Here is a 57,671-nt window from a genome sequence, read left to right on the forward strand (position 1 = left end):
TTCAGGTATATCTTTTTTTTCTTCAGCTTTTTTAATTATTTCTTCTAAACTATTTAAAGATTCATGTATTTGATGATTCTTAAACTGTTCAATAATTATAGACATATTATTTATCACCACTTTCTGTTTCATTTCTTCTACTTACTTCTTACTATTTCTACAGAAAAGGTGATATTCCTTCAATTTATTATCGCAATATTCGACATTATTTTTATTAGGTTACCATTTCTTATACTTATATTTACCGCATTTTATACATTTATATTTGGTAATACCTTTACCTTTTATCATATTTCTCGCTATTAATATCCAATTGTGTAAACAGATTCTCATTTTGATCCTCCTTAATTGAGTTTTTACTATTATATTGAATTCTGCAACTAGATATTCATATTCAACTTTTACATCATAATAGTTTTTATTAATTATACTTGGGTAGTATTCAAGATTTTTATCATGCTATTTTATTTTTGACTTTTCTTTTATACACCTTGGCCAAGGACAATAATAATTCTTATTATTTAGCTTCTTTTTCCATATACAATTTTTACATTTGCTCTTATTAAATTTCTTATCTGTCATCTTCATATTCTCACCTTTTTGGCATAATAAAAAGAACACTCCTGGCGTTTAAGTGTTCTTTTATATATAATATTAAATTTATGATGAAAGCCTGTGTATTTCGTCGGTCTTTCTCTTAATACCATAATATTATATGTATTGCCGACATGTCACCGACAACTTATATACATTTCTTATTTCTAGAGCTTATTCTTTCAATTTGTCTCTTACTATAATTTAATTTATCTGCTATCTGCTGCAAAGTCATTCCTTTTATATCTCTATAATAAACTACTTTATAATCTATACCTTCAAATTCATTTACTTTATCTTCAATAGATTTTATTTTACTTTTTATATTTTTTATATTATCTTCATGTATAGAAATATGACTTTCTATTCTATGTAACAAAGAAAGAGTCTCTCCAAAATCTAGTTGTCCACCTCCACCACTTACTCTTGGTTGTGAATAATCTATTGAACCTATAGGTTTAGGACCTCCAAATTTCCCTAACTTTTCTATAGCTTTCTTTTCTTCTTCATATGCCTGTAATCTAATTTCCCATATTTCTAACATTTTATATAGATCATTGATTGAATTAATTATCTCCATATACCTCACTCCCCTTTTCTTATAGCATTTAATTGGTTTTCTACAATCCTAATCTCTAACTTAGTTGCATTAATCTTTTCTTCTGCTGTTTTATATAATGTTTCTGCTACATCTCTTTTAAATTTTAATTCTGCAATATCTTTATCTCCCCTACATATATCATTTATAATCGTTACTGGTACTTTATTATCCCTATGTTTTAATATTTCTGTAGCTAAAGCTATTCTATATGCTTTTTCTGCTTCTGCTTTTCCTTGTCCTCTTTCCTTTAACTTGTTTACTGCTAAATTAAGTGTACTTCTAAGTTGTTGTATCTCTATAATTAAGTCTTGCACATTATCCCCTCCTACATAAAAGAAACCCAGGGAAAACTATCCCTGAGCTTCTAGAGCTTCTTTATTATATATTCTTACTGATTTACACCTTGGACATTTCATTTCTATTTCAAATTCTGCTGCCTTTGGTACTCTTCCTAATAATTTACTGCATATTTTACATCTTATTTCTTGCATTTCTTCCCTCCTAAGATGTTTTATAATAAAAGATTTATTGTCAATTATGATAAAATCTATTATGTTATTTAACTAAACTAATAATTAAGAAATGATCTCTACTTTTCCATTACATTCTTCTAAGTTTTCTTCTAAGTATTTTTTGATACTCTGCATTGCTTGATTTCTCCACATTCCACCATCTGCTTCAAATATTGCTGCTCGTGGACCTTCTTGCATTCTAAATATAAACTTTGAAGAAGGTTGCTCTATTTCTGGAAATGTTCTATATGGAGCTAATATAACTGGATTAGGTACTTCTGCTTCTCCTACACTTGCTACACCTGTTTTAATCGTTACCTTTTGTGATACTCCATTATCTCCAGTTTGCTTTACTGCTTCATCTCTTATTAACCCAGTAAATTTAAGTATTAAAGGTTTGTCCCCTTTATCATCAAAACTACTCTGCATCATAATATTAAATCTTTCAGTGTCTAAAAATTGGTCATATCTAATGTTATCCGGTAATATTGCTTTTGCTATGATAAATTCATCTCTTTCTCCATCTCTATTTAATGGACTTAATACATTTACCTGCTCTGGACTTCTAACTTGAATTAATAGCTTTACTCCTATTTCATCTATATTTTTCTTAATATAATCTATAATACTAGTTAAATTTGATACTCTTAATGCTTGTACTTCTGGCTCTCTAACTCTTTTTAAATCTTGTGTTGTAAATAGTCCTTTTTCTGTTTCTATTAATAATTCCTTATCTAATCCTAACCCTACTAAGTATTCTAAAGCTTTTCTTTCTATCATTTTAACTACCTCCATATTTTTATTATTTTATTATTTTAATTCCTTCTATATCTACTGCTTCATCGTCTTTTAATATCTCACCTGTTTCTTCATTTACCCTCATGTACCTCTGACCTTTTACCTGATTTTGATATTCACTTGCTACTATACCCCCTTTACCATCTTTATCAATGATTATTTTTGTTGCCACTCCAATTTTAGGAACTAATTTAGTTTTGACAATTATATTTACCATGCTTAGCTCCCTATCTTCATCACTTTTAAATTCTAACTCTACTGTCATTTTTCTTTTTTTGACTGGGTCCGTGTTAGGATCTGCTATATTTTCTAATACCTCTTTTAATCCTACATTGAATTTCTCTGCTAATGCTCCACCTGCAAACTTTTCTAAATTTATATCATTTTTCATTACTTTTCCTCCTTAATTTTTTATTGTCTTTTCTATGTAAATAAAATTCTTATCAAAACTTATTCTATCTACATATTTCAAATTATTTTTAGTAAATCTGATTCTTTCTTTAAATGTTGAGTAGGGTATTGCTTGTACTACTGTTAAAAGCTCATATTCTAACATGCAAAGCCCTCCTTAGTCTTCTATATTCCTTCCAAATAGTCTAATAATATTCCATTTCTTGAAACTATTTCTTGACAATCATCTTCAAAAAAACTGTATGGAATACTTGCAAAACCTCTCTTTCCTTTATTTTCTTCCCACGCTGCCCAGTGAAAAATTAAATCATCAAATTCTAATCTAAAGACCTTATCTTTACTTTTAAATGATACTAATATAAAAGCTCGTCCTCCATTTAAATTCCAACTCTCCATGAATTCTATTTGATGTTGGTGGATGTTTTTTAAAGGAAATCTGTTTTGTTTTGTTTCTTTTGCATCAAAAGCTACAGGAATGCTTTTATAAACTCCTATAAAATCAAGTGTGCTTTTCTGTTCAAAATATCCGTTTACTATTTTACGCCCTTGTCTTTTAAGTACCTTTACTGGTGTAGCTATCTTTTGTATAAGTGCTTTTCCTCTTCTTATATAAACTATATTAGAATAGTTTATATATTCTTCAAACGTATCTCCTCTATGGATTCCCAATTTATTCACTCCTTAAAATATTATTTATAATGTATCTCTTCATCAAAGTTCCATCTAGCAAATATTTCATATGCTTTATCATATTTACACTCTCCCTTTTATATAGGTTTAGCATTATAATCACCACAAATTAAATCAACTTTATTTATGTTTGTCCTATAATTTTTCGTTTGAAAACTATAAAAACTTGGATATTCCTCTACTACAGTTCCTATTAATTTATTTTTATAGCCTTTTCTTCCTGCTTGTATTACTTCATACCTCTTGCCTACCTTCATGATTTTGTCCTCCATATACTCTTAGCTCTTTCTATTGCTTCTTTAGCACTAATATTATTGCTGAAATATATCTTTACTGCTTTATCAACTATTTCTTTATATTCTTTTGTCATGATTTTCCAGCTCCTTAATAGCATATTTTATAGCACCTATATCTACTTCCCAATCTGGATCATCTTTTGAATATTCCTTTAAAATTTTAATAGTACTTTTAAGTTGTTCAGTGACATAGAATACTTCATTATCTTTTTGTGTTGAAGCTACTCTTATTGGCATATTTCCTCCTCCTAATTAATCCATTTATAGTAAATGTAATTTAATCTATTTAGCCATTTACCTATCATCTTTTTAAATCCTCTTTGATGGTCTTGTATGCTTCTAACAATGTCTACTACTTCTAACATCATTTCTTTATCCAACATTAAAACCTCCCATTGTTTCTTTGCTTGTATGTGGACCTATTTTCCCTAAATAATAATTTAATCCTTTTAATATATTTTTAAAATTAACTATTTGATTTTCTTTTTCATGATATGGAATATCTTCCCTATCAAAATAAATAATAGCTTTGTTATACCTTTTAAGTAATTTGTTATATTCTATTTTTGCTTCTTTAACAGTCATTTTCAAACCTCCTAGAAAGGGCAGTCAACATCAGTTGCTATTTGAAAGCCGTTTGGTATACTCTTGTCCCAATTAAATGAATAACCCACTGCTTGGTTAGTTTCTTCGTCTATTTCAAGTAATAGACCCGTATCTTTATCAAAATGCACATCAACTTTAGGTAAATCATCAAAATCTCTATTTTTAATGACAGATATTTCGCCATTTACACCTAAGTTTATTTTCTCTTCTTCATATTCTCTTACAACTGAAATAATATTATCTGCTTTGTTGTAAAGGTCTGATGTTCCTGATATTTGCTCCATGTCCATGCTTTGACCTTTTCTATACGTCTTATTAGGATGCAATACTAAAACTATATGAGTGTTATAATTATCAGCTAAATCATGGAGTCTTTGCATAAAATCAGCTTGTTGTTCATACTTTTCAGCAGCTTTTACAGACAAAATGCTCATAAGGTTATCTATAACAATCAAATTATAATTATTTATTTTAATTTCAAGCTCTAACATATTGATTAATTCATCAATAGTCTTTAATTTACTGTCTCCTTTATTGAATAAAACTAATTTTTCTTTATGCCATTCTCTAAGCTTTTTAAGTACATTAGGTTTAGGTTCTTTTTTGTATCTTTTATTGATTTTAACCGAATCATAATTTCCTTTATCCCGCCCAATTACACATTGATATAATTTATTTACTACCTTATTTTTATTTTCTTCTCCATTCATAAGGTAGACTTTATTTCCCTTATCTATAGCATTTACAATAACTTGTCTTACAAAGGTAGACTTACCTCCATTACTCCTACCAGTTATAAGTGTTGTAAATCCTGGTACTAAATCATTTAGAGCATAATCTATACTTGGTAACCCAGTAGGTACATACTTGCCTGATTGAGTATCAATGCCTTCATAAGGCTTTTTATCTAAGTCCCATCTACCTTCAATCTTAAATCTAGCACTTTCTATAATCTCAACTATCTTTTCTTTACCATAGAGGATATATTCTTCATTGATATCTTTTCTCTTATAAAGCTTTTTATCTATTAACTTAGCCTTTTCTTTAAACTTTTCAATGAAGTATCTATCCATATTAGAACCAGCTTCATCATTATCAGAAACTATAATTAAAGACTCAAATTTATTCAAAAACTCTCCAGCCTGCTCAACTAAAGTAGGTAAACTATTAGCTCCAGCACCAACTGATACAACATTTTCATAGCCACATTGACTTATTATCATTGCATCAAATTCACCTTCACATATAACGAGTTCCATACCTGGTGATGTATTTTGAATGTTATATAAATAGGGCTTAGAACCTGTAATATTTTTCATCTTAGGCTTTCCAGGATTTTTTTTAGGTTTTCTAGTTTTATAACCTATCACTGTTTCATATCTGTAGTAAGGAAATGCTATCTCACCTTTGTAGGTACCTAAATTAAACCTTTTTATAGTATCTTCATTTATTCCTCTAAGCCTTATATAATCTATGCATTCTTTGGTTATAGGTTGAACCTTCTTTACTTCATCAGTGAATTTATCTCTATTTTTTTGAATAGAAGTATCTTTATAATCATCTTCTGATAATAATTCTGATACTATTTCTTGATGAGTATAATTAAGATGTTCTCTGTAATAGCCATATATATCAACTTTCATTCCACATCCAAAGCAATAAAATTGTTGAGCTTTAGGATCCCAACTCATAGAAGGGTCTCTGTCACCATTTTTATGTGCAAAAGTATTAGGACAATGATATTTCTTACCTTTTTTAGCTAATCCAAGTCCGTTTGCTATGATGCTTTCAGCTTCATTATTAAATTTTTCTTTGATTTGACTAATTTTGTCCAAGTTATCACCTCACTTTTGCTCTTACCCCCTTAAATAATTATCGTTAATGACTACTTTAAGAGGAGGCCTTTTGCTCTTAATTTCATTTTTTTCTTCTACATTCTCATCAAGATAATCTACATATCCACTATTAAAAAACGTACTGCCATTTTGAAACTTTAAATCCTTAAACCCTCTATCTCTTTCAGATTTAACAAAAGAAATATATCTACTTATACATCTCTTGATTTCATCACCAAGTTTGTATAATTCCTTTTTCTTAGTGTCAGAAATTCTACCCTTTCCTTTTTTTGAAGGATATAATTGCCAAACTTCTTGAAAAAATTCTTCTACTAAATCATTTTCTTTTTCAGATGTGCTTTTTGTAGATGCACTATTCTTTTGTTTAGTTTCGTTTTGTTTATTTAATGTGGCATGGTTTCCGGCATGACTTCCGGCGTAACTGTCGGCATAGTTTCCGGCATGACTTCCGGCATTATATGCCGACAATGATGTAATTTTATATGCTGCTGATTTATTTCCACCTCTAGACCTCCAGTCAATCCTACCTTTTTGTTTTAATTCATTTCTAGCTTCTCTTATAGTTCTTTCTGCAAGTCCAGTCTTAATACTTAATACAGATGTAGCTACAGTAAATTCTTTAGTCCATTTAGCTTTATTGTTTATGTGCATCAAAGCGTGCCATAATACAATACTAGATGTAGACAATGAATTTATTTCGAGCCAATCATAAAAAGCATTAATTTCAGCTATATAATTCAATTTTTTCACCTACCTTTTCATAGAAAGGGGATTTTACTCCCCTATTTTTTTAAACTTTCATATCCTTTACATACATTGTCGTATTCTTCTTTAGTAAGTTCTTTTACATCCTTATTGAATTTCTTTTTAACCTGTTCCTTTACAGTATTAGAATCTATATTCACACTGTAAGCTATAGCAAAGAGTCTTTTTATTTGTTTATCATTTAAATCATATTTCTTATTACTACTTGATGTATTAGTATTGTTTTTATTAGGTTCTGCATTGTTCCCATCATCATCATCTTCTGATGAAATACCGAGTATTGCAGATAATGCATATCTTCTAGCATATGTTATAGCACTTCCTGCACCTTGTGCTGTAGGTTTATCTGCTTTTAATACCAAAGGCTCAGATTCAATCCATTCTCCACTTTCATGTATAAGTAAAGTTGTTACTACAATGTTTTCTCCATCCCCTGCTGGTGCTTGTACTACGCTTAAACCATGCTTTGATAGTATAGGCCTAACATTATTTAAAACATCATTTAAAGGAGCATATTTACTTTTGAAAAATGGATTTGTAGCAGTGTTAGCAGGATTTGTTATTTCTGCTTGAAACTTTGATAATGCTATAGCTAAATTTTTAATGCTTTCACTTTTATTCATCTTTATCACCATTTTCTAAAAATCTACTGGACCATAAATCTGCGAAGTGTATCAAGGTTTGTAATTTAGTTTCATTCCCTTGTAACTGGTACTTAAGGTCGCCATACATACCGTTATGATGAAGTATTGCGAACATTTCTTCTTGACTTAATTCTATAAATTTACTTATCATATGAATACTTGCTATTTCATGAGGTACTCCACGTCTTTCTGGATTATGTGTATATGGTTTAGTAGAACTCTTTTTCCCACTTTTCAATATGTTTTCTATATAATTATCTTGTCCATAATATTTACATTTTCCTAAGTCGTGAAACAAAGCAACTATGATTATAGACTCTTGACTTAATCCAAAATTCATTTGATGATTTAAATCTAAAGCACAATCAGCAACCTTTAAGCTATGTTTTAGATTGCCCTCTTCTTCTGCTCCATGATATCTAGATGAGCTTGGAGCAGTAAAATAATTGTTCTTATCTAAAAAATCTAGTAACTCTGTTTTATTACATCTACCTGAAATCTTATCTAACAGTTTTAAAAACTCTTCTTGTAATTTATTTTCCATCTATATTACCTCTCTCTTTCTTTTAACTGGAATAATATACTTAACATAATCATCTATGCTACTTCTAAATAAAACAGCTTTGAATGTTTCTTTTAAATTTCCACATTTCTGCTCAAAATCTTCTATAGAATCTAAAGTACTTTCCAGTGCTTCCCTTGCGTACTTAAGTTCAATAGTGTAATGTTCTGCCAATATTTTTGCTACTGTACCAAAAAATATTTCTTCAAAATCGTTATCAATATACATTGTTTCTGTTTTATTCCCTCTAGTTATTGCTCTTTTAAATGTAGCTTTTGTTATCTTTTCATATTGAATATCTCCATCATAAGCACTTGTATAAACTTTCCTTTTATAGAAATATGACTTTCCTTTATAAATGTATTCAAAGTATTCACTACGTCGCAATTTCATTCCACTACCTCTAAACCCTTTCTTAGAGTATGATCCGTATGGTAATTTCATTTGTACATTCCTCCTCGATTTGATATAATTAACGTATAATAATTTTAGTAAGTGACCTTTTCTAGACTGCCATCTAGAGAGGTCTTTTCTTTTGTAAAGATTAAACTTAATGCTGCTCCTGCTACTTCTTCAATTTCTTTTGTAATGCTTGTCCATCTATCTGATTCATGATGATCTATCACTCCATCACAAGCTATTGAAATCATATCTGAATTAACTCTATCTAGATCCCCTACTTCTTTTTGAAACTTCAAAACTGATTTTGCTATATCTGAATAATGTATTTTAGGTAAATATCTTCTACCTACTTCTGTAGACGTTCTAAGATGTTCATATGCTAACCAGCTTGTCCCATAAACTTCAATCATTTTACAAACAACTTTATCTGGAGCTACAGTTATTCCTCTTTCATATGCAGATAATGAATCTCTTGAAATATCTAGAAATTCAGAAGCAATATCTTGAGTCAAATTCGTAGACTTTCTAGCAATTTTATATAAATTCTCGTATCCTATCTCCATTCACTTTTACTTCCTTTCGTTATAAAATATAATTAAGAATTAATTACTCGTCTTTTTTAAATCTCTTAGGCATGTCCCTAACTTTCCCCACGTATTTTACTAGAATCCTCTTTTTGGGTGTCATCTTGGCACCTCCCTTCTATTCTTTTTTACCAACTTATACTTTTTACATTACTTAGATCAGATAAATCTTTTCCTTTATAGCACTCTACAAAGGCTATTAATTCACTCCTTGAAACTTTTAGTCTACCTAGTCTTAAAGGAGTTAACATTCCTGCTCTAAATAGGGCGTAAACTTTATTATTATTTACTTTTAATATCGCTGCTACTTCTGGAACTGTAAAAAGCAAATCATCACCCATATTTACACCTCCTATGCTGTGTGGTTTGTTTTCCCTTTCTGTGATAAAATTTCTATGAAAGGGGGTGTTACATTTGACTAAATATTTATGGCAATTAAATCTTGATGATATTCCATTAGGTTGGGAACAAATTTATAAAGAAGCAATCAAGGAATATCCTCATGGTGAAATATTTAGCTTTGAAAATTTAAACTATGATGATACAAATAGATATTTTTATCATCCTGTAAAATATCGTGATGAAATCTATCGTCTTTTTAATAAATATAAAATCGAAGCTAAATATTTATTTGATTCTAAAGATAAATATAATTTTAAGACGTTTACTACAAAAATTGTTAAACTTGATTCTATTCTATATAACCTTCTTTTTTATTGGACTCAAGAAGAAAAAGAAGTAGATGGTTCTTGTTTTGATCCAAGAGATTTAGAAGAAGATATATATAGCTTTGAATCCTATTTTGATTTTGATGATTTTGAATCACAATTTCAAAAAACTTACAATAAATATAAGATAATAAATCTATAATTATTTAGTGTCAGAGTTATAGTTGCTCAAAAACTCTATTAATTTATCGCTATTAATTCTGACACTATAACCTTTTTTTAACTTTGCAACCTCTCTATGTGATATGTCTAGTTTTTTTGATATAATTGCTATTGGTAATTTACTTATAAACTCATTAAACCTTAATTTTAATTCCATTTCTCTCACCTCCTTCTAGTTCCTCACTTACCAATATTTACAGCTTTATCGGCAATTACTATCATGAGATAATTATTTATGTGATTAAATTATGCAGTATGATTTGTTTCCGTTTCAGCAACTTCATCATCAAAAAAAATATCTTCTATTGCCATATCTAAAAATTTAGATATTTTATTTGCTTCTTCTAAAGAAAACCTAACATTGCCACTTTCTTTTTTGTAGTATGCTGCTTTAGTTTGAAGCCCTAAAACCTCAGCCATATCTATTGCTGAAATATTTCTAGCATTTCTAATAGCTCTTAAATTTTCATACATATTTTCCCCTCCTCAAGTTTCCGTTTTAGCTACCTCTTAAATACATTATAATATCTATATCGGAAACTGTCAACTCTTTTATATAAAAAAGTTTCTAATTTAGAATAAAAGTTTATTTTCCATTTTGGATATTATATAATTTAATTAAATTAATTTATTGAAAGTAGGGATTTCATTGAGAATTAGAGAACTAAGAAAAGAATTTGATTTAACTCAAGAACAATTAGGTGAAAAAATAGGACAAACAAAATCAAATATTTCTAAATATGAAACAGGTGCTTTAGAACCTGGAATAGATACTCTTAATACATTAGCTAAATTCTTTGATGTATCTCTTGATTATCTAATTGGCAACTCCGACATAAGAAATCCTTACAAAGACAAGCCTTCTATACCAGAAGAGTTTGAAAATCCAGAGGAAGCTGTAAAATTCTTATTAGAGCAAAATGTAATCATGGGATTCGGTGGCTTTGATGTTCATACAATGAGTGATGAAGAAGTACTAGAATTTGCAAATGAATTATTAAACCATCTAAGATTACTTAGCTATAAATATAGAAAATAAATTTAAAGAGATCAATTTAAGCCAACTCAGAACCAAGGGGGGATATCTATAATGGTTTGGATAAATGATTATGTAAGAGGTATAATAGAACATTGTAAAACAAGTGATATATATGATATTTACAACGAATTAGATATAAAAATATATAGAGTTGATAAAAAAGATAGAATTCTAAATAATAATGATGCTTTCTATATGAGAGATTATTATAATTTAGAAATAGTATTTATTAGAGATGATTTAGAATATTATTTTGAAAAGTTTATTCTTGCACATGAATTAGGACATGCTATTTTACACACAGATATTATTTCTGCTGCATACAATAAGAAACTTATAAATAAAGGTAAACTAGAAAAACAAGCTGATTATTTTGCTCTAAAACTGCTTAACATTGAGATAGATAGTATAGATTATGAAGGTTATACAATAGAGCAAATATCAAAATCATTACATGTAAGTGAAAAAAGTTTAGAAATGTACTCATATTGAGTATTATATTTTTTATTGTTAAACCGAACATATATTCTATTAAGGAGTGATAAAATGCAAGGTGGAGTTAGACGTAGAGGAAAAAGGTGGTATTACTACTTTGATGCAGGAGTTGTGGATGGTAAAAGAAAAAAGATTGAACGTGTAGGTGGCAATACTAAGAAAGAAGCTCTAGAAGCTTTAAGAAAGGCTCTCAATGAGTTTGAGAAGGCTGGTACTATATTGGATGAAACAGAAATGAGCACAGCTGATTATTTTGATTACTGGTACAAAGAATATGTACTAATTAATTGTAAATATAATACTCAAGAATATTATAGACGTATTATAAAAAATCATATAAAACCTAGCTTAGGTATATATAAAATAAAATCTCTTAATGCAGCTAAATTGCAAGAATTTATAAACGATAAACATATCAATGGGTATTCTAAAAGTTCTTTATCTAATTTTTTAGGGGTTCTTTCTAAAGCTTTAAAGATGGCAGTATATCCATATCAGTTAATTAAAGAGAGTCCTATGCAATATGTAAAAATACCTAAAATTCAAGAAGATAAAAAAGATGAAGATAATCTTAAAATTATATCTAAAAAAGATTTTAATAAAATTATAAAAAGATTTCCAATGGAAAGTACATTCTATATACCTTTACAAATTGGTTTTCATACAGGTATGAGAGCTGGAGAAGTTTGTGGATTAACATGGAATCATGTAGATTTAGAATCAAATACAATATCAGTCACTAAAACTCTTATACCTAAAGGAAAAGGTATATGGGAATTAGGTCCTCCTAAAACTCAATCTTCATATAGAACTATTGTAATAGGTCAAACATTAGTAGATATTTTAAAAAAGCATAAGAAATGGCAAATAGAAAATAAATTAAGATATGGTAAGTATTATAAAGAATCTAATTTTGTATGTACTAAAGAAAATGGAACTCATGTAACTACAAATACTTTAAAATATTTATCTAGAGTGGTTAACTATGAATTAATGATAGATTTTAATTTTCACTCATTAAGACATACTCATGCTACTATGCTATTAGAAGCAGGAGCAAATATAAAAGATATTCAGGAAAGATTAGGTCATTCTAAGTTATCAACAACAATGGATACTTATTCTCATGTTACCAACAAAATGAAAAAAGAAAGTGTTGATATATTCGAAAAAATTATATCTAATAATAAGTAATTTGCCACCGAGTATAATTTTCGGTGGCAACAGGGTGGCAAATAGCTTATTTAAATTATTTATAACCTCTAAAACATAGTTATCCTCTAGTTAAGTAGGGTTATACTTTCAACGTGAACAGTATGTGGAAACATATCTACAGGTTGTATCTCTCTTGTCTTATATCCACTTTCATCTAAGTATTTCAAATCTCTTGCAAGGGTTGATGGATTACATGAAACATATACTACCTTTTTAGGGTTCATTTTTATTATAGTATCTAACACTTTTTCATCACACCCTTTTCTAGGTGGATCTACTACTACAACATCTGCTCTTATTCCTTGTTTATAAATCTTAGGAAATACTTCTTCTGCTTTTCCTAGATAAAATTCTGCATTATCTATCCCATTTATTTGAGCGTTCTTTTTAGCATCTTCTATAGCTGGCTTTACTACTTCTATTCCATATACTTTTTTAGCTTTTTTTGCTAAAAACAATGATATACTTCCTATACCACAGTATAGGTCAAATACTGTTTCATCCCCTTTTAAATCTGCATATTCCAATGCCTTATTATATAATTTTTCTGTTTGTATTGGATTTACTTGAAAAAATGATAATGGAGAGATATTAAATTTTATATCTTCTATATAATCAACTATTTTATCTTCTCCCCATAATGTAATAGTTTCTTTGCCTAATATTACATTAGATTTTCTAGTGTTTATATTTTGTATTATACTTTTAATACCTTCAATATTTTCTACTATAGATTTTATCAATTCATCTTTATATGGTAGTTTTTTACCATTAGTTATTAATACAAGCATTAAATCTCCTGTTTTAAATGATGTTTTAGTTAATATATGTCTTATTATGCCTGTACCTTTCTTTTCATCATAAGGCTGAACTTTATAGTTTTTCATATACTCTCTCATAACTTTTATTATTTTATCAGTTATAGGATGTTGAATTATACATTTATTTGTATCAACTATTTCATGAGTTCCTCTTTTATAAAATCCTATTTTAACAAAGTCTTCCCCAGATTGAACTGGAAATTGTGCTTTGTTTCTATATCTAAATGGTTCTTCCATTCCTATTGTTTCATGTATTTTAATATCCTCTAATTTTGCTATTCTTTCCATATCATCAGTTACTTTTTTTCTCTTTATATCTAATTGAGCATCATAATCTATTTTTTGAATTTGACAGCCACCACAACTATCTACTACATGACAAGGTGCTTCTATTCTCCATTTTGAAGGTTTAGTAATTTCTACAAATTCACCTACTCCATAGTTCTTTTTTGCTGTAATTATTTTTATATTACCTATATCTCCTGGTATTGCATCATTTATAAATACTGCAAAGTTTTCAATTTTTGCAACCCCTTGTCCTCTATGATTTAAATCTATTATTTCTACTTTATAAGTACTACCTACCTTAACTTTTGATTTCAAAATTAACCTCCTAATAATGCTTATTCTCTATTAATTATATCCTTTAACGGAAAAAAATAAAAGTAAAGCTTATTTAGTAGATATAAAATAGCTATAATTATGTACCTATAAGTATTTAATTTGTTTTTTATATTGCTATGTTTAGATTAATAATTAAAATCTTCATCTAAAATAATTCCTTCACATACAATATTTGTGGGACCAACAAGAAAAATTTCTTCATATTTTCCATTACTTTCTTTAAGTATAATATTAAGAATACCACCTGGCATATTTATTCTAATTTCACCACTGTTAACAATATCCTTTTTTATTAAAGTAAATCCCAGGGAGCCAGCACCAGTACCACATGCTAGTGTAAAATCTTCGACTCCTCTTTCAAAAGTTTTAGCATAAACCTCCTCATTATCAATAAAATAAAAAGTGACATTTGCTCCTTTTTTAAGTTTTTTATGTTGCCTTAATCCTTTGCCAATATTATATAAATTTTCTTTATTTAGAGTATGTAAGTTTGATAATTTAACTATCAAATGTGGTAATCCTAGATCTCCAAGTTCAACATAAGAACAATCATATTTATTTCCATCATATTCTAAAGGAAAATCCATTTTAAAAACAGTTGGTTTATTTAGTCTAATTTCATATCTTCTTTTATCAATTCTAACTCCTTCAACTAATCCTGATATAGTTTCAATAATTTGCTTTTTCCCAGCAAGACCTTTTTCAAATCCATATCTACAAATACATCTTGCACCATTTCCACACATTTCTCCATGAGTACCATCAGAGTTTAAGAAATTCATTTTATAATCAGCTTTTCCAGCAGTATTATCTAAAAACATAATGCCATCAGCTCCAATTGATAATCTTCTAGAACATAAAGTTTTCGCAATATGCGAAAACTTTTCTTCTGGAATTTTTTCAATAATATTATTTATTATTATAAAATCATTTCCTGCTCCGTGCATTTTTGTAAATTTGATTATAATTCCTCCTTTAAATAAAATTTATTTTTCTTTTAAATATGTATTAAATTGCTATTATTAGATATCATATATAAATTAAACTTCACATTATATATTATATTTATATATCAAAAAAGTATAATATGACAAAAAAAATAGCACACTTTATAGTGTGCCTAAAAAATAAGAATTGGTTGCCAATTTTGATTATATAGAAATTATTGCCATATTTATATAGTTTTAATCATCATCTCTATAATAAAAATGTACTTGTCCTGCTCTAATTTTTTCGCTAAATTTATTTTTTATATATTTTTTAAATATTGTTCTAGTTAAAGGAATAACTAAGCTAAATCCTACTATATCAGTTATTATTCCTGGAGTTAATAAAAGGGCTCCTCCTACAAGTACACATAGCCCATTTATAAGCTCATTTCCAGGCATTTTACCTCTATTTAAATCTGTTCTTATTCTCATAATTATAATTCTACCTTGAGATTTCGCAAGATATGCTCCTATAACTCCAGTAAATATTACTAAAAGTACTGTAGCAAATCCACTTGTAATTTCTGCAATTTGAAAAAGTATAAAAAGTTCTACTATTGGTATCACAGTAAATAATAATATAAGTTTTCCTAACACTATTTTTTCTCCTTTTCTATTGCTTCATTTAATTTGTTCCATAATTCATTATATTTCTTTTTAAAATTAATAGGTTTTAAATCTTTATTTACAAATGCATGAAGTGTATAACCTTCTGCTAAAAGTAAATTATCTCTTTTTCTTATTATATTATACTTATACTTTATTTTAACTCCTTTAAGTTTTTCAATATATGTTTCTATTATTATTTCATCATCATATTTAGCTGAAACTATATATTTACAGCCAACATCTATTACTGGTAATAATACACCTTCATTTTCTAACTTTTTATAATCATAACCTAAATTTCTAAAAAAAGAAGTTCTACCTATTTCAAACCAATTAAAATAATTAGCATGATATATTACTCCCATTTGATCTGTTTCACTATATCTAGCTCTTATTGTAGTTTTATTTTTCATATTTTCCTCCAAAGATTGTTATACTTAGCTCAATTATATCAGAAAAATAAAATAGTATAAAGGAATGTCGAGGTATTAACCTCGACATTTTATTATAATATTCTTGCTTTTCCTCTATATATAAATCCTCTTATACTATCTACTGTTATAAGTTCTCCATCTTTAAGTTCTTCTAAAGCATTTTCTACTCCTACAATTACTGGTTTTTCTATATTAAGACCAACTACTGCTGCATGAGATGTAAGTCCACCTTTTTCAGTTATAATAGCAGATGATTTCTCCATATATGGAACTATATCTCTATCAGTATTTATTGCTACTAATATATCTCCTTCTTTAAACTTTCTTTCTGCATCTTCCTTGTTCTTTACAATACATACATTACCAACTGCACTTCTATCTCCTATTCCTGTACCTTTCAATATAACCTCTCCTACCGTATGAACTTTAAGTAAATTTGTAGAACCTGCTTTTCCTACAGGCACACCTGCTGTTATTACTACTAAGTCTCCGTTATGAATATATTCATTTTCTAATGCTGTTGAAACTGATTCATCTATTATATCATCTGTGTTAAGAGATTCTTTTGAGATAAGTGAATGTATCCCCCATACTAAATTCAGCTTTCTTCTAACCTTTTCTGATGTTGTAACTGCTATAACAGGTGCTGCAGGTCTAAATTTTGATACTGCCCGTGCAGTATATCCAGTACTTGTAGCTGTTATAATAGCTTGAGCTTCTAAATCTTCTGCAGTAGTACAAGTAGCATGACTTATAGCATTTGTAATACTTATTTCTTGTAGTTTTATATTTGAACTTAATATTCCTTCATAATCTATAGAGCCTTCTGTTTTAATAGCAATATTTTTCATAGTCTCTACTGCTTCTATAGGATATTTTCCAGCAGCTGTTTCACCTGATAACATTATAGCATCAGTTCCATCTAATATTGCATTTGCTACATCTGTAACTTCTGCTCTTGTAGGACGAGGATTTCTCATCATAGAATCTAACATTTGTGTTGCAGTTATTACAGGTTTTCCTGCTAAATTACATTTTTTAATCATCATCTTTTGTACTAATGGCACTTCTTCTGCTGGAATTTCTACACCTAAGTCTCCACGTGCTACCATTATTCCATCAGATACTTCAAGTATTCTATCTATATTATCTACGCCTTCTTGATTTTCAATTTTTGATATAATTTCAATATCTTCTGCACCATTCTGTTCTAATATTTCTCTTATTGCTAATACATCTGATGCTTTTCTAATAAATGAAGCTGCTATAAAATCTATTCCGTTTCTTATTCCAAATTCTATATCTTCTTTATCCTTTTGTGTTATAGCAGGTAAATTAATTTTTACTCCAGGTACATTAACACCCTTTTTATTTTTAACTTCTCCTCCATTTAACACTCTACATTTTATATCAGTTTGATTTATTATATCTATTACTTCTAATTCAATTAATCCATCATCTATTAATATTTTATCTCCATTTGTAATATCTTTTGGAAGGTGTTTATATGTTATAGAACCAATATGTTCATCACCTAATATGTCTCTAGTTGTTATAATATATTCCTGATCATCTTTTAATATTATACTTCCATTTTTAAAATCTCTTGTTCTTATTTCTGGACCTTTAGTATCAAGCATGATTGCTATAGGTAAATTCAGCTTTTCTCTTACCTTTTTTGTTAAATCCATTCTATTTTTATGTTCATTATGATTACCATGAGAAAAATTCTGCCTTGCCACATTTAATCCATTTTTAATAAGCTGCGTTAATACTTCCTCATCATCAGTTGATGGCCCTAATGTACATACTATCTTAGTCCTTTTCATCATCTCACTCCTCATATTAAATAGACAATATTTTAGTTAACTTATACATTTCTTGATCTAAATCACGCTCATATCCTAATGCCTCATCAGTATTCATACTCATTATCTTATTATCTTTTATACCCACAACCTTACAAGTTTCACCTGCTAAAAGTAAATTAACTGCTTCAGCTCCCATTTGACTTGCAAGTATTCTATCTCTAGCTGTTGGACTTCCACCTCTTTGAATATGACCTAAAATTGTCACTCTAGTTTCTATTCCTGTTTTTTCTTCAATTTCTTCTCCTAATTGATTTGCATTACCTACTCCTTCAGCTATCATTATGATGCTATGTAGCTTTCCTCTATTTTTCCCTTGTAATAGTTTTTTACAAACATTATCAACCTCATAACCAACTTCTGGCACTATAATAGATTCAGCACCTCCTGCAAGTCCAGAATATAATGCTATATCTCCACAATGTCTACCCATAACTTCAATAATATTAGCTCTTCCATGTGATGTAGAAGTATCTCTAATTTTACTAACAGCATCTAAAACTGTGTTTACTGCAGTATCAAATCCAATTGTATAATCAGTATAACCTAAGTCATTATCAATAGTTCCTGGTATTCCAACTGTAGGAAGACCTAACTCATTCAATTTTTGAGCACCTCTAAATGAGCCATCTCCTCCTATGACTATTAATCCATCAATACCAAACACTTCTAAAACATTCAATGCTTTTTTTCTACCCTCTTCTGTTTTAAATTCTTCTGAGCGAGCAGTTCTAAGTTTAGTCCCACCTCTGTGAATAATATCTGCAACGCTTGACAATTGCATTTCTTTAATATTACCGTTTATTAGACCATTATATCCTTGTTCTATACCTAATACTCGAACTCCATTATATATAGCAGTCCTTACTACAGCCCTTATTGCTGCATTCATTCCTGGAGCATCTCCTCCACTTGTTAAAACTCCTATTGTTTTCATATTCATCCTCCTTACTTTTTAACCATTATGGACAAAATTCGTCCCATTACAGATAAAAATTAATAAATTTTATTTCATTTTATTTTTCAATATCCTAAATCAATTATTGCATTGTAAACATCATTTGCTTCAAATTCAGGTGTCATTATTTGATAATTTTCTATATCTCCATCCTTTACAAATAACTTTAGCTTTATTAAAAATCCTTCTTGAATAAGCTTTTCTTTTAATTCAATAGCTGTTTTCTCACCTTCAATTATATGAACTGCTGTCCACATGATTTACCTCCAAAAACACGTTTTTATATTCTACTTTGTTATTATACCATAAATTTTTTTATAATAAAGGATGTATCAAACTTCAAATAGAATTTTAATTCTATTTGAAGTTTGAATTTATATAATCATTTCAATTTAATTGAATTTTCCCCTAATATGCTCTTTAATTTCTCTACTAATCCTTTATTATTAATATTTACCCAAAACTCACTTGTTGCTCTCACAGTTTTTTTATCTTTTTCAAAATAAACATACACTGGAGTTTCACCTCTATAATAAGATAATATTTTTTTAATGTCATTTAATATATCATTGTCTTTATCTTTTGAGATTTTAAGGTACAATTTTTCATTTTTACTTTTCTTAAGTGGTGTTATAGAACTACAAATTATTTTTACTTCTCCTTCGTCTTCAATATTAAGTTTACCTTCTACTTTTACTATTTTATCTTCTTCTATAAACTTTTGATATCTATCATAAACCTTAGGGAATATTATAAGTTCTATTGTACCAAATAAATCCTCTAAAGTTGCAAATGCCATCATATTATTGTTTTTTGTTATTTTATTTTTCTTTGAAATTATTATACCACCAATTTTTATTTGTTTTTCATTTTTTCCACTACTACCATCTAATTCTAAAAGTTCTGCTGTACTCAAAGTTGATATATTATTTAAAGTTTCTTCATAAGATGAAAGAGGATGTCCACTAACATATATTCCCATCATTTCTTTCTCCATTGATAATAATGTTTTCTCCGGAAATTCTTTTATATTAGGTAACAAATCTCTCTTTATTTCATTTTGATCTTTTGAACTTGAATTTGAAAACATATTATATTGTCCTTTTATGTTTTTCTTTTTATCTTGTTGAACTCCTTCAAGTACCTTTTCATATACAGCTAAAAGTTGAGCTCTACTCCCTTTTATTGAATCAAATGCCCCTGCTTTTATAAGACTTTCTATAGCTCTTTTGTTTAAAGAATGGGAATCAACTCTGCCACAAAAATCTGTAAGTGAAATGAATTTTCCTTCTTTTTTGCGTGCATTTACTATAGATTCTATCAAAGGTTTCCCAACATTTTTTACTGCTTCTAGTCCAAATCTAACTTTTCCTTTTGTTACTGTAAAGTTTGAAAAACTCTCATTTATATCTGGAGGTAATACTTCTATTCCTAATCTTTTACTTTCTTGAATATATAATGATACACTATTAGTACTTCCCATTACACTTGTAAGTAATGCTGCCATAAATTCTACAGGGTAATAATATTTAAGCCAAGCTGTTTCATAAGCTAAGACTGCATAAGCTGCAGAATGTGATTTATTAAATGCATATTTAGCAAAATCTATCATTTCATCATATATTTTATTAGCCGATTTTTCATCTACTCCATTTCTAATCGCACCTTTTATTTCAATATTACCATTCTCATCTTTTTTTCCATAGATAAAATTTTGTCTTTCTCTTTCCATTACATCCATTTTCTTTTTACCCATAGCTCGGCGAACAATATCTGATCTCCCCATAGAGTAACCGCCTACATCTCTAACAATTTGCATTACCTGTTCTTGATATACCATACATCCATAGGTTACTTTAAGTATTGATTCTAATATTGGATGAGTATATTCAATTTTTTCTGGATGTGTTTTATTCTCTATATACCTAGGAATTTGTCTCATTGGACCTGGTCTAAATAGAGAATTTGCTGCTACAATATTTTCAAACTCAGTTGGCTTTAATTCTTTTAAAAATTGTCTCATTCCAGCACTCTCAAATTGAAATACTCCTAAAGTATTTCCTTTTTGAAACATCCTATAAACATCTTTATCATCATAATTAGAGTTACTAAAGTCTATATTTTTATTATGGATCTTTTTTATCAAATCTTTAGCATCTCTTATTACAGTAAGATTGCGAAGACCTAAAAAATCCATTTTGAGAAGACCTAGCTCTTCAAGTTCTGTCATTGTAAACTGAGTAATAATAGAATCATTATTTCTAGAAAGGGGTACATATTCTGTTACTGCTTTTTTAGAAATTACTACACCAGCAGCATGAGTAGAAGTATGTCTTGGCATTCCCTCAACATCTTTTGCTGTATCAATAAGTTTTTTTACTTTTCTATCACTATTATAAGTCTCTTTTAATTGTTTATTCATTTCTAAGGCTTTGTCAATAGTTATACCTAATTCCATAGGTATTTGTTTTGCTATATAATCCACTTCTGAATATGATATGTCAAGTGCTCTACCTACATCCCTAATAGCACCACGTGCAGCCATAGTTCCAAATGTTACTATTTGAGCTACTCTGCTATCTCCATATTTCCTTACTACATAATCAATAACTTCTTCTCTTCTTTCATAGCAAAAGTCAATATCTATATCTGGCATAGTAACCCTTTCAGGATTTAAAAATCTTTCAAATATTAAATTATATTTAATAGGGTCTATATCTATTATTCCAAGAGTATAACTAACTAAACTTCCTGCTGCAGAACCTCTTCCTGGCCCCACCATGATATTGTTTTCTTTAGCATATCTAATGAAATCCCATACAATTAAAAAGTAGTCAACATATCCCATATCCTTAATAACTTTCATTTCATATTCTAGTCTATTATTTATTTCATCAGTTATGTTATCATATCTTTTTTGTAATCCTTCATAACATAATTTTTCAAAATAGGATTCATTTGTATGCCCTTTAGGAACCTCAAATTCAGGTAAATGAAGTGTTTCAAAATCTAATTCAACATTACACCTTTCTGCTATTTTAACTGTGTTTTCCAATGCTTGTAAATGTTCGGGAAAAACCTCTGACATTTCTTCATATGATTTAAGATAAAATTCTGATGAAGGAAATTTCATTCTATTTTCTTCATCTATAGTTTTACCAGTTTGAATACATAATAATACATCATGAAATTTAGAATCTTTCTTTTCAATATAATGCACATCATTTGTTGCAACTAATTCTATCCCTAACTCTTCGCTTAATTTAAACATACTTTGATTTACTAATTTTTGCTCTTTAATACCATGATCTTGTATTTCTAAGAAATAATTATCTTTACCAAATGTATCTCTATATTGTTTTGCTATTTCCACAGCTTTATCGTAGTTTCCATTTATCAAATTTCTCTGAAGCTCACCACCAAGACAACCACTTAAAACTATAATTCCTTCTTTATATTTTTTTAGGATTTCAAAATCTACTCTAGGTTTATAATAAAACCCATTCACAAATCCTTCTGATACAATTTTAATTAAGTTTCTATATCCAGTATTATTTTCTGCAAGAAGAACAAGATGATATTGACTCTTGTCTTTGTCTCGATCTTTTCTTCTGTAATCTCCTTTAGATATATATACTTCACAACCAATTATAGGTTTTATGTCTCTTTTTTTAGCTTTTTTATAAAAATCAACGACACCATACATTACTCCATGATCAGTTATAGCTACGCTATCCATACCCAGTTGTTCCACTCTATCCATTAATTTATCTAGTCTAGAAGCTCCATCTAAAAGGCTATATTCTGTATGGAGATGTAAATGAGTAAATTTATTCATTATAACCACCTTCATTAATATTAAAAAATAGATAGTATATAACTATCTACTTTATTTTATCATATTTTTTATTTATATATCTAAACATATTCTTGTTCTAATTTATTTAACAATAGATCTTCTAATTCTTCTATTGCTCTTTTTTCATCTTCTCCTTGAGCATATAATTTTATTTCATCTCCTTGACATACTCCAAGAGCCATTATACCCATTATGCTTTTAGCATTAACTTTTCTTCCCTTTTTTTCAACATATATTTTACTTAAAAACTTACTTGCTGTTTGAACAAATAATGCAGCCGGTCTTGCATGTAATCCTATTTTATTCTTTACCACGACTACTTTTACTTCCATTTCAGTTCCTCTCTTTCTGTTTTAAATTTTGAGCGATCTTTTCTATTTTTCTTAATCTATGATTAACACCAGACTTGCCTAAAGGTGTACTTAACATATTTCCTAATTCCTTTAAACTTGCTTCTTTATAATATAATCTTAAATTAGCTAATTCTTGTAGATTAATAGGTAACTTTTCTATACCTATTGTATTTTCTATATATTTTATATTTTCTACTTGTCTAATTGCAGCATTTATAGTTTTACTTAAATTTGCTGTTTCACAATTTACTAATCTATTTATATTATTTCTTATTCCTTTTACAACTCGTATATTCTCTAGTTCTAACAATGAATTATGTGCTTCTATAATATTTAATAAATCTACTATTTGTTCTCCTTCTTTTATATATACTACATAATAGTCTTTTCTAACTACTATTTTTGAATTTAAATCAAATGAATTTATTATACTAGATAAATCCTTTGCAAATTCTTTATTATGAGTAACAAATTCTAAATGATAAGTTTTTTCAGGATCACTTAAAGACCCTCCACCTAAAAAAGCACCTCTAATATATGATCTTTTACAACATTTTTTTCTGATTATATCCTTTGGAACCTTATAACTAATATCTAATAACTTATTCTTATCTTTATCAAATAAACCAGTATCTTTTAAAATATCATTTACACTTTTTGAATCATGAATTATCATTAAATAGTTATTATTTTTTTTCAATTGCTTATTCTTTCTTACCATGACCTCTATCTGTGAATTATAAAGTTTTTTAATTAATGAAAAAATCCTTCTAGCTATGGCAGCGTTTTCAGTAGAAAATTTTATGTTTATATTTCCCCTTCCAGTTAGTTGAATTGTTCCGCTCATTCTTATAAGTGATGCCAGCTCTGCCCTAGCACAACAAGTATTTTCTATATCTAATCTTGATAATCTATTCTTTGTTTTAGATGAAAATGACATTTCCATCCCCCTAATCATTGTTTATTTCATTTATGGCTTTTTTAATTACTTCTTGTTCATCTTCATATTTAGCAAGTTCAGCCACTCTATCTATATGAACAAATCTAGCTTCAATAAAACCTTCTCTTTTTTGAGGATAGCACTCCATACTATTTGTTTTCATTAAAAACCAATGAACTGTTTTCTTGACTAATTCATTATTTGAGTTTCTATTATTTCTAAAACTATAACTAATTTTATCAATATATTTAACTATCTCAGCATGTACACTACCTTCTTCATAAACTTCTCGAATTGCAGCTTGTGATAAATTTTCATTCTCTTCTACCCTACCTTTAGGTAATACCCAATCTCCATTATACTTTTTTAACAACAATATTGCATTGTTAAAAATAACTACGCCTCCTGAGCTAGTTTCACATTTCATATAACCACTCTCCTCTACAAATATAGTCAAGAGAAGTATATTAAATTCAAAATAAAACTTTAATATATTATATCATAATTATTAAAATTAAAAATAGTTGAATTAAATAATAATTATATTATACAATAGTATTATAGTCAAAAAATTCTTAAAAAAGAGGTGTAAATATGAAAATTGATTTAAATTATTCAAAAAACGTCTTAAAAGATTTATTAATAACCCCTAGCCCTACAGGTTATACAAAAAATATAATTAATCATGTAGAAAATGAATTTAATAAATTAGGTATTAACACTCTAATTACAAAAAAAGGAGCTCTAATTGCAACTATTAAAGGTGAGAATGATGAAGAACATAGGACTTTATCTGCCCATGTAGATACTTTAGGTGCTATGGTTAAAGAAATAAAGTCAAATGGAAGACTTAAACTTTCTCAAATTGGAGGTTATGATTGGCATTCTATTGAAGGTGAATATGTTAAACTAATTACATCAGAAGAAAAAGAATATGATGGAACAGTAGTGTTAGATAAAGCTTCTGTTCATGTTCATGGAAGTAAAACTGATAAAAGTGATAGGGATGAAAATTCAATAGAAGTTAGACTAGATGAAAAAGTGAATTCAAAGGAAGATGTTGAAAAATTAGGAATATCTATAGGTGATTTTGTATGTTTTGATACTAGAACTGTAATTACAGATACTAATTTTGTTAAATCAAGACATTTAGATGATAAAGCTGGAGTTGCTATATTACTTTCAATAGCAAAATATATAAAAGATAATAATATAACTCTTAAATATACTACTAATTTCTTTGTAAGTAATTATGAAGAAGTAGGACACGGTTCATCTGCATCAATTCCTGAAAAAACATGTGAGTTCATTGCTATAGATATGGCTGCTGTAGGTGAAGGACAATCATCTAGTGAATATAAAGTTACAATATGTCCAAAAGACTCAAGTGGACCTTATGATTATGAACTTAAAAATAAACTAGTTAATATTTCTAAGGAAAATAATTTAAATTATGCTCTTGATATTTACCCTCACTATGGTTCTGATGCTTCTGCAGCATTAAGAGCAGGATGGGAAATAAGAGCAGGTCTAATAGGACCTGGTGTGGATAGTTCTCATGCTCATGAAAGATGTCATATAGATTCACTTATAAACACAATAAAACTAGGAATACTTTACTTAGAAAATAAATAGAGATGCAATTGCATCTCTATTTTATATTTATTCTATTGGCTTTAATTTAGCTATAAAATGTCTTAATACTTTTGGCTCATAACTAAAAGTATAGCCTTTTAATTGTGTCTTTCTTTTATTTATATTTTTAAATGCCTCTACAATAACATCCATATGATTATTTGTATATACTCTTCTTGGTATAGTAAGCCTTAATAATTCTAAAGGAGACTCTAATTGTTCCCCTGTATCTGGATCTCTTCCTAATAAAAATGAACCAATTTCTACTGCTCGTATACCAGCCTCTTTATATAATTCTACGCATAAAGACTGTGCAGGAAATTCATAATATGGTATATGTGGTAACATCTTTTTAGCATCTACAAATACTGCATGACCTCCTACTGGTTTTTGTATTGGTATTCCTATTTTTTCTAATTCTCTTCCCAAATATTCAACTTGACCTATTCTAGAAGTTAAATAATCTTCTTCTATCACTTCACGTAAACCTCTAGATAAAGCTTCCATATCTCTACCAGACAAACCTCCATAGGTAGGAAAACCTTCTATTGGAATTACATTTTGTCTAACACTTTCAAATAGCTTATCATCATCTTTTATAGCTATCATCCCACCCATATTAACTATTCCATCTTTCTTAGCACTCATAGTAAGTCCTTCACCATATGAGAACATCTCTTTTATTATTTCTTTTATAGATTTATCTTCATAACCTTTTTCTCTTTTCTTTATAAAATATGCATTTTCAGCAAAACGTGCTGAATCAAAAATTATTTTTAATCCATACTTATCTGCTACTTCTTTAACTCTCTTTATATTTTCTATAGATACTGGTTGACCTCCTGCGCTATTACAAGTCACTGTAATTATTATAAATGCACAATTTTCTTTTCCATTTTGCTCTATGAATTGTTCTAATTTTTCTATATCAAAATTCCCTTTAAAGGGATGTTCTATAGCTGTATCATATGCCTCATCTATTACCAGATTAACAGCTCTACCACCTTTTAATTCTATATGAGCTTTTGTAGTATCAAAATGCATATTGCCTAATACATATTGTCCTTTTTCAATCAGTAAGGGAAAGAGAACGTTTTCCGCACCTCTGCCTTGATGTGTGGGTACAAAGTAATTATACCCTATTACATCTTTTATAGTTTCTTTTAAGTTATAATAATTTCTACTTCCTGCATATGATTCATCACCTATCATAAGACCTGACCATTGGTTATCACTCATAGAACCTGTTCCACTATCAGTAAGTAAATCTATAAATATATCTTCACTTCTAAGTCCAAACTGATTATATCCTACGCCTTTAATTTTTTCCTCTCTTTCTTCTTTAGATATAAGTTTTATTGGTTCAACCATTTTAATTTTATATGGTTCTGCCATTTTTTCATACATTTAAATAACCTCCTTTTTATAATATCACCTATTTTTTAATATTCGATAAAAATATTAAAAATCCTTTATTTAATATCAGAAAATTCTATATTTGTTATTTGCTCTATTTCTTTTTGAGTACGTTTTACATATTCTAATTCTTCATCTTCCAATTTTATATTTGGAAAAAATAGTTTAAACTCTGTCCCTTTTCCTAAAATACTATCTACTTTTATTACTCCATTCATCTTTTCCATAAGATTTTTAACTAAATTAAGTCCTAAACCTGTTCCGCTATCTACTCTAGGTAAATTATATTTTATACTATTAAATTTATTAAAAATTTTAGGAATATTTTCTTTTTTTATTCCTACACCAGTATCTTTTACTGATACTACTAAATGTTCTTGATTTTCATATAAATTTACTAATATTTGTCCTCCCTCAGGAGTAAATTTAGTAGCATTTGATAATAAGTTCAGTATTATTCTTTCATATTTATCTATATCTAAGGCTACTATTTTCTCCTCAAATTCAGTATCAAATATAACTTTTATACCTTTACTATCAGTTAAATCTATTATAGAGTTCGTAAGTTCTTCTGTGCAATGAACTATATCATAATTTTTCATATCTAATTCTAAAAATCCAGCTTGAAACTTTTCTATATCTAAAAAATTATTTATAAGTCTAAGTAATCTATATGAATTAATTTTCAACATTTCAATATGACTTATAACATTTCCATTCAATAGTTTTTTATATTTATCAGTAAGTAGCAATTGACTTGCTGAAATTATAATATTTGCAGGTGATCTAAGTTCATGAGAAATCAATGAAAAAAATTTATTTTTCGTATTTAAAAATTCTGATTCCTCTGTTATATCCATTCCTGTTATTACTACGGATTTTATATTTTCATCTTCATCATATATAGGTATACTTGAAAATTTCATGATTTTTTTAGTTCCATTTTGAAAATGAAATTCAGACTTACTCAATGTTTCAAAATTCTTCTCTCTAATATTATCTATAGTATGATTGATTACATCATATCTCTGTGATTTTTCTATGTCATAAAGTGATACTCCATATAAATCATCTCTCTTAATATCTACTCCTGTAACTCCATCAATTAAATTAATTGATGGAGTATTAATATATTGTATCTTCAAACTAGGATAACTAACTATCATTAAGGCCATGTTGAAATTTTCCATAACAGCCATAAATAATTTTTCTCTTTTTTGAACTTTTTGTTTTAAAAATTCGGAATATTCTATTTTATTTTTGCTTCTTAAGTGTTTTTCTAAGCTGCTTTTTATATGTAATAAAGATTCGTGATATTTAAAACTTTCTTTTTTATTAATCAAAATAATAGTTAAAATAGCTAATAAATTATCTTTCTTATCATTTAGTGGTACAGATATCTCTATATATTTATTATTATTAATTATAGAATCCTCACTATTCGAGAAAACTTCACCTGTAGAATTAATTCCCATAAATTTGTTTTGCCAACATACACCTTCTACTAAATTACTATAATCTAATTCATTTAAATGTTCTTTAGAGCCCCACTGTTTTAATAAGTAACAATTTTTATCAAAAAAATTTATACTTATATCATCACTTTGTTGATTGATAATTAACAATTCTATATAAGGAGATATTATATTTAAAATATCTTTGTGCTCTTTTATAGACTTGTTATATTTTTCATTTGTATATTTAAATATACTCCTAGTCGTGCTACTCATGCTATCCCACCTTTTTCTCTATTATATATAATATTATACAAATATTAAGAAAATCCTTCTTTTTTTAAATATATAGTAAAAAAATATCAAAAAGGGATATTAGTTCTTACTAATATCCCTTTTTGATATTAAAAAGTTTAAAATCTTAGACTTATACTTAGGAACAAGCTCTACTATTATTCGACTGAGTTCAATTGCATCATGTCTAATATATTCATTTTTTATATCTATTAAATTATCTTCTATAATATTAATATTATTATCCTTTAGAAATTTTTTATCTTCATTTGATAACAATACAGGCTCTGAGCCATCAAATGAGTATTTTTCAAATATCTCCAAAGGTAATTTTTCATTATTTACTATTACATGGTCTATTATATCTTTACTAGAATGTTTCAATATAGCAGATACATGATCTTTTACTGAAAATTTATCTGTTTCTCCAGGTTGGGTCATTACATTTGTAATGTATACTTTATCTGCACTAGATTTCTCTAATTCCTCAACTATACCTTTAACCATTAAATTAGGTATTACACTAGTATATAGACTTCCTGGTCCAAGTAATATTATGTCTGCTCTTTTTATCTCTTCTATTGTTTCATCAAGTGGAAATGTTTCTTCAGGTTTTAAAAATACAGAATCTATTTTACTATTTACTTTCCCATTAATAAGAGGTATATTAGATTCTCCCTTTACAATTTTTCCGTTTTCAAGTTTAGCAAACAATGTTACATCTTCTAATGTCATCGGAAGAACTTTTCCCGATACTGCTAAAACATTTGACATTTCTTTTATTGCAAGTTCAAAGTTATCATATATACCATTCATTGCTGCTATAAATAGGTTACCAAAACTTTGTCCTTTCAAATTACCTTCAGTAAATCTGTATTGAATGAGTTTTTCCATAGTAGGTTCTGTATCTGCAAGTGCTAATATACAACTTCTAATATCACCTGGTGGAAGCATTCCTAAATCGGAACGTAAAACACCAGATCCTCCTCCATCATCTGCAACTGTGACTACAGCCGTTATATTAGATGTATGATTTTTAAGTCCTCTTAATAATACAGATAATCCTGTACCGCCACCTAAAATTACAACCCTTGGTCCTTTATCTAATACTTTTTTCTTGTTTAACATTCCTGTAACTGAATTTCTACTTATATCAACTTCATATTTATGCTGATTTACTATAGTCAAAATTATTGTAAGTACATTTCTAAGAGCAAAAAATGTAATTACAACTCCAAACACGACCATGATTATATACATGTAATTATTACTTATTATTAAATCTATATATTTATATATTGGAGATATTCCAAATGATAATAATATTACTCCTATTATGCAAAGAAGAATCCATCTTTTTATTCCAGATTTTACACTATATTTTTTTTTCATAATTTTATCTACTACTCTATTTCACTATCTCTATGATTAATTATAGTTTTATAATTATTGTTTTTTAAATATCTATATAATTCATTTGCAATAGTTACGGATCTATGTTTTCCACCAGTACATCCTATAGCTATTACCAATTGGGATTTGCCTTCTTTTGCATAATAAGGTATTAAGAAAGTAGTCATATCAATTAATTTTTTTAGAAATTCTTTAGATTGAGAGTAATTCATCACATAATTTCTTACATCTTTATTATTTCCAGTAAAATCTCTAAGTTCATCTATATAATGTGGATTAGGTAAAAACCTTACATCAAATACTAAATCTGAATCAAGTGGTATTCCATGTTTAAATCCAAATGATATAACAGATATATTAAAATTATCTTTCTTTTCACCTTCCATAAATATCTTTTTAATTTTTTCTTGAAGATTTTTAATAGACAAATTTGTAGTATCTATTAAATAGTCAGATTTTGTTCTAATATTTTCTAATATTTTTCGTTCTTTTTCAATACCTATAGTAATTTGTCCATTTGGAGAAAGGGGATGTGGTCTTCGATGTTCTTTATATCTTTTTATTAGTACATCATCTTCTGCATCTAAAAACATTATTTTATAATTATATCCATAATCTTTTAGCTTTGATAAATTATCAAATAAATCATCAAAAAACTCTCCACCTCTTATATCAACTACAAGAGCAACTTTTTTCACATGGTTAACTGTTTGATAACATAATTCAGCAAATTTAGGAAGTAAAGAAGGTGGTAAATTATCCATACAATAAAATCCTAAATCCTCCATCACTTTAATAGCTTGACTTTTACCAGCTCCAGATAATCCAGTAACTATAACAAATTCCATATAATATCACTCCTATTCTTCCCCTACAATTAAAACTTCTCTTTCTAGTAATATTCCATGTTTATCTTTTACTGTTTTTTGTACTACTTTTATTAAATTTAGTATATCCTCACATGTAGCATTACCCCTATTCACAACAAATCCACAATGCTTTTCAGATACTTGAGCATCTTTATATCTTATACCACGAAGTCCTGATACATCTATAAGTCTTCCAGCATAATCACCTTCTGGTCTTTTAAATGTACTTCCTGCACTAGGAAGTTCTAGAGGTTGTTTAGAGTTCCTTCTTTGAGTATAATCATCCATTTCTGCTTTTATTTTGTCATATTCGCCTTCTTTAAATATCATTTCCACTTCTACAACAATAAGTTTTTCCTCATGTATTCTAGAATGTCTATACCCAAAATGCATCTCATCTTTATTATAATTTTTAATATTTCCATATTCATCAACACATTTCACATTAGTTATAACATCTTTTAATTCTGTTCCATATGCACCTGCATTCATAGTAACTCCTCCTCCTATAGAACCAGGTATGCCACTAGCACCTTCTAATCCTGTAAGTGAATGTTTAAGAGCTTCCTTGGAAACTCTTGATACCTTTGCACCAGCTTGTGCTATTATTCTATTTCCATCTACTTTTATATCATTTAAATTATCATCTATTTTTATTACAAGGCCCCTTATTCCCTTATCTCTAACTAAAAGATTAGTCCCATTACCAAGTACAAAAAATTCAATATTATTTTCATTACAAAATTTAATTAATTCTTGAACTTGTTCTATATTATTTGGATATGCTACTATATCGGCTGGACCTCCAATCTTAAAGTATGTATGTTCCTTCATACTAACGCATTTTTCAAATTTAATATTCGTAAATTTATTATTCAATTTTTCATAAAATTTATCAATACCCAATAATATCAGCTCCTAAAAATATTTAAATGTATTTTATATACATACCCTATTATTGTATCATAAAATTTATGAATTTATTTTAAAACTATATTAAAAATTAGAAAATAAAAAAGTTCTAGGAGAGAATATCATCTCCTAAAACCTTTTATAATTTATGCTATATTAAATGTTGTTCTAAAATTTGTTCTTTTTCAAAACCTTGTAAACCTAAATAAAATTCTAAACTATTCAATAAATAGTCTAATTTAACAGGGCCAATTAATTCTGAACCTGTAACTCTTACTCCATATCTTTCTGCTTCTCTTTTAACAAAATCAAAAGCTCTGTATATTGGTGTCTGGCTACAATCAAATAAATTCATTGAAACTACTACTCCATCTCTTTCTGGAAATTTAATTCCAACTGACCTTATTGTAGAAAATCCACCACTTGGTCCCCTTAATGCTCTAGATATCTTTTTAGCTATACTTACATCTTCTGTATCTAAGAATATATTATATGCAGTTAACCCTTCCATTTCTGCTGAAACAATTGTTGCACCTAATTTATCTGATAATAATCCATCTTTACTTAAATCAGGTTTTCTATTTTCAAATTCTTCCTCTCTCTCTGGATCATCTTTTGTTCTTTTTAATAAATTTCTTAACCCTTCATATTGACCTTTTCTTATATATGATATGCTTTTTCTATCTTCATTCCTTGCATTTTCTGCAGCAAAATATATTGGAACCCCATGTTTTTCATGTAATTCTTCACCAATTTCTTTTGCAATTTTAATACATTCTTCTAATTCTACATTCATTAAAGGGAATAAAGGTATTGTATCTTGAGCTCCTATTCTAGGATGAGTACCTTTTTGTTGTCTCATATCAATTAACTCATATGATTTACTAGCCATATCAAGTAATGCTTCTTTTAATGGTTCTGGTTCTCCTATTATAGTAAGTACTGTTCTATTAAAATCATGTTCTGGTTCACATGTAACTAATTTTACCCCTTCTTTTGTTCTAATAGTATCAGCTATTTTATTTATAACATCCTCATCTCTACCATTACTAAAGTTTGGTACTGCTAAAATATATTTTTTTGACATTAATTATTGCCCCTTTCTTTAAATTATTTATAAAATCTAAATCAATTTTCTTCCAAAAATAATGCATAATTATTCATTGTAAACCTTTATTTTAAACTTTGTTTACAATGTTGTTTACTAAAAGAATAAATGCATAAAAATTGCTGCAAATGGCATTGCTAAAAAAGTTCTTTCGACAAATACTATCATTAACTCTTTAAATTTTACTGGAAGTCCTGTAGTCATTATAACAACTACTGATTCAGCTAAAAATATAATTTGAACCATTGATACAGTAGTTACAAAATATCTTGTTTTAACACTTAATTCTGCTACCTGATCAGCTATAGTAAGTACTGGTATAAACATCTCAGTAATACCTGCTGGAAGTGCTGCAGCTGCAACCATAGCATCTGGAACCCCAAGTATTTTTACTAGTGGTAAAAATATATAACCTAAATAATCAAATATAGGAGTATATTCTGCAACTATCATACCAATGATACCAATAGAGCATAATAGTGTTATAACTTTAGGCAAAACTGGAAATGCATTTTTTATACTTTCAAATATTCTCTTTGGCATATTATTTGAAGTATAAGCTCTTTTTGTAGCTCTATCTACTCCTGTAGTAATCATTTGAGTCCCAAATTTGATTTTAGCTTCTTTTCTTTCCTCAGCTGTTTGAATTCTACCATTATAAAATATATCTCTTTTTTTTGATATAGGAGGTATTCTACCTATTATTGCTGCTAAAATAAATGCTATTAAAAATGAAGAGAAATAAGTGATTACAAAATATTGTCCTATTCCTGCTGTTTCCATTACAAGAAGTGCATATCCAACACTTACCGCACTAAAACAAGTGGCAACAATTGCTGATTCTTGTTCTGTATAAGTACTGCTTTTATACATTCTTCCAGTTATTATAATTCCCATAGTCGTAGACCCAACAAATGATGCAACTGCATCTACTGCTGATTTACCTGGTGTTTTAAAAAATGGTCTCATAAGAGGTTCAAGTAGTACACCAAAAAAATCTATTGCTCCATAATCAGTTAAGAAAGGAATGAAAAATGCACCTACTGGTATAATTGCTGCAACCCCTATAACTACCCCTGGAATAACCATTTCACCAGTGGAAGCACCTACTATTATATCTGGAGCATCATATATGCCTATTGCTTCTAAAAAATAAAGAGTTATAAATAACCCACCTGCTAAATATAAAAATGGATGAATTATGGAATCCTTTTCATAATAGTTATACATCTTACTACCTTTTTTAGAAAAGAATTTTCCTATAAAACTTGTAATTCCAGTAACTGAAAGTATTATTGTACATATTAGTAAAGACCCCACTTGAACTCCATTAATAACTATTAATCTATCGAGTAAATCAATAAGTCCATTATAGATAGTTCCAAACAAAATGCTACCATCAATGGGAATAAAAAATACAAGTATTGCTATTGAAGAAATTATTAAAAATTTTATTAACGAACTAGTATAATCTGACTTATTTAATGATATGGAATCTAGAACACGAGGATCATTTAAATCTAATTGATTAATATCATAATCTAGTTCTTCACTTAAATTGATTTTTTCCAAAAAATCATCTCCTTTTTAATTTCAACATTTCAACGATAACGTTTTCATCTTTACTAAAATACTAGTTATATTATAGCCGGCTAAGTTATATACAGTATCTTAAGCTTTGATTAGTGTTTCATTAAAATATCAATTAAATCATTTCAGATTACACATATATAACTAGCAATATGTATGCCAAAATAATTAAACTTTAATATTTTCGATAAAAATGTTCAAATTAAGTCATTATATAATAAACTTCGGTAAATCATTTTTCTAAAAAAATATAATTTTCAAATAATAAACAGGAAAAAATTCTTGTATACAAGAATTTTTTCCTGTTTATCTGTAACTTATCTCTATATTTAATCGTTTTGCTTTTTTTCTTATGGTACTTTCTTCTAATCCTGTGTGTAAACTTAATTCATGAATATCTTTAGATTGTTTCATGTATGTTTTTAACAACTTTTTCTCATATTCATATACATTTTCTTTAAATGTTGTATCATTACTTAAAGACATACAATTACTTTCACCTATATCTCCAGTAAATATATCACTTTCTAAAATCAAATCATTTTCAGATAAAACTACTAATCTCTCTATTTCATTTTCTAATTCTCTTATATTTCCTGGCCATTTATAGTTTAAAAGTGTTTTTTTAGCTTTTACAGAAATATTTTTATTAAAATTATACTTCTTATTATATTTCTTTATGAAATAGTCTATAAGAGGTATAATATCATCCTTTCTTTCTCTTAAAGATGGAATCTTCACCTTAATTACCTTTAATCTATAATAAAGATCTTCCCTAAAGGTTCCCTCTTCAACCATGTTAAATAAATTTCTGTTTGTAGCAGCTATTATTCTTATATCTGTCTTTATATTCTTATTTCCTCCTACTTTTTGAAATACTTTATCCTGTATTACTCCCAAAATTTTTACTTGTAATTTAAGAGGTAATTCTCCTATTTCATCTAAAAATAAAGTACCCTTATCAGCCATTTGAATTAAACCAGCTTTTCCTTCTTTTCTAGCTCCAGTAAAAGATCCAGATTCATATCCAAATAATTCAGATTCTATAAGTGTTTCTGAAAGAGTCGAACAGTCCACTTTAACAAAAGGTCCTTCTTTACGTTCGCTATTATTGTGAATATAGCTACTTAATACGCCTTTGCCTACTCCAGATTCTCCTTCAATTAATATATTAGAATCTACTTTTGCAGCCCTCAATGCTAACATAAGAATCTTTTTCATTTGTTGACTTTTAGAAATAATCAAATTATCTTTTAATTCTAATTTGTTTAATATGTTTAATTCATTTTTTATCTTTTTATTTATATCTTTAAGTTCATTATATTTAAATCTTAACTCTTCAATTTTTGTCATATCAACTATATTCATAACTACCATATACAACTCTTCATCTAAGAATATAGGTACCCCAGTAGTATATATATATTTCCCATTAACAGTTTGACTTTTGGAAACTTGCTTTTTTTTGTTGATTACTTCTATAGCAATTGATTCAGAATATATTCCCTCTTGTACTAAGTCATTCATGTTCTTCCCTATTATCCATTCTTTTGAGTTTCCTTCAATTTCTTCACATATTTTATTATAAAATATTGTATTCCCTTTAGAATCTATGATATGTATACCAATATTTAATGAGTCAAAAATTTCTTTGAATATATTTGTATTTAAAAACTCTCTTATAGTTTTTTGTTCCATTTTTTCACTCCTGAGATTAGATATTTTCAGACTAAATTTTACAAATTATCTGATTTAAATATATCATAATTTTACAATTTTTAAAACTTAACCATAATTTATTTCAAGAAAAATAAAAAAGTCAAAGCCATATATTATTGTAATTTGAGAGCTTTTATTTAATAAAAAAATATGTTTGTTTACTTATTGTCATGAATATTTATGAAAAATTCTGTACATTTCAACAATTATTTTGTATAATAGAAATCGTAGAATTCAAAATAGAAAGGTTGGGATATTTAATGAGTAAAGTACCAAGTGATATCGATATTGCAAAAGATGCAAACATAAAGCCAATATTTGAAATAGCTAATAAAGTTGGCTTAGATGAAGACGATTTAGAACTTTATGGTAAGTACAAGGCAAAGGTTTCCCTAGATGTTTTAGAAAGATATGAAGATAAAGCAGATGGAAAATTAGTATTAGTTACTGCTATAAATCCAACTCCGGCAGGAGAAGGTAAAACTACTACAAATATAGGACTTTCTATGGGGCTTAATAAAATTGGTAAAAAAGCTATAACCGCATTAAGAGAACCTTCATTAGGTCCTTCTTTTGGTATAAAAGGTGGAGCAGCTGGTGGAGGATATTCTCAAGTAATCCCAATGGAAGATATAAACCTTCACTTTACAGGTGATATTCATGCAATTACATCAGCACACAATTTATTATCAGCATTATTAGATAACCACATACATCAAGGTAATGAATTAAATATAGATACTAGAAACATAACTTGGAAAAGAGTATTAGATATGAATGATAGAGCTCTTAGAAATATAGTTGTAAGACTTGGAGGAAAGACTCAAGAGGTTCCAAGAGAAGATGGCTTTGATATTACAGTAGCATCTGAAATAATGGCTATATTATGTCTTGCAACAAGTTTAAAAGATTTAAAAGAAAGATTAGGTAAAATGATAGTAGCATATACTTATGATAAAAAAGCGGTTACATGTGATGATCTTAAAGCAACAGGAGCATTATCAATATTGTTAAAAGATGCAATTAAACCTAATTTAGTTCAAACTTTAGAAAACACACCTGCATTAATACATGGTGGACCATTTGCAAATATAGCACATGGTTGTAATAGTGTAATGGCAACTAAATTAGCACTTAAATTAGGAGATTATACAGTTACAGAAGCAGGATTTGGAGCAGACTTAGGAGCAGAGAAGTTCTTTAATATTAAATCTAGATATGCTAATTTACAACCTGATTGTGCAGTAGTAGTAGCAACAGTAAGAGCACTTAAAAATCATGGTGGAGTTAAAAAGACTGATTTAAATGAAGAAAACTTAAAAGCATTAGAAGATGGCTATGAAAACCTAAAAAAACATGTTGAAAATGTAAAGAAATTCAATGTACCAGCAGTAGTAGCTATAAATAAATTCCCTACAGACACAGAAAAAGAAATAGAATTATTATTTGAGAAATGTAAATTAGATGGAATAGAAGTTGTATTATCAGATGTATGGGCTAAAGGTGGAGAAGGTGGAATAGATTTAGCTAAAAAAGTAGTAGAAGTAGTAGAAAAAGGAGAAGCTAATTTTAGTCCATTATATAATGAAAATGAATCTATTAAAGATAAAATAAAGAGAATAGCAACAGAAATATATGGAGCAGAAGGAGTAGAATATACTAAGGGTTGTGAAAAACAAATAAAAGAAATAGAAGCATTAGGATATGATAAACTACCAATTTGTATGGCTAAAACTCCATTATCATTATCTGATGATCCAACATTAAAAGGTAGACCAGAAGGATTTAAAATTACAGTTAGACAAATAAGGGTATCTAATGGAGCAGGTTTCTTAGTTGCACTTACAGGTAATGTAATGACAATGCCAGGGCTTCCTAAAACACCTGCAGCAAATAATATGTATCTTTCTGATGAGGGAGAAATTAGCGGATTATTCTAATTTATAAATATTAAAATAAGGGAGAGATAAATTTATGTTTCAAGATTTAACAGTAAAAAAATTCACAGACATACTATCTTCAAATGAACCTATGCCAGGTGGTGGAAGTGTAGCAGCTTTATCTGGTGCTTTATCTGTAAGTTTACTTGAAATGGTTACAAACCTTACAATAGGTAAAAAGAAATATGCTGAAGCTGAAGAAGAAATGAAAGAAATAAAGAAGATAGCAGAAAATATGAAATCTAAATTTCTAAATGATATAACTAGAGATTCAGACTCATATAAAGAAGTTGATGACGCTTTTGGTTTACCAAAAAGTACAGATGAAGAAAAGAAAAAAAGAAAAGAAGCTATACAAGAAGGACTTAAAAGTGCTGCAAAAGTTCCTTTGGAAGTTGCTAAAGATGCATATAAAATATTTGACTATGCAGAAAAAGTAGTAGAAAAAGGTAATCAATCAGCAGTAACAGATGGTTTAATAGCAACAATGATGGCAAGGAATGCAGTTATAGGTGCTATGTATAATGTTAAAATCAATCTTTTATCTATTAAAGATGAAGAGTTTGTAAAAGAATATGAAAAAGAAATGGAAAAGTTATCAGATGTAAATGAAAGAGAACAAAAAATATTAGCTAAATCTGATATTAAGGTAGTTTAAAAATATAATAAAAAACGTAGATTCTACTAGAATCTACGTTTTTTTATTTAATTAATATTCCATTTCAGCCATTCTCTTATAATTTTCATATCTTTCTTTTGCATCTTTCTCTGCTTTTTCAAACAATTGATCTGCAAATTCAGGGAATGTAGCTGCTAATGAAGTATATCTAACTTCACTCATTAAGAAATCTCTAAATGAAGCTTTTGGTTCTTTAGAATCTAATATAAATGGATTCTTTCCTTCTTCTTTAAGTGTTGGGTTATATCTATATAAATGCCAGTATCCTGCATCTACTGCGTTCTTTTCTTGTTCTTGTGCTTTACCCATACCTGCCTTTATTCCATGATTTATACATGGTGCATAAGCTATTATAATTGAAGGTCCATCATAACTTTCTGCTTCAACTAATGCTTTCATAAATTGATTTTTATTTGCACCCATAGATACTTGTGCTACATAAATATATCCATAAGTTGTTGCAATCATTCCTAAATCTTTCTTCTTAGTTTTCTTACCTGATGCAGCAAATTTAGCTACAGCTGATGTTGGAGTAGCTTTTGAAGACTGTCCTCCAGTATTTGAATACACTTCAGTATCAAATACTAATACATTGATATTTTCTCCAGACGCTAACACATGGTCTAAACCTCCAAATCCAATATCATATGCCCATCCATCTCCACCTATAATCCAAACTGACTTCTTAACTAGGTAGTCTTTAGTTTCTCCAATTTGTTTTAATATAGATTTTGCTTTTTCATCTGTAATATCATTTGAATTTATAACATCTAATACCTTCGCTGATGCTTTTTTAGAACCTTCTGCATCTTCTTTAGAATCTATCCACTCTTTCATTACAGATTTAACTTCATCAGAAACATTTAATTCAATTAATTCATTCATTAATACTTCTAATTTATCTCTTAATTGATTTGTTGCTACAGCCATTCCATATCCGTATTCTGCATTATCCTCAAATAATGAATTAGCCCAAGCAGGTCCTTGACCTTTTGAATTCATGCAGTATGGAGTTGAAGGAGCTGAACCACCCCAAATTGATGAACAACCTGTTGCATTAGCTATTAACATTCTATCTCCATAAAGTTGAGTAACTGCTTTTGCATATGGAGTTTCTCCACAACCTGCACAAGCTCCAGAAAACTCTAATAAAGGTTGTGCAAATTGACTTCCTTTAACAGTATTTAAATTCATTCTATCTTTTTTCTCAGTTACAGTCATTGCAAATTCCCAATTTGGAATTTCTTTTTCTGTTTGAGTTTCAATAGGTTTCATAATTAATGCTTTTTCTTTAGCTGGACAAATATCTGCACAATTTCCACATCCAGTACAATCTAATGGTGATATTTGAATTTTATATCTTAAACCTTCAAATTGTTTACCCATTGGCTTAATTGTATCAAATGTTTCTGGTGCTCTTTCCACTTCTTCTTCATCTAATAAGAAAGGTCTAATTACAGCATGTGGACAAACAAACGAACATTGGTTACATTGTATACAATTGTCTGGTTGCCATTCTGGTACAGTTACAGCAATACCACGTTTTTCAAATGCTGCTGAACCATTTTCAAATGTACCATCTTCAGCTCCTACAAATGAACTTACTGGTAATAAGTCTCCTTCTTGTCTGTTAACTGGATCAAGTATATTTTTGATAAAATCAGGCATTTCTTCACCTTCAGCTACTTGCTTTTCAACTGTTTCATCTTTCCAAGATTCAGGTACATCTACTTTAACTAAGTTATTCATACCTTTTTTAACTGCTTCTTTATTCATTTCAACTATTTTTTCACCTTTTTTACCATAAGACTTAACAATAGCTTCATCTAAATATTTCTCAGCTTCATCTAAATCTATTACATTAGCAAGTTTAAAGAATGCTGATTGCATTATCATATTTGTTCTATGTCCAAGTCCTATTTCTTGAGCCATATGAGTAGCATCTATTGTATAGAATTTAATATCATTATCTGCTATATATTTCTTCATGCTTGCTGGTAACTTTTCATCTAATTCATCTTGATTCCATATTGTATTTAATAAGAAAGTACCACCTTTTTTAAGACCCTTAAGTAAATCATATTTTTTAACATATGATTGAGTAGAACATGAAGTAAAGTCTGATTCTTCAATTAAGTATGTTGATTTTATTGGCTTTTTACCAAATCTTAAGTGAGATACTGTTATTCCACCTGATTTTTTAGAATCATAAGAGAAATAACCTTGAGCATACATATCAGTATTATCTCCAATGATCTTAATTGCATTTTTATTTGCTCCTACAGTTCCATCCGAACCAAGTCCCCAGAACTTACATCTAATAGTTCCTTCTGGTGTAGTATTTATTTCTTCTTCTATATCTAAAGATAAATGAGTTACATCATCATTAATTCCAATTGTAAATCCATTTCTAGGCTCATCTTTGTCTAATTCATCAAATACTCTCTTTATCTGTGAAGGAGTAGTATCTTTTGAACCTAAACCATATCTTCCACCTATTACTAATGGTCTTTCATTTTTATCATAGAAAAGCGTTTTTATATCTTGATATAAAGGCTCTCCTAATGATCCTGGCTCTTTCGTTCTATCAAGTACTGCGATTTTCTTAACTGTTTTTGGTAACACATTAAAGAAGAATTTTTCACAGAAAGGTCTATAAAGATGTACTTTTATAACACCTACTTTTTCTCCTTTTGATACCATATAATCTATTGTTTCTTCAATAGTTTCAGTAACAGATCCCATTGCAACTATTACTTTTTCAGCATCTTCTGCACCATAATAATTAAATGGTTTATATTCACGACCTACTACTTTTGATATTTCCTTCATATAATCTTCAACAATTTGAGGTAATTCATCATAAAATCTATTTGAAGATTCACGTGCTTGGAAGAATATATCAGGATTTTGTGCAGTACCTCTAGTTACTGGTCTTTCAGGATTTAATGATCTATTTCTGAAAGCCTTTACAGATTCATGATCAACTAATTTATCAAATTCATCATAATCAATAACTTCAATTTTTTGTATTTCGTGTGAGGTTCTAAATCCATCAAAGAAATGTACAAAAGGTATTCTAGATTTTATAGCCGATAAATGAGCTATACCTGCTAAATCCATAACTTCCTGAACACTACCAGATGCAAGTAAAGCAAAACCAGTTTGTCTTGCAGCCATAACATCAGAGTGATCCCCAAATATTGATAATGCATGACTTGCTACAGCACGAGCACTTACATGGAATACTCCTGGTAAAAGTTCTCCTGCCATTTTGTACATGTTAGGTACCATAAGTAATAATCCTTGAGAAGCCGTAAAAGTTGTAGTTAATGCTCCTGCTTGTAAAGAGCCATGAACTGCACCTGATGCTCCACCTTCAGATTGTAATTCAGTCACTTTTACTGTTTGACCAAAAATGTTCTTCTTTCCATTAGCTGACCAATCATCAGCGTATTCTGCCATTGGAGAAGAAGGTGTGATAGGATAAATTGCAGCAACATCTGTAAATGCATAAGATACATAAGCAGCGGCTGTATTTCCATCCATAGTTTTCATTGCTTTTGACATTTAATTACCCCCTCATATAATATAAATAATTAAAATAAAATTAATCAACAAAGTTAGCTCAAGTTAAGTATATTAAACAAATATGCTGATGTCAATAACATACAATTTTTTTGAAACCTTCAAAAAAATATTTGATTAGAAAAACATTTGTTATATTGTATACAATATAATGTTATTTATATTCTGAAATTAAGGCTGCACCTATTATTCCTGCCTCATTACCTAATTTGGAAAGTCTTATTTGGGTAATTTTCCCTTCTTTAAATATTACATAATTGATAATTTTTTTATTTATTTTTTCTATCAAATATTCGCCTGCTTTAGAGACTCCACCACCTATTGCAATTATATCAGGATCAATTAAGTTAATAATATTAGCAAGACCTATTGCTAAATAGTCGGTCATTCTTTCTACAGACTTTATTGCTAATTTATTACCTTTTTTAGCAAGTTCAAATACTAATTTGGTATCTATTAAATCATCATTAGATTTTAAAGCTTTCATAAATTCTTCATCATTATTTCCTTCATTTATTAATTTGTTTGTATACTTAGCTATAGCTGTAGCAGAAGTAAAGGTCTCAAGACATCCATTATTTCCACAATTGCAATCATAAAAATTCTCTCCTACTATAATATGTCCAATTTCTGCACCTTTATTATGACTTCCACTATAAACTCTATCATTTATTATAATTCCACTTCCAACTCCTGTACCTAATGTTAAAAAAACTGAGTTCTTATATCCTTTAGTAACACCTTTTACACTTTCTGCAATTCCTGCTACTGTTGCATCGTTATCTATATAAATAGGTATATCATAATTAGATTTTAAATCTTTTCCAAGTGGTACATTTGTCCATTTTAGATTTGTTGCATAAACTATATAATCACTATTTGGATCAGCAATGCCAGGAACTCCTATACCAATAGATTTTATGTCATAGCCTTCAGACTTAGAAAATTTAATCGCTTTATTTATTAAGTCAATTAAATTATCTTTTACTTTTTTATATCCTAATTCTACTTTTGTTAATGTAGAGTCATGATATATTATTTCACCATTTCCATCAACTATACCAATTTTTATGCTTGTCCCTCCAATATCAATTCCAATATACATAATCTACCCCCTACCTATTTTCCATTTGATTAATCAATTTATTATTCAATTCAAGTGCTGCATTATAACCCATCTTTTTTTGTCTATAATTTCGTGCTGCAACTTCTACAATCATGGAAATATTTCTTCCAGGTTTCACAGGAACTGTTATTTTGGACATTTTAGTTCCTAATATATCAGTATATTCTTCATCTAATCCAGTTCTATCATATTCTTTTTTCTCATCCCAATATTCAAGCTCTACAACCATATCTATAGTTTTAGAATTTCTTACAGCTCCTACTCCAAATAGTCTCTTAATATCTAGTATACCTATTCCTCTTATTTCTAAAAAATGTCTTATAAGTTCTGGAGCAGTCCCTTTTAAATTTCCTTCATCTTTTCTCTTTATGTCAACAGCATCATCAGCTATAAGCCTATGCCCTCTCTTTATTAATTCTAGAGCAGTTTCACTTTTACCAACTCCAGATCTTCCTGTAATCAATACTCCAACACCATATACATCTACTAAAACTCCATGAATAGTAGTATTTGGAGCTAGCATATCATCTAAGTATATTATTAAATTGTTTATAAATTTTGATGTTGAAAGAGATGATCTTAAAATAGTTCTGTCATATTTTTTTGCTAGGTTCAGTGCTTCATCTGAAATATCTAAATCTCTAGTTACTATAAGTGCAGGTATTGGATGAGAAAATAAATATTCTAATCGTTTAAACTTAATTTCTTTATCAAGTGTTTGTAAGTAGTGCCATTCTACATTACCAATAATTTGTATCCTATCTTCTGCAAAAAAATCTACATACCCAGCGAGTTGTAAACCTGGTCTATTTATATCACTTTTTATTATATTTATATTGTTATTTTTACTTTGACAAATTACTTCTACATCCATATCTTTAATTAGTCTTTTTATATTTACTGAATTCATATAATCACTCCCTTATTTATGGAAAAAATCATATACTGACTGTGCTGCCTTTATATTCATTCCATCTATATTTTTCATTTCTTCAATACTTGCTTTTTTTATATTTTCAATAGAACCCAGCTCTCTTAAAAGAGCTTTTTTTCTCTTAGTTCCAACTCCTTTTATATCATCTAAAACTGATTTAAATACTTTTTTATCCCTTAAACTTCTATGATAACTTATAGCAAATCTATGTGCTTCATCTTGTATTCTTGTAATTAATTTAAAAACTTCACTATGTTTAGAAATTTTTATTTCTTTATTTTGAAATATAATTCCTCTTGTCCTATGAAAATCATCTTTTATCATTCCACATACAGGTATATCTAGATTAAATTCCTCTAATACTTTTAATGCAATATTTACTTGTCCTTTTCCCCCATCCATCATTATTAAATCAGGTAAAACAGAAAAACTTTTAATTCCTATTTTATTTTCTTTTATGGATTTTGCTTCTTCTACAGCTCTATTAAATCTTCTCCATAATATTTCTTCCATACTTCCATAATCATTTGGACCTTCTATAGATTTAATTTTAAATCTTCTATAATCACTTGTTTTCTTACTTCCATTTTCAAAAACTACCATTGATCCAACTGACTCAACACCTGCTATATTAGAAATATCAAATGCTTCTATTCTATTTGGAGTTTTTTCTAAATTTAAAATCCCTCTTAATTCTTGCAAAGTACCTTTTTCTTTTTTAGTTTTTCTTTTTATTCTATCACTATATTGATTTAGTATCTCTAATGCATTTTTTCTGACCATTTCCATTAGATGATTTTTTTCTCCTCTTAAAGGTACTTTTATATATACATTTGACCCTCTTTTTTCCGTAAGCCAACGAGAGACAATATCCATATCTTCAAATTCCTCTTCAATTAATATCTCTTTAGGTACAAAAGCTGTTCCCATATAAAATTGCTTTGTAAATGAAGATAGTATTTCTTCTCTAGTTTGATTCTCTATATCAGTAATTATAAAATGTTCACGTCCCATTAACTTTCCATTTCTCATAAAAAATATTTGAACTATAGCATCTTCTATGCCACGAGCCATTCCTATTATATCTCTATCTATTGTAGAAGTAGTAGAAACTATTTTTTGTTTTTCTAGAATATGCTCTAATGAAAGTAATTGATCTCTATATCTAGCAGCTCCTTCAAAGTCTAGATTTTTAGAAGCTTTACTCATTTTATCTTTAATTATTTCCACTAAATTTTCTTCTTTTCCATTTAAAAACATAATTATTTCATTTATCATTTCCATATACTCATTATGCGGTATATTTCCCATACATGGTGCATTACATTTTCCTATATAATAATTTAAACAAGGTCTTTCTCTTACTTTTTTTCCTTCTTCTAACTTTAACTTACAAGTCCTAATTGGATATAAATCTCTTATTATATCTAGAGTATCATTTACAGCCCCTGCACTAGTATATGGACCAAAATATTTTGCTTTATCTTTTAATACATTCCTAGTTTTTATAACTCTAGGATAATTTTCATTTAATGTTACTTTTATATATGGATATTGTTTATCATCTCTTAAAAGGACATTATATTTTGGTTTATACTTTTTTATTAAATTTGATTCTAGAATTAAAGCTTCTACTTCAGAATCTGTTAATATATATTCAAATTCTTCTATATGACTTACCATAGCCTTAACTTTCGCTTGTTTGTTAGAGGAAGATCTAAAGTATTGTCTTACTCTATTTTTAAGACTTACTGCTTTTCCTACATATATGATTTCTCCTTTTTTATCCTTCATTAAATAAACACCTGGAGAATCAGGCAACTTTTTTAATTCTTCTTCTATATTAAAATTCATATATATCATCCTTTTTTGTACTAATTCCAATTATAATAATATCATAATTGAAAGAATTATTAAATTTAGTTATAATGATAATATAACATCTTAAGGAGGTACAAACTTGTCAGGTACTAAGAAAAGTATTTTATTTTTTGCATCATTCTTTATCACTATCTTTTTCATGTCTATTGTTGGAGTTATATTTAGACCTTTTTTAGAAAATATAGATGATTATACTTATTATAATATAGTTTCTCCTATATTATATACAATTTATTTAATATTTTTTATGATTATAGAGTCAACAATAAGGAAAATATATACTAAGAGGTTTTTAAATGAAAGTACTATATTATTTAAAGTTAAAACTAATGGTTTTAATTTATCAGTACGTTTAATAATATATTTAGCTATCGTACTTATATATTTTATTTCTCTTTTTAGAGATTTTAGTATAAAGTCTATTTCTATTCCTAGAATAATATTATTCATACTTTCTTTTTTAATTATAGAGTTTATACTCAGAATTTCAAATAAAAGTATTTATGGATATTTTACCAGAGACTATATAATAATATCTGGTTGGGATTTTAGACTTAGTCTACCTATAATATACGGTACTAATGTTCATAATGATTCAGATGTTTACACATATAATGATATAAAAGATTATTTTATTTTTACTGATTATATCGAGCTCTATTTAATTGCAGATCAAGGTAAGTTAGTTTTTGATATTGATAGTGAACTTTCTCGTAAGTTTGTAGGGATTTTAAATCAGAAAAAAATACCTATGAAAAAATTCAATTAAAATATGGAGGTTATAGGATGGATATAAATTGGTTAGAATGGCTTGGCTATTTGGCATCATTTGTGGTTTTAATATCCCTTTTAATGTCATCTGTTATAAAACTTAGATGGATAAATTTTATAGGTTGTATCATATTTTCTATTTATGGTTTCTTAATTGGGGCTTTACCTGTTGCAATAATGAATTTGGGTATTAGCTTTATTAATATTTATTATTTAGCTAAGATTTATAGGTCAAAAGATTATTTTAAAATATTACCTATAGATATGAATTCTGAATATTTTAATTATTTTTTAGATTTCTATAAAGAAGATATATTAAATTATTTTTCTTCAACTAGATTCAATAGTGATGATAATATTATAAACATATATGTATTGAGAAATTTAGTACCTGCTAGTATTTTTATTGCTTCAGAATATGATAAAAATACTTTAAAAGTTGAAATGGACTATGCCATACCTGAATATAGAGATTTTAAAATTGGAAACTATCTTTTTGAAGAAAATAAAGATTATTTTTTAAATAAAGGCTATAATAGATTTATTAGTATTTCCCAGAATAATAAACATGATAATTATTTAGAAAAAATGGGTTTTACAAAAATTTCAGAGGATGGAATAGATTATTTTGTAAAAGAAATTAATAGATAGAGAGTATTTGTACAAATACTCTCTATCTATTAATTATTTTTTTAATATTTTATTTAAAAAATGTCCTGTATGGGAATCTTCTGTATTTGATATGAATTCAGGAGTACCCGTAGCTACAACAGTTCCACCGCCATCTCCACCTTCAGGTCCTAAATCTATTATATGATCGGCTACTTTTATAACATCTAAATTATGTTCTATTACAAGAACACTATTTCCACTATCTACAAGTTTGTTTAATACTTTAATAAGTTTATGAATATCAGCAAAGTGAAGTCCTGTTGTTGGTTCATCTAAAATATATAATGTCTTTCCTGTACTTCTTTTACTAAGTTCTGTAGCAAGCTTTATTCTCTGTGCCTCTCCACCTGAAAGTTGAGTAGAAGGCTGACCTAAATGAATATATCCAAGGCCTACATCATTCATAGTCTTCAATTTTCTTTTTATCTTTGGTATAGAATCAAAGAATTCTAATGATTCTTCTACTGTCATCTCTAATACGTCAGATATTGTTTTTCCTTTATACCTTACCTCTAATGTCTCTCTATTATATCTATTACCTTTACATACTTCACAAGGTACATATACATCTGGTAAAAAATGCATTTCAATTTTTATTATACCATCACCATTACATGCTTCACATCTTCCACCTTTTACATTAAAACTAAATCTTCCTTTTTTATATCCACGAGTTTTAGCTTCAGGTGTCATTGCAAATAACTCTCTTATGTGATCAAATACCCCTGTATAAGTTGCAGGATTTGATCGAGGTGTTCTACCTATAGGTGACTGGTCTATATCTATTACTTTGTCAACATTATCTATACCATCAATTTTTTTATGTTTTCCAGGCTTCTTTTTGCCTCTATGGAGCTCTTGTGACAATCCTTTATATAATATTTCATTTATAAGAGTTGACTTACCTGAACCAGATACTCCTGTTACACAGGTAAATACTCCTAAAGGTATTTCTACGTCTATATTTTTAAGATTATGTTCTTTAGCTCCTATTATCTTTATTTTATTCCCATTAAATTTTCTTCTTTTATCAGGAATCGATATCTCTTTGTCTCCACTTAAATATTGTCCTGTAATAGATTCTTTACACTCCATTATTTCTTTTACATTTCCTTCTGCCACAATTTCTCCACCATGAACTCCTGCTCCAGGTCCAATATCAACAATATAGTCTGAAGCATACATTGTATCCTCGTCATGCTCTACTACTAGAAGTGTATTTCCTAAGTCTGTAAGATTTCTAAGGGTTTTTAATAATCTATCATTATCTCTCTGATGCAATCCTATACTAGGCTCATCTAACACATATAATACTCCTACTAAAGAAGATCCAATTTGAGTAGCCAGTCTTATTCTCTGTGACTCTCCTCCAGATAATGTTCCTGCACTTCGTGAGAGAGTAAGATATTCAAGACCTACATCAGATAAAAATCCAAGTCTAGAATTAATCTCTTTTAAAATTTGATGAGCTATAAACTCCTGTCTTTCTGTAAGCTTTAAGTTATTAAAGAAATCAAAGCTATCTTTTATTGACATTTCCGTTACATCAGATATGTTCCTATCGTTTATTGTAACTGCTAAAGATTCATCTCTTAATCTTGCACCATGACAATCACTACATGGTATTATGCTCATATAATTTTCTATTTTTTCTCTAATATAATCTGAGTTAGTTTCTTTATATCTTCTTTCTAAGTTATTTATTACTCCTTCAAAAGTTCCTCTATAACTCTTGTTTCCACTAAATCTACTATTAAATTTAAATTGTATACTTCTATCTGTACCATATAATAATTCATCAAACATAGCCTTAGGAGCTTTTCCTATGGGCTTATCCATTGAAAAATTATGATAATCTGCTATAGCTTTAAATATTCTATAATAGTAGGTATCCTCGCCTGCACCACTATATGGAGCAATAGCTCCTTGAGATAAGGATAAGTTTTTATTAGGTATAACTAATTCTTTATCAACTTTTTTATGATTGCCTAAACCATTACATGTAGGACACATACCAAATGGACTATTAAAAGAAAACATCCTAGGAGATATTTCTTCAAGTGCTATTCCACAATCAGCACATGCAAAATTCTGGCTAAATAGCATATCTTCTCCCTCAATAATATTAACTATTACTAATCCTTCTCCTATATCAAGTGAAGTTTCTATTGAATCAGTTAGTCTCTTTTCTATATTATCTTTTATTATTATTCTATCTACAACAATTTCTATAGTATGTTTTTTATTTTTTTCTAATTCTTCAACCTCATTTATATCTGATATTTCTCCATCTATCCTGACCCTTACAAATCCTTCTTTACGTATGTTTTCTAAAAGTTTTTTATGTTGACCTTTTTTTCCTCTTACTACAGGAGCTAATATTTGTATTTTTGTTCTTTCTTCTAACTCCATTACTTTGTCAACCATTTGATCAATAGTTTGAGATGATATTTCTTCACCACAATTTGGACAATGAGGAGTCCCTATTCTAGCAAATAAAAGTCTAAAATAATCATATATTTCTGTAACTGTACCAACAGTTGAACGTGGATTTCTATTTGTAGTCTTCTGGTCTATTGATATTGCAGGAGATAATCCTTCAATATATTCAACATTAGGTTTTTCCATTTGCCCTAAAAATTGTCTAGCATATGCCGACAAACTTTCTACATATCTTCTTTGGCCTTCAGCATATATTGTATCAAAAGCTAATGATGATTTTCCCGAACCTGATAACCCAGTTAAAACTATAAATTTATCACGTGGTAATTCAATATCAATATTTTTTAAATTATGCTCTTTAGCTCCTTTAACTATTAATTTATCCTTTTGCATTTTATTATCCCTCTTTTCTAATTAAGACCAGAACTTAATTATCTAGTTTTTTATTGAGTTCTGTTATTTTATCTCTTAATTCTGCTGCTCGTTCAAATTGTAAATTTTCTGCTGCTTGCATCATTTCTGTTTCTATCGCTATAATCATATTTTCAATTTCTTCTTTTGTCATTTCATTTTGTACATTATAGCCATCTTCATCTTCTGCTACCTTTGTTGCTTCTATTACATCTCTAATAGATTTCTTTATTGTAGTAGGTACTATATTATGCTCTTCGTTATATTTTTTTTGAATACTTCTTCTTCTATTTGTTTCTGATATTGTCCTATTCATAGAATTAGTAATCTTATCAGCATACATTATAACTCTACCTTCAGAGTTTCTAGCTGCTCTTCCTACTGTTTGAATCATTGAAGTCTCAGATCTCAAAAACCCTTCTTTATCTGCATCTAAAATAGCAACTAGAGAAACTTCTGGTAAGTCTAATCCTTCTCTTAATAAGTTTATTCCTACTAATACATCAAATTTCCCGAGTCTTAAGTCCCTAATTATTTGCATACGTTCTATTGTTTTTATGTCAGAATGAAGATATGTTACCTTTATTCCTATTTCTTCTAGATACGAAGTTAAATCTTCACTCATTTTTTTAGTAAGAGTTGTAACAAGAACTCTTTCATTTTTTTCTACTCTTATATTTATTTCTTTTATCAAATTATCTATTTGATTTTCAGTTGGTCTTACTTCTATAGATGGATCTAATAATCCTGTAGGTCTTATAATTTGCTCTACTATCTGTTCTGAATGTTCTTGTTCATAAGGACCAGGTGTAGCACTTACAAATACCATTTGATTTATATGTCCTTCAAATTCTTCAAAATTAAGTGGTCTATTATCAAGTGCTGAAGGTAATCTAAATCCATAATCTACTAATGTTTGTTTTCTAGATCTATCTCCTGCATACATCCCTCTTATTTGAGGTATAGTTACATGCGATTCATCTACTACAATTAAAAAATCATCCGGAAAATAATCAATAAGGGTATATGGCTTACTCCCTGCTGTTCTATCACTTAAATGTCTAGAATAGTTTTCTATTCCATTACAATAACCCATTTCTCTAAGCATTTCTATATCATACATAGTTCTTTGTTCAAGTCGTTGAGCTTCTAAGAGTTTATCTTCACTTCTAAGTTCTTTCAATCTTTCTTCTAATTCTTTTTCTATACTTACTATTGCACTATCTATTTTATCTTGTGATGTAGCAAAGTGAGAAGCTGGAAATATTGAGATATGGTTTCTTCTTCCTATTATTTCACCAGTTAAAGAATTTACTTCTGTTATTCTATCTATTTCATCCCCAAAAAATTCTACTCTTATGGCATTTTCTGTAGATGAAGCAGGAAATATCTCTATTATATCACCTCTAACTCTGAATGTTCCTCGTATAAAATTAATATCATTTCTTTCATACTGTATATCAACTAATTTTTTTATAACTTCATCTCTATCCTTAATCATGCCTGGCCTTAAAGATAATACTAAATTTTCATAATCAATAGGATCTCCAAGACCATATATACATGATACAGAAGCTACTATTATAACATCTCTTCGTTCAAATAAAGATGCTGTAGCTGAATGTCTCAGTTTATCTATCTCATCATTTATAGAAGCATCCTTTTGTATATAAGTATCACTTCCTGGAACATATGCCTCAGGTTGGTAATAATCATAATAACTTACAAAATATTCAACTGCGTTATCTGGAAAAAATTCTCTAAACTCACTTGCAAGCTGTGCTGCAAGTGTCTTGTTATGAGCTATAACTAATGTAGGCTTTTCTACTTTCTCAATTATATTAGCCATTGTAAAAGTTTTACCTGATCCAGTTACTCCTAATAATGTTTGAAACTTATTATTATTATTTATACCATTTGTTAACTTTTCTATTGCTACAGGTTGGTCTCCTGTAGGTTTGAATTCTGAACTTAATTTAAATGTACTCATTTTTTATCACCTCAAAATTTTAAGGAACGGTTGTTCGTTATCATTATATTGCTATTTCTATATTAAGTCAATACATCTACTAATATTTATTCCCTATTATTTGACTAATAAAACGACAAAAAAGATATAGACAATTGTCTACATCTTTTCTCTTAATATTTCTATTGCTTTTTTAAGTTGTATATCTTCATCTAAATTTTCAACTCCACCTTCAATTCCATCAGGCAGCTTTATCTCAATATCAGGCTCAATTCCTTTTCCATGAATATTAGTACCATTTGGTGTAAAATACTCAGAAACTGTAAGTTTAAATCCAGAACCATCACTTAATTGTTCTATTCTTTGTACTATACCTTTACCAAATGTTTTAGTTCCTATAAGAGTTCCAGTATTTGTATCTTTTATAGCTCCAGATAATATTTCAGAAGCCGAAGCACTACCTTCATTTACAAGAACTGTAAGAGGAATACCTAATTTATCTTCGTCTGATTTATAATATTCTCTTGCTCCATTTTTAGTTTCAGTATAAACTATATTTGATTTACCTATAAGTAAATCAGCAATATCTGCTGTTTGAGCAAGTAAACCACCAGGATTATTTCTTAAATCTATTACTAAGGATTTCATTCCATTATCTTGTAATTGTTCTAAATGCTTTTTAAAGTCTTCATATACCAATTCATCGAATTGTATAATTCTTATATAACCAATATTATCTTGTAGCATCTTTGATTTAACACTTTTAAGTCTTATTTCTTCTCTAGTTAATTCAACCTCAATTTCTTCTGTTTTTCCTTCTTCAGTTTCCCTTAGAATTGTAAGCTTAACATCTGTTCCAGGATCTCCTTTCATAAGTTCAACTGCCTTATCCATATTATCAGCAGTAAACTCCTTATCATTTACCTTAATTATCTTATCCCCAGATTTTATACCAGCTTTTTCTCCAGGAGTATCTTCTATAGGAGATACAACTGTTATATAACCATCTTCTCCAGGTGTTACTATTATTCCTACTCCTCCATAGCTTCCTTCTGTTTGATCCATAAAATCAGCAAATTCTTTTTTTGTCATATATACAGAATAAGGATCTTCTAAACCTTCAAATAATCCTTTTAGCTGTCCATCTGTTAGTTCTTCATTAGTCACATCATTTAGATAATTTTCATTTATATAATTCTTTATATATGCTATCTTACTTGTGCTATTCAATTGACTTTTAGGCATTATTATTTTTGTTCCTATAGTAAGTTGAACCATATTATCTAATATAAAAGTGCCTGTAGCAGTTAATAAAATTAAAATTACTCCAATTATCATAGCCTTTTTCTTTGAAATCATTTATTCACCTCCAATTAAGTATCATACTATAAAGTTTATTAAAATTACTATAATATTATACCATTTAGCTTTTACCATTTCAATTTAACTATTCACTAAAACATTTTAAAAGACAGAGCCTTAACCCTGTCTTTTAATTTATCTTAAATATGATAAAGGATTTACATATTGTCCATTTTTTCTTACTTCAAAATGAGAATGAGGACCTGTAGAATTACCTGTACTTCCTCCCTTAGCAATAGGCTGACCTTTTTTAACTTGTTGTCCTACACTTACCAATAGAGATTGATTATGTGCATATAGTGTAACTATTCTACCACCATGGTCAATCATAACAGTATTACCATATCCACCTTTCCATCCTGCATATATTACTCTACCACTATTTGCTGCTACTACTGTAGTTCCATATTGTCCACCATAACTAATATCTATACCAGTATGTAGTTTCTTGGTGCCATATATAGGATGTGTTCTATACCCAAATGGAGAGCTTATTTTATACTTACCAGGTACTGGCCATGTATATTCTCCACCTACATACTCTGCGTTAGGATTTTGTAAGTTTTGTATATCATTTGTAGTTTCATTTGCTTCTTTATTTAAATCATCTTCTAATTTTTCTAGTTTTTTATAATCTTTTTCTAGCTTTTTCATCTCACTTCTTTTAGATCTATTTGCTAAAGAAAGTTTTTCTCTTTGTTTTCTTACTTGACTTTTTTGATGATCTAATAATTTTTTCTTTGTTTCTAGTTCTTTTTTCTTATCTTCAATTACATCTCTTTGTTCTTGCATATACTTCAATAAATCAACATCTTGATCCGCTATTTTTTGTACTAAATCTAATCGACTAATAAAATCACCAAAGTCTTCAGCGCCTAAAAGCACTTCTAAATAACTAACATTACCATTTTTATACATAACTCTTAATCTTGCACCTAATGTTTCACTTTTTTCATCTACTTTACTTTGTGCTTCCTCTAATTCTTTTTCAGTATTATTTATATCACTTTTTACACTAGATATCTTACCTTCTACTTTTTTTATTTCTTGTGCAGCTTCATTTATTTCTTTATCTAATTTTTTTATTTCTTTTTCTACTTCAGACATTTCATTGCCTTTTTCCTTTAATTCTTTTTGTGCATCTTTTAATTTAGTTTCAATACCTTTTTGCTTTTCCTTTAATTCATCTACATCTCCTGCGTAAACAGCTCCTACGTTTAAAAAGATTGCAGTTATAAGTAAAAAAGATAAAGCCTTCCCTTTTTTCAACATAGTTTCCTCCCTTAATCGCTTAAACATTTAGAAATCTTCTAAGTGATACAACACTTCCTATTATACCAATTCCAACTCCTATAGCTACAAACATTATTACTATATCATTTAATATTTGATAATATGGAATCATATATACAGTTGCAAATACATATAGTCTTTGACTAGCTATATCAAATAAATATTTATATCCATAGCCTATTAAAGCTATTGAAACGATAGAACCTAAAATACCTAATATTATCCCTTCCACTATAAATGGACCTCTAATAAATCCATTTGTAGCTCCGACATACTTCATTATATTAATTTCTTTCTTTCTAGCTGCTACTGTTATTTTAATTGTATTAGAAATTATAAATATAGAAATTAAAATAAGAATAGCTATTATTATTATTCCACCTGTTCTTACTATATTTGCTATAGTGACAGTTCTTTCTACTATATCTCTATAATATTTAATATCCTCTATTCCTTCCATTCCTTTTATACTATTAACTATTTTATCTGAATTATCAAGATCATTTATTCTAAGTACAAATGAATCAGGAAACGGATTTTCTTCTAAATCTTCTAAAAGATAGGAATTATCTTTCCATTGTTCTTTCATAGATTTCAATGCTTCTTCTTTAGATTTATATTTTACATCTGAAATTCCTTTAACATCTTTTAAATCTTTTTCTAATTTTGTTTTTTGTTCATCAGTTGCATCTGCTGATAAAAATATTTCTATTTCATCAAACTCTTGTTTTAACATAACAGAAAGATTATTAACGTTCAATACTAAAATCAAAATAATACCTAGTATTATTAAAGTGGATGTTACAGAACCAATAGATGCAAGACTCATCATCCTATTTCTCCATACACCTAGTAACCCTTGTTTTAAAGTGTACCCTAATGATCTAAGATTCATAATCGTAACCTCCTCTTGTATCATCTTTTGTTACCTTCCCATTTGATAAAGCAATTACACGCTTTTTCATAATATCTACAATATCTTTTGCATGTGTTGCCATCAAAATGGTAGTACCACGTCTATTTATATCTTTTAATAAATTCATTATATCCCAGGCTGTATCTGGATCAAGATTTCCTGTAGGCTCGTCTGCTATTACAACATTAGGTTTATTTACAATTGCCCGAGCAATAGATACCCTTTGTTGTTCTCCACCTGATAATTGGTCAGGGTAACTATTTAGTTTTTTAGAAAGACCTACCATATCCAATGCTTTAGGCACTCTTCTTTTGATATCACGTGAAGAATATCCTAATATCTCCATAGCGAATGCTACATTTTCAAACACAGTTTTGTTTTGTAATAATTTAAAATCTTGAAATATCATACCAATATTCCTTCTGATATTTGGGACTTTTCTATTCCTTAAACTAGTTACATCTTTACCATTTAAAAATATTTTACCTGCTTCAGGATTTACTTCTTTAGTGATCAACTTAATTAAAGTTGATTTTCCAGCACCACTTGATCCTACTAAAAATACAAATTCACCTTTTTCTATATTAATAGTAACATCATCTAATGCTTTAACGCCATTTTTATATTGTTTTGTAACATTTTCGAGACGTATCATAATCTCACTCCTGTCTAATGTTCTATTTTCCTTTGTTATAATTTATAAAGCTTTTAAAAATTAAAATTAATTTAAACTTAAGTGCATGTTCAAAATTTCTTAAGTCTAATCCTGTATGTTTTTTTATTTTATCTAATCTATAAATAAGTGTATTTCTATGAATATAAAGTTTTCTAGCCGCTTCACTTATATTTAAACTTAAATTCA

Annotated in this window: 60 protein-coding genes (2 of these 60 cut by a window edge); 9 read left to right on the top strand and 51 right to left on the bottom strand. The window is 28.3% G+C overall.

Annotation, left to right across the window (positions count from 1 at the left end; translation table 11 throughout):
- From E0D94_RS11245 to E0D94_RS11325, 19 genes are all read right to left on the bottom strand, one after another.
- Positions 1 to 105 carry the start of a hypothetical protein gene (locus tag E0D94_RS11245; protein ID WP_130807659.1) on the bottom strand. The gene continues 1,290 nt to the left of window position 1, outside the view, so the window shows 105 of its 1,395 coding nt (coding positions 1-105); its start codon is at positions 103 to 105; its stop codon lies off the left edge, out of view.
- Positions 106 to 742: 637 nt separating this feature from the next.
- Positions 743 to 1,174 (bottom strand): RNA polymerase sigma factor sigma-70 region 4 domain-containing protein, encoded by a 432-nt coding sequence (locus tag E0D94_RS11250; RefSeq protein ID WP_130807660.1) that lies wholly within the window; start codon positions 1,172 to 1,174, stop codon positions 743 to 745.
- A 5-nt stretch (positions 1,175 to 1,179) separates the two neighbouring features.
- The gene (locus tag E0D94_RS11255; RefSeq protein WP_130807661.1) at positions 1,180 to 1,509 is read right to left on the bottom strand and encodes a hypothetical protein; all 330 of its coding nucleotides are present in this window, start codon (positions 1,507 to 1,509) and stop codon (positions 1,180 to 1,182) included.
- Positions 1,510 to 1,545: 36 nt separating this feature from the next.
- Positions 1,546 to 1,686: a Com family DNA-binding transcriptional regulator gene (locus E0D94_RS11260; protein ID WP_130807662.1), complete on the bottom strand. Its 141-nt coding sequence runs from the start codon at positions 1,684 to 1,686 to the stop codon at positions 1,546 to 1,548.
- A gap of 84 nt (positions 1,687 to 1,770) precedes the next feature.
- On the bottom strand, positions 1,771 to 2,487 hold the full coding sequence (locus tag E0D94_RS11265) for a hypothetical protein (protein ID WP_130807663.1): 717 nt from the start codon (positions 2,485 to 2,487) through the stop codon (positions 1,771 to 1,773).
- A 22-nt stretch (positions 2,488 to 2,509) separates the two neighbouring features.
- Entirely contained in the window at positions 2,510 to 2,896 is a 387-nt protein-coding gene (locus tag E0D94_RS11270; protein WP_130807664.1) for a replication terminator protein, read from the bottom strand.
- 12 nt (positions 2,897 to 2,908) lie between these two features.
- Positions 2,909 to 3,061: a hypothetical protein gene (locus E0D94_RS14900; RefSeq protein ID WP_165442953.1), complete on the bottom strand. Its 153-nt coding sequence runs from the start codon at positions 3,059 to 3,061 to the stop codon at positions 2,909 to 2,911.
- Between the two features lie 20 nt (positions 3,062 to 3,081).
- Positions 3,082 to 3,585: a Holliday junction resolvase RecU gene (locus E0D94_RS11275; RefSeq protein ID WP_165442954.1), complete on the bottom strand. Its 504-nt coding sequence runs from the start codon at positions 3,583 to 3,585 to the stop codon at positions 3,082 to 3,084.
- Between the two features lie 98 nt (positions 3,586 to 3,683).
- On the bottom strand, positions 3,684 to 3,863 hold the full coding sequence (locus E0D94_RS11280; RefSeq protein WP_130807666.1) for a hypothetical protein: 180 nt from the start codon (positions 3,861 to 3,863) through the stop codon (positions 3,684 to 3,686).
- A gap of 96 nt (positions 3,864 to 3,959) precedes the next feature.
- The gene (locus tag E0D94_RS11285; RefSeq protein WP_130807667.1) at positions 3,960 to 4,139 is read right to left on the bottom strand and encodes a hypothetical protein; all 180 of its coding nucleotides are present in this window, start codon (positions 4,137 to 4,139) and stop codon (positions 3,960 to 3,962) included.
- A gap of 11 nt (positions 4,140 to 4,150) precedes the next feature.
- The gene (locus tag E0D94_RS15140) at positions 4,151 to 4,285 is read right to left on the bottom strand and encodes a hypothetical protein (protein ID WP_278044704.1); all 135 of its coding nucleotides are present in this window, start codon (positions 4,283 to 4,285) and stop codon (positions 4,151 to 4,153) included.
- Positions 4,275 to 4,487, bottom strand: coding sequence for a hypothetical protein (locus tag E0D94_RS11290; protein WP_130807668.1), 213 nt, complete (start codon positions 4,485 to 4,487; stop codon positions 4,275 to 4,277). The genes E0D94_RS15140 and E0D94_RS11290 overlap by 11 nt, the downstream gene beginning before the upstream one ends.
- A gap of 11 nt (positions 4,488 to 4,498) precedes the next feature.
- Positions 4,499 to 6,343 carry a DnaB-like helicase C-terminal domain-containing protein gene (locus tag E0D94_RS11295; protein ID WP_130807669.1) on the bottom strand — a complete coding sequence of 615 codons (1,845 nt, stop codon included), beginning with the start codon at positions 6,341 to 6,343 and terminating at the stop codon, positions 4,499 to 4,501.
- Between the two features lie 21 nt (positions 6,344 to 6,364).
- Complete coding sequence (locus tag E0D94_RS15035) at positions 6,365 to 7,105, bottom strand: hypothetical protein (protein ID WP_242620534.1); 741 nt, start codon at positions 7,103 to 7,105, stop codon at positions 6,365 to 6,367.
- A gap of 41 nt (positions 7,106 to 7,146) precedes the next feature.
- On the bottom strand, positions 7,147 to 7,752 hold the full coding sequence (locus E0D94_RS11305; protein ID WP_130807670.1) for an ERF family protein: 606 nt from the start codon (positions 7,750 to 7,752) through the stop codon (positions 7,147 to 7,149).
- Positions 7,745 to 8,317 (bottom strand): HD domain-containing protein, encoded by a 573-nt coding sequence (locus tag E0D94_RS11310; RefSeq protein WP_130807671.1) that lies wholly within the window; start codon positions 8,315 to 8,317, stop codon positions 7,745 to 7,747. Before E0D94_RS11310 ends, E0D94_RS11305 begins: the two co-directional genes overlap by 8 nt.
- Complete coding sequence (locus tag E0D94_RS11315) at positions 8,318 to 8,779, bottom strand: hypothetical protein (protein ID WP_130807672.1); 462 nt, start codon at positions 8,777 to 8,779, stop codon at positions 8,318 to 8,320.
- A 44-nt stretch (positions 8,780 to 8,823) separates the two neighbouring features.
- Positions 8,824 to 9,300, bottom strand: a complete 477-nt coding sequence (locus E0D94_RS11320; RefSeq protein WP_130807673.1) for a helix-turn-helix domain-containing protein — start codon at positions 9,298 to 9,300, stop codon at positions 8,824 to 8,826.
- Between the two features lie 149 nt (positions 9,301 to 9,449).
- The gene (locus tag E0D94_RS11325) at positions 9,450 to 9,662 is read right to left on the bottom strand and encodes a helix-turn-helix domain-containing protein (RefSeq protein WP_130807674.1); all 213 of its coding nucleotides are present in this window, start codon (positions 9,660 to 9,662) and stop codon (positions 9,450 to 9,452) included.
- A 73-nt stretch (positions 9,663 to 9,735) separates the two neighbouring features.
- Between E0D94_RS11325 and E0D94_RS11330 the strand changes: the two genes are divergently transcribed.
- Positions 9,736 to 10,191, top strand: coding sequence for a hypothetical protein (locus tag E0D94_RS11330; protein WP_130807675.1), 456 nt, complete (start codon positions 9,736 to 9,738; stop codon positions 10,189 to 10,191).
- Here E0D94_RS11330 and E0D94_RS14905 read toward each other — a convergent pair whose 3' ends face one another.
- Together E0D94_RS14905 and E0D94_RS11335 are read right to left on the bottom strand one after the other, a co-directional pair.
- Positions 10,192 to 10,368, bottom strand: coding sequence for a hypothetical protein (locus E0D94_RS14905; protein ID WP_165442955.1), 177 nt, complete (start codon positions 10,366 to 10,368; stop codon positions 10,192 to 10,194). It lies immediately after the preceding gene.
- A gap of 89 nt (positions 10,369 to 10,457) precedes the next feature.
- Entirely contained in the window at positions 10,458 to 10,685 is a 228-nt protein-coding gene (locus E0D94_RS11335) for a helix-turn-helix transcriptional regulator (protein ID WP_130807676.1), read from the bottom strand.
- 175 nt (positions 10,686 to 10,860) lie between these two features.
- Here E0D94_RS11335 and E0D94_RS11340 point away from each other — a divergent pair, with 175 nt between their 5' ends.
- Genes E0D94_RS11340 through E0D94_RS11350 form a run of 3 tightly spaced genes read left to right on the top strand, consistent with a single transcriptional unit; the run spans position 10,861 to position 12,939 of the window.
- On the top strand, positions 10,861 to 11,250 hold the full coding sequence (locus E0D94_RS11340) for a helix-turn-helix domain-containing protein (protein WP_165442956.1): 390 nt from the start codon (positions 10,861 to 10,863) through the stop codon (positions 11,248 to 11,250).
- Positions 11,251 to 11,301: 51 nt separating this feature from the next.
- Positions 11,302 to 11,742: an ImmA/IrrE family metallo-endopeptidase gene (locus tag E0D94_RS11345; protein WP_130807678.1), complete on the top strand. Its 441-nt coding sequence runs from the start codon at positions 11,302 to 11,304 to the stop codon at positions 11,740 to 11,742.
- Positions 11,743 to 11,796: 54 nt separating this feature from the next.
- Positions 11,797 to 12,939, top strand: a complete 1,143-nt coding sequence (locus E0D94_RS11350) for a site-specific integrase (RefSeq protein ID WP_130807679.1) — start codon at positions 11,797 to 11,799, stop codon at positions 12,937 to 12,939.
- Between the two features lie 86 nt (positions 12,940 to 13,025).
- Here the strand turns inward: E0D94_RS11350 and rlmD are convergent, their stop codons facing one another.
- The 11 genes from rlmD to E0D94_RS11405 form a co-directional block, all read right to left on the bottom strand.
- A complete protein-coding gene (rlmD, locus tag E0D94_RS11355) occupies positions 13,026 to 14,384 on the bottom strand; it encodes a 23S rRNA (uracil(1939)-C(5))-methyltransferase RlmD (RefSeq protein ID WP_130807680.1) in 1,359 nt (452 codons plus the stop codon).
- Between the two features lie 146 nt (positions 14,385 to 14,530).
- The gene (gene dapF / locus E0D94_RS11360) at positions 14,531 to 15,391 is read right to left on the bottom strand and encodes a diaminopimelate epimerase (RefSeq protein WP_341274579.1); all 861 of its coding nucleotides are present in this window, start codon (positions 15,389 to 15,391) and stop codon (positions 14,531 to 14,533) included.
- A gap of 198 nt (positions 15,392 to 15,589) precedes the next feature.
- Complete coding sequence (locus E0D94_RS11365; protein ID WP_130807682.1) at positions 15,590 to 15,991, bottom strand: FxsA family protein; 402 nt, start codon at positions 15,989 to 15,991, stop codon at positions 15,590 to 15,592.
- Positions 15,991 to 16,416 (bottom strand): acyl-CoA thioesterase, encoded by a 426-nt coding sequence (locus tag E0D94_RS11370; RefSeq protein WP_130807683.1) that lies wholly within the window; start codon positions 16,414 to 16,416, stop codon positions 15,991 to 15,993. Before E0D94_RS11370 ends, E0D94_RS11365 begins: the two co-directional genes overlap by 1 nt.
- A gap of 92 nt (positions 16,417 to 16,508) precedes the next feature.
- Complete coding sequence (gene pyk / locus E0D94_RS11375; RefSeq protein ID WP_130807684.1) at positions 16,509 to 18,266, bottom strand: pyruvate kinase; 1,758 nt, start codon at positions 18,264 to 18,266, stop codon at positions 16,509 to 16,511.
- A gap of 16 nt (positions 18,267 to 18,282) precedes the next feature.
- Positions 18,283 to 19,242, bottom strand: coding sequence for a 6-phosphofructokinase (gene pfkA / locus E0D94_RS11380; protein ID WP_130807685.1), 960 nt, complete (start codon positions 19,240 to 19,242; stop codon positions 18,283 to 18,285).
- Positions 19,243 to 19,328: 86 nt separating this feature from the next.
- Positions 19,329 to 19,520, bottom strand: coding sequence for a hypothetical protein (locus E0D94_RS11385; RefSeq protein ID WP_130807686.1), 192 nt, complete (start codon positions 19,518 to 19,520; stop codon positions 19,329 to 19,331).
- A 125-nt stretch (positions 19,521 to 19,645) separates the two neighbouring features.
- Positions 19,646 to 23,101, bottom strand: a complete 3,456-nt coding sequence (locus E0D94_RS11390) for a DNA polymerase III subunit alpha (RefSeq protein WP_130807687.1) — start codon at positions 23,099 to 23,101, stop codon at positions 19,646 to 19,648.
- An 80-nt stretch (positions 23,102 to 23,181) separates the two neighbouring features.
- Positions 23,182 to 23,454, bottom strand: a complete 273-nt coding sequence (locus E0D94_RS11395) for an HPr family phosphocarrier protein (RefSeq protein WP_130807688.1) — start codon at positions 23,452 to 23,454, stop codon at positions 23,182 to 23,184.
- A 1-nt stretch (position 23,455) separates the two neighbouring features.
- Positions 23,456 to 24,415: a DNA-binding protein WhiA gene (gene whiA, locus E0D94_RS11400; protein ID WP_130807689.1), complete on the bottom strand. Its 960-nt coding sequence runs from the start codon at positions 24,413 to 24,415 to the stop codon at positions 23,456 to 23,458.
- A 10-nt stretch (positions 24,416 to 24,425) separates the two neighbouring features.
- Positions 24,426 to 24,842 carry an NUDIX hydrolase gene (locus E0D94_RS11405; RefSeq protein ID WP_130807690.1) on the bottom strand — a complete coding sequence of 139 codons (417 nt, stop codon included), beginning with the start codon at positions 24,840 to 24,842 and terminating at the stop codon, positions 24,426 to 24,428.
- Between the two features lie 167 nt (positions 24,843 to 25,009).
- Between E0D94_RS11405 and E0D94_RS11410 the strand changes: the two genes are divergently transcribed.
- A complete protein-coding gene (locus tag E0D94_RS11410; protein WP_130807691.1) occupies positions 25,010 to 26,050 on the top strand; it encodes a M42 family metallopeptidase in 1,041 nt (346 codons plus the stop codon).
- Positions 26,051 to 26,077: 27 nt separating this feature from the next.
- Here the strand turns inward: E0D94_RS11410 and E0D94_RS11415 are convergent, their stop codons facing one another.
- The 8 genes from E0D94_RS11415 to E0D94_RS11450 form a co-directional block, all read right to left on the bottom strand.
- Positions 26,078 to 27,457: a tryptophanase gene (locus E0D94_RS11415; RefSeq protein ID WP_130807692.1), complete on the bottom strand. Its 1,380-nt coding sequence runs from the start codon at positions 27,455 to 27,457 to the stop codon at positions 26,078 to 26,080.
- A 65-nt stretch (positions 27,458 to 27,522) separates the two neighbouring features.
- Positions 27,523 to 29,196: a sensor histidine kinase gene (locus E0D94_RS11420; protein WP_130807693.1), complete on the bottom strand. Its 1,674-nt coding sequence runs from the start codon at positions 29,194 to 29,196 to the stop codon at positions 27,523 to 27,525.
- 99 nt (positions 29,197 to 29,295) lie between these two features.
- The gene (locus E0D94_RS11425) at positions 29,296 to 30,606 is read right to left on the bottom strand and encodes a gluconeogenesis factor YvcK family protein (protein WP_130807694.1); all 1,311 of its coding nucleotides are present in this window, start codon (positions 30,604 to 30,606) and stop codon (positions 29,296 to 29,298) included.
- Positions 30,607 to 30,617: 11 nt separating this feature from the next.
- Positions 30,618 to 31,475 carry an RNase adapter RapZ gene (gene rapZ, locus E0D94_RS11430; RefSeq protein WP_130807695.1) on the bottom strand — a complete coding sequence of 286 codons (858 nt, stop codon included), beginning with the start codon at positions 31,473 to 31,475 and terminating at the stop codon, positions 30,618 to 30,620.
- A 12-nt stretch (positions 31,476 to 31,487) separates the two neighbouring features.
- A complete protein-coding gene (gene murB / locus E0D94_RS11435; RefSeq protein ID WP_207289761.1) occupies positions 31,488 to 32,375 on the bottom strand; it encodes a UDP-N-acetylmuramate dehydrogenase in 888 nt (295 codons plus the stop codon).
- A 184-nt stretch (positions 32,376 to 32,559) separates the two neighbouring features.
- Positions 32,560 to 33,495 (bottom strand): glutamate formimidoyltransferase, encoded by a 936-nt coding sequence (gene ftcD / locus E0D94_RS11440; RefSeq protein WP_130807696.1) that lies wholly within the window; start codon positions 33,493 to 33,495, stop codon positions 32,560 to 32,562.
- 117 nt (positions 33,496 to 33,612) lie between these two features.
- Entirely contained in the window at positions 33,613 to 35,088 is a 1,476-nt protein-coding gene (locus E0D94_RS11445) for a YjiH family protein (RefSeq protein ID WP_130807697.1), read from the bottom strand.
- Between the two features lie 324 nt (positions 35,089 to 35,412).
- The gene (locus tag E0D94_RS11450) at positions 35,413 to 36,804 is read right to left on the bottom strand and encodes a sigma-54 interaction domain-containing protein (RefSeq protein ID WP_130807698.1); all 1,392 of its coding nucleotides are present in this window, start codon (positions 36,802 to 36,804) and stop codon (positions 35,413 to 35,415) included.
- Positions 36,805 to 37,085: 281 nt separating this feature from the next.
- Here E0D94_RS11450 and E0D94_RS11455 point away from each other — a divergent pair, with 281 nt between their 5' ends.
- The gene (locus E0D94_RS11455; RefSeq protein ID WP_130807699.1) at positions 37,086 to 38,765 is read left to right on the top strand and encodes a formate--tetrahydrofolate ligase; all 1,680 of its coding nucleotides are present in this window, start codon (positions 37,086 to 37,088) and stop codon (positions 38,763 to 38,765) included.
- A 34-nt stretch (positions 38,766 to 38,799) separates the two neighbouring features.
- Complete coding sequence (locus E0D94_RS11460) at positions 38,800 to 39,423, top strand: cyclodeaminase/cyclohydrolase family protein (RefSeq protein WP_130807700.1); 624 nt, start codon at positions 38,800 to 38,802, stop codon at positions 39,421 to 39,423.
- A 51-nt stretch (positions 39,424 to 39,474) separates the two neighbouring features.
- Here E0D94_RS11460 and nifJ read toward each other — a convergent pair whose 3' ends face one another.
- From nifJ to uvrC, 4 genes are all read right to left on the bottom strand, one after another.
- Positions 39,475 to 43,014: a pyruvate:ferredoxin (flavodoxin) oxidoreductase gene (gene nifJ, locus E0D94_RS11465; protein ID WP_130807701.1), complete on the bottom strand. Its 3,540-nt coding sequence runs from the start codon at positions 43,012 to 43,014 to the stop codon at positions 39,475 to 39,477.
- A 172-nt stretch (positions 43,015 to 43,186) separates the two neighbouring features.
- Positions 43,187 to 44,137: an ROK family protein gene (locus tag E0D94_RS11470; protein WP_130807702.1), complete on the bottom strand. Its 951-nt coding sequence runs from the start codon at positions 44,135 to 44,137 to the stop codon at positions 43,187 to 43,189.
- Positions 44,138 to 44,147: 10 nt separating this feature from the next.
- Positions 44,148 to 45,068 (bottom strand): HPr(Ser) kinase/phosphatase, encoded by a 921-nt coding sequence (gene hprK, locus E0D94_RS11475; protein ID WP_130807703.1) that lies wholly within the window; start codon positions 45,066 to 45,068, stop codon positions 44,148 to 44,150.
- A gap of 12 nt (positions 45,069 to 45,080) precedes the next feature.
- The gene (gene uvrC, locus E0D94_RS11480; RefSeq protein WP_130807704.1) at positions 45,081 to 46,946 is read right to left on the bottom strand and encodes an excinuclease ABC subunit UvrC; all 1,866 of its coding nucleotides are present in this window, start codon (positions 46,944 to 46,946) and stop codon (positions 45,081 to 45,083) included.
- A gap of 106 nt (positions 46,947 to 47,052) precedes the next feature.
- On the opposite strand from uvrC, the gene E0D94_RS11485 reads away from it, so the two are divergent.
- Positions 47,053 to 47,742 (top strand): hypothetical protein, encoded by a 690-nt coding sequence (locus tag E0D94_RS11485; protein ID WP_130807705.1) that lies wholly within the window; start codon positions 47,053 to 47,055, stop codon positions 47,740 to 47,742.
- 17 nt (positions 47,743 to 47,759) lie between these two features.
- Entirely contained in the window at positions 47,760 to 48,395 is a 636-nt protein-coding gene (locus E0D94_RS11490) for a YgjV family protein (protein WP_130807706.1), read from the top strand.
- Positions 48,396 to 48,428: 33 nt separating this feature from the next.
- Here the strand turns inward: E0D94_RS11490 and uvrA are convergent, their stop codons facing one another.
- The 7 genes from uvrA to E0D94_RS11525 form a co-directional block, all read right to left on the bottom strand.
- Positions 48,429 to 51,251 (bottom strand): excinuclease ABC subunit UvrA, encoded by a 2,823-nt coding sequence (gene uvrA, locus E0D94_RS11495; RefSeq protein ID WP_130807707.1) that lies wholly within the window; start codon positions 51,249 to 51,251, stop codon positions 48,429 to 48,431.
- A 34-nt stretch (positions 51,252 to 51,285) separates the two neighbouring features.
- Positions 51,286 to 53,259, bottom strand: coding sequence for an excinuclease ABC subunit UvrB (gene uvrB, locus E0D94_RS11500; protein WP_130807708.1), 1,974 nt, complete (start codon positions 53,257 to 53,259; stop codon positions 51,286 to 51,288).
- A 138-nt stretch (positions 53,260 to 53,397) separates the two neighbouring features.
- Positions 53,398 to 54,597 (bottom strand): S41 family peptidase, encoded by a 1,200-nt coding sequence (locus E0D94_RS11505; RefSeq protein WP_130807709.1) that lies wholly within the window; start codon positions 54,595 to 54,597, stop codon positions 53,398 to 53,400.
- Positions 54,598 to 54,735: 138 nt separating this feature from the next.
- Entirely contained in the window at positions 54,736 to 55,869 is a 1,134-nt protein-coding gene (locus E0D94_RS11510) for a murein hydrolase activator EnvC family protein (protein WP_165442957.1), read from the bottom strand.
- Between the two features lie 22 nt (positions 55,870 to 55,891).
- A complete protein-coding gene (gene ftsX, locus E0D94_RS11515; protein ID WP_130807711.1) occupies positions 55,892 to 56,788 on the bottom strand; it encodes a permease-like cell division protein FtsX in 897 nt (298 codons plus the stop codon).
- Entirely contained in the window at positions 56,778 to 57,464 is a 687-nt protein-coding gene (gene ftsE / locus E0D94_RS11520) for a cell division ATP-binding protein FtsE (protein ID WP_130807712.1), read from the bottom strand. Before ftsE ends, ftsX begins: the two co-directional genes overlap by 11 nt.
- A 22-nt stretch (positions 57,465 to 57,486) precedes the next feature.
- Positions 57,487 to 57,671, bottom strand: partial view of a PucR family transcriptional regulator gene (locus E0D94_RS11525; RefSeq protein WP_130807713.1) — the 3' end only. It continues 781 nt past the right edge of the window; 185 of the gene's 966 nt are visible here — the last part of the coding sequence; its start codon lies beyond the right edge, outside the window; the stop codon is at positions 57,487 to 57,489.

The sequence above is a fragment of the Senegalia massiliensis genome (assembly GCF_900626135.1).
GTDB lineage: Bacteria > Bacillota > Clostridia > Tissierellales > SIT17 > Anaeromonas > Anaeromonas massiliensis.

Excerpts from the sequence above, each read along its gene's own strand:
- E0D94_RS11250 (WP_130807660.1), bottom strand. The coding sequence starts at position 1,174 with ATGGAGATAATTAATTCAATCAATGATCTATATAAAATGTTAGAAATA.
- E0D94_RS11260 (WP_130807662.1), bottom strand. The coding sequence starts at position 1,686 with ATGCAAGAAATAAGATGTAAAATATGCAGTAAATTATTAGGAAGAGTA.
- E0D94_RS11265 (WP_130807663.1), bottom strand. The coding sequence starts at position 2,487 with ATGATAGAAAGAAAAGCTTTAGAATACTTAGTAGGGTTAGGATTAGAT.
- E0D94_RS11270 (WP_130807664.1), bottom strand. The coding sequence starts at position 2,896 with ATGAAAAATGATATAAATTTAGAAAAGTTTGCAGGTGGAGCATTAGCA.
- E0D94_RS14900 (WP_165442953.1), bottom strand. The coding sequence starts at position 3,061 with ATGTTAGAATATGAGCTTTTAACAGTAGTACAAGCAATACCCTACTCA.
- E0D94_RS11280 (WP_130807666.1), bottom strand. The coding sequence starts at position 3,863 with ATGAAGGTAGGCAAGAGGTATGAAGTAATACAAGCAGGAAGAAAAGGC.
- E0D94_RS11285 (WP_130807667.1), bottom strand. The coding sequence starts at position 4,139 with ATGCCAATAAGAGTAGCTTCAACACAAAAAGATAATGAAGTATTCTAT.
- E0D94_RS15140 (WP_278044704.1), bottom strand. The coding sequence starts at position 4,285 with ATGTTGGATAAAGAAATGATGTTAGAAGTAGTAGACATTGTTAGAAGC.
- E0D94_RS11290 (WP_130807668.1), bottom strand. The coding sequence starts at position 4,487 with ATGACTGTTAAAGAAGCAAAAATAGAATATAACAAATTACTTAAAAGG.
- E0D94_RS11305 (WP_130807670.1), bottom strand. The coding sequence starts at position 7,752 with ATGAATAAAAGTGAAAGCATTAAAAATTTAGCTATAGCATTATCAAAG.
- E0D94_RS11310 (WP_130807671.1), bottom strand. The coding sequence starts at position 8,317 with ATGGAAAATAAATTACAAGAAGAGTTTTTAAAACTGTTAGATAAGATT.
- E0D94_RS11315 (WP_130807672.1), bottom strand. The coding sequence starts at position 8,779 with ATGAAATTACCATACGGATCATACTCTAAGAAAGGGTTTAGAGGTAGT.
- E0D94_RS11320 (WP_130807673.1), bottom strand. The coding sequence starts at position 9,300 with ATGGAGATAGGATACGAGAATTTATATAAAATTGCTAGAAAGTCTACG.
- E0D94_RS11325 (WP_130807674.1), bottom strand. The coding sequence starts at position 9,662 with ATGGGTGATGATTTGCTTTTTACAGTTCCAGAAGTAGCAGCGATATTA.
- E0D94_RS14905 (WP_165442955.1), bottom strand. The coding sequence starts at position 10,368 with ATGGAATTAAAATTAAGGTTTAATGAGTTTATAAGTAAATTACCAATA.
- E0D94_RS11335 (WP_130807676.1), bottom strand. The coding sequence starts at position 10,685 with ATGTATGAAAATTTAAGAGCTATTAGAAATGCTAGAAATATTTCAGCA.
- E0D94_RS11345 (WP_130807678.1), top strand. The coding sequence starts at position 11,302 with ATGGTTTGGATAAATGATTATGTAAGAGGTATAATAGAACATTGTAAA.
- E0D94_RS11350 (WP_130807679.1), top strand. The coding sequence starts at position 11,797 with ATGCAAGGTGGAGTTAGACGTAGAGGAAAAAGGTGGTATTACTACTTT.
- E0D94_RS11370 (WP_130807683.1), bottom strand. The coding sequence starts at position 16,416 with ATGAAAAATAAAACTACAATAAGAGCTAGATATAGTGAAACAGATCAA.
- pyk (WP_130807684.1), bottom strand. The coding sequence starts at position 18,266 with ATGAAAAGGACTAAGATAGTATGTACATTAGGGCCATCAACTGATGAT.
- pfkA (WP_130807685.1), bottom strand. The coding sequence starts at position 19,242 with ATGAAAACAATAGGAGTTTTAACAAGTGGAGGAGATGCTCCAGGAATG.
- E0D94_RS11385 (WP_130807686.1), bottom strand. The coding sequence starts at position 19,520 with ATGTGGACAGCAGTTCATATAATTGAAGGTGAGAAAACAGCTATTGAA.
- E0D94_RS11390 (WP_130807687.1), bottom strand. The coding sequence starts at position 23,101 with ATGAATAAATTTACTCATTTACATCTCCATACAGAATATAGCCTTTTA.
- E0D94_RS11395 (WP_130807688.1), bottom strand. The coding sequence starts at position 23,454 with ATGGAAGTAAAAGTAGTCGTGGTAAAGAATAAAATAGGATTACATGCA.
- whiA (WP_130807689.1), bottom strand. The coding sequence starts at position 24,415 with ATGTCATTTTCATCTAAAACAAAGAATAGATTATCAAGATTAGATATA.
- E0D94_RS11405 (WP_130807690.1), bottom strand. The coding sequence starts at position 24,842 with ATGAAATGTGAAACTAGCTCAGGAGGCGTAGTTATTTTTAACAATGCA.
- E0D94_RS11410 (WP_130807691.1), top strand. The coding sequence starts at position 25,010 with ATGAAAATTGATTTAAATTATTCAAAAAACGTCTTAAAAGATTTATTA.
- E0D94_RS11415 (WP_130807692.1), bottom strand. The coding sequence starts at position 27,457 with ATGTATGAAAAAATGGCAGAACCATATAAAATTAAAATGGTTGAACCA.
- E0D94_RS11420 (WP_130807693.1), bottom strand. The coding sequence starts at position 29,196 with ATGAGTAGCACGACTAGGAGTATATTTAAATATACAAATGAAAAATAT.
- E0D94_RS11425 (WP_130807694.1), bottom strand. The coding sequence starts at position 30,606 with ATGAAAAAAAAATATAGTGTAAAATCTGGAATAAAAAGATGGATTCTT.
- rapZ (WP_130807695.1), bottom strand. The coding sequence starts at position 31,475 with ATGGAATTTGTTATAGTTACTGGATTATCTGGAGCTGGTAAAAGTCAA.
- ftcD (WP_130807696.1), bottom strand. The coding sequence starts at position 33,495 with ATGTCAAAAAAATATATTTTAGCAGTACCAAACTTTAGTAATGGTAGA.
- E0D94_RS11450 (WP_130807698.1), bottom strand. The coding sequence starts at position 36,804 with ATGGAACAAAAAACTATAAGAGAGTTTTTAAATACAAATATATTCAAA.
- E0D94_RS11455 (WP_130807699.1), top strand. The coding sequence starts at position 37,086 with ATGAGTAAAGTACCAAGTGATATCGATATTGCAAAAGATGCAAACATA.
- E0D94_RS11460 (WP_130807700.1), top strand. The coding sequence starts at position 38,800 with ATGTTTCAAGATTTAACAGTAAAAAAATTCACAGACATACTATCTTCA.
- nifJ (WP_130807701.1), bottom strand. The coding sequence starts at position 43,014 with ATGTCAAAAGCAATGAAAACTATGGATGGAAATACAGCCGCTGCTTAT.
- E0D94_RS11470 (WP_130807702.1), bottom strand. The coding sequence starts at position 44,137 with ATGTATATTGGAATTGATATTGGAGGGACAAGCATAAAAATTGGTATA.
- hprK (WP_130807703.1), bottom strand. The coding sequence starts at position 45,068 with ATGAATTCAGTAAATATAAAAAGACTAATTAAAGATATGGATGTAGAA.
- uvrC (WP_130807704.1), bottom strand. The coding sequence starts at position 46,946 with ATGAATTTTAATATAGAAGAAGAATTAAAAAAGTTGCCTGATTCTCCA.
- E0D94_RS11490 (WP_130807706.1), top strand. The coding sequence starts at position 47,760 with ATGGATATAAATTGGTTAGAATGGCTTGGCTATTTGGCATCATTTGTG.
- uvrA (WP_130807707.1), bottom strand. The coding sequence starts at position 51,251 with ATGCAAAAGGATAAATTAATAGTTAAAGGAGCTAAAGAGCATAATTTA.
- uvrB (WP_130807708.1), bottom strand. The coding sequence starts at position 53,259 with ATGAGTACATTTAAATTAAGTTCAGAATTCAAACCTACAGGAGACCAA.
- E0D94_RS11505 (WP_130807709.1), bottom strand. The coding sequence starts at position 54,597 with ATGATTTCAAAGAAAAAGGCTATGATAATTGGAGTAATTTTAATTTTA.
- ftsX (WP_130807711.1), bottom strand. The coding sequence starts at position 56,788 with ATGAATCTTAGATCATTAGGGTACACTTTAAAACAAGGGTTACTAGGT.
- ftsE (WP_130807712.1), bottom strand. The coding sequence starts at position 57,464 with ATGATACGTCTCGAAAATGTTACAAAACAATATAAAAATGGCGTTAAA.